Origin of the sequence: Nocardia sp. JCM 34519.1 (assembly GCF_020361265.1) — a bacterium.
GTDB classification, from domain to species: Bacteria; Actinomycetota; Actinomycetes; order Mycobacteriales; family Mycobacteriaceae; genus Nocardia; species Nocardia arthritidis_A.
Window position 1 is genome coordinate 227,173 of record NZ_JAIRBR010000012.1, and the last position, 56,237, is coordinate 283,409.

55 protein-coding genes (2 of these 55 only partly in view) are annotated in these 56,237 nt (G+C 67.5%); 27 read left to right on the forward strand and 28 right to left on the reverse strand.

What is annotated here, in order from left to right:
- From LGY53_RS27340 to LGY53_RS27355, 4 genes are all read right to left on the reverse strand, one after another.
- Positions 1–746, reverse strand: partial view of a Clp protease N-terminal domain-containing protein gene (locus LGY53_RS27340; protein WP_225729574.1) — the 5' portion only. Its footprint begins 25 nt before the window's first position; only the first 746 of its 771 coding nucleotides appear in the window; its start codon is at positions 744–746; the stop codon falls past the left edge of the window.
- A gap of 65 nt (positions 747–811) precedes the next feature.
- Positions 812–2,041, reverse strand: a complete 1,230-nt coding sequence (locus LGY53_RS27345; RefSeq protein WP_225729575.1) for an RNA polymerase sigma factor — start codon at positions 2,039–2,041, stop codon at positions 812–814.
- Positions 2,042–2,416, reverse strand: coding sequence for a YciI family protein (locus LGY53_RS27350; protein WP_374111241.1), 375 nt, complete (start codon positions 2,414–2,416; stop codon positions 2,042–2,044). It abuts the gene before it with no gap.
- 93 nt (positions 2,417–2,509) lie between these two features.
- Positions 2,510–3,193: a cytochrome P450 gene (locus LGY53_RS27355; RefSeq protein WP_225729576.1), complete on the reverse strand. Its 684-nt coding sequence runs from the start codon at positions 3,191–3,193 to the stop codon at positions 2,510–2,512.
- A gap of 64 nt (positions 3,194–3,257) precedes the next feature.
- On the opposite strand from LGY53_RS27355, the gene LGY53_RS27360 reads away from it, so the two are divergent.
- On the forward strand, positions 3,258–3,965 hold the full coding sequence (locus LGY53_RS27360) for a helix-turn-helix transcriptional regulator (protein WP_225729577.1): 708 nt from the start codon (positions 3,258–3,260) through the stop codon (positions 3,963–3,965).
- Positions 3,966–4,168: 203 nt separating this feature from the next.
- Here the strand turns inward: LGY53_RS27360 and LGY53_RS27365 are convergent, their stop codons facing one another.
- Positions 4,169–4,366, reverse strand: coding sequence for a hypothetical protein (locus LGY53_RS27365; RefSeq protein ID WP_225729578.1), 198 nt, complete (start codon positions 4,364–4,366; stop codon positions 4,169–4,171).
- Between the two features lie 78 nt (positions 4,367–4,444).
- Here LGY53_RS27365 and argC point away from each other — a divergent pair, with 78 nt between their 5' ends.
- From argC to LGY53_RS27400, 7 genes are all read left to right on the forward strand, one after another.
- A complete protein-coding gene (gene argC / locus LGY53_RS27370; RefSeq protein ID WP_225729579.1) occupies positions 4,445–5,503 on the forward strand; it encodes an N-acetyl-gamma-glutamyl-phosphate reductase in 1,059 nt (352 codons plus the stop codon).
- Positions 5,500–6,717: a bifunctional glutamate N-acetyltransferase/amino-acid acetyltransferase ArgJ gene (argJ, locus tag LGY53_RS27375; RefSeq protein ID WP_225729580.1), complete on the forward strand. Its 1,218-nt coding sequence runs from the start codon at positions 5,500–5,502 to the stop codon at positions 6,715–6,717. Before argC ends, argJ begins: the two co-directional genes overlap by 4 nt.
- On the forward strand, positions 6,714–7,640 hold the full coding sequence (gene argB, locus LGY53_RS27380) for an acetylglutamate kinase (protein WP_225729581.1): 927 nt from the start codon (positions 6,714–6,716) through the stop codon (positions 7,638–7,640). Before argJ ends, argB begins: the two co-directional genes overlap by 4 nt.
- The gene (locus LGY53_RS27385) at positions 7,637–8,848 is read left to right on the forward strand and encodes an acetylornithine transaminase (RefSeq protein WP_225729582.1); all 1,212 of its coding nucleotides are present in this window, start codon (positions 7,637–7,639) and stop codon (positions 8,846–8,848) included. The genes argB and LGY53_RS27385 overlap by 4 nt, the downstream gene beginning before the upstream one ends.
- Positions 8,849–8,871: 23 nt before the next feature.
- Positions 8,872–9,840, forward strand: coding sequence for an ornithine carbamoyltransferase (argF, locus tag LGY53_RS27390; protein ID WP_225729583.1), 969 nt, complete (start codon positions 8,872–8,874; stop codon positions 9,838–9,840).
- Positions 9,837–10,340 carry an arginine repressor gene (locus tag LGY53_RS27395; protein WP_225729584.1) on the forward strand — a complete coding sequence of 168 codons (504 nt, stop codon included), beginning with the start codon at positions 9,837–9,839 and terminating at the stop codon, positions 10,338–10,340. Before argF ends, LGY53_RS27395 begins: the two co-directional genes overlap by 4 nt.
- 114 nt (positions 10,341–10,454) lie before the next feature.
- Positions 10,455–11,387 carry an FAD-dependent oxidoreductase gene (locus LGY53_RS27400; RefSeq protein ID WP_225729585.1) on the forward strand — a complete coding sequence of 311 codons (933 nt, stop codon included), beginning with the start codon at positions 10,455–10,457 and terminating at the stop codon, positions 11,385–11,387.
- A gap of 65 nt (positions 11,388–11,452) precedes the next feature.
- On the opposite strand, the gene LGY53_RS27405 is transcribed toward LGY53_RS27400, so the two are convergent.
- Both LGY53_RS27405 and LGY53_RS27410 read right to left on the reverse strand, forming a co-directional pair.
- Entirely contained in the window at positions 11,453–11,875 is a 423-nt protein-coding gene (locus LGY53_RS27405; RefSeq protein ID WP_225729586.1) for a MerR family transcriptional regulator, read from the reverse strand.
- A complete protein-coding gene (locus LGY53_RS27410) occupies positions 11,872–12,201 on the reverse strand; it encodes a hypothetical protein (protein ID WP_225729587.1) in 330 nt (109 codons plus the stop codon). The genes LGY53_RS27405 and LGY53_RS27410 overlap by 4 nt, the downstream gene beginning before the upstream one ends.
- A gap of 250 nt (positions 12,202–12,451) precedes the next feature.
- Here LGY53_RS27410 and LGY53_RS27415 point away from each other — a divergent pair, with 250 nt between their 5' ends.
- Entirely contained in the window at positions 12,452–12,823 is a 372-nt protein-coding gene (locus LGY53_RS27415) for a DUF4186 domain-containing protein (protein WP_225729588.1), read from the forward strand.
- A 69-nt stretch (positions 12,824–12,892) separates the two neighbouring features.
- Here LGY53_RS27415 and LGY53_RS27420 read toward each other — a convergent pair whose 3' ends face one another.
- Both LGY53_RS27420 and LGY53_RS27425 read right to left on the reverse strand, forming a co-directional pair.
- On the reverse strand, positions 12,893–13,741 hold the full coding sequence (locus LGY53_RS27420; protein ID WP_225729589.1) for a fumarylacetoacetate hydrolase family protein: 849 nt from the start codon (positions 13,739–13,741) through the stop codon (positions 12,893–12,895).
- A 58-nt stretch (positions 13,742–13,799) separates the two neighbouring features.
- On the reverse strand, positions 13,800–14,672 hold the full coding sequence (locus LGY53_RS27425; protein ID WP_225729590.1) for an amidohydrolase: 873 nt from the start codon (positions 14,670–14,672) through the stop codon (positions 13,800–13,802).
- Between the two features lie 38 nt (positions 14,673–14,710).
- On the opposite strand from LGY53_RS27425, the gene LGY53_RS27430 reads away from it, so the two are divergent.
- Entirely contained in the window at positions 14,711–15,379 is a 669-nt protein-coding gene (locus LGY53_RS27430; RefSeq protein WP_167474064.1) for a FadR/GntR family transcriptional regulator, read from the forward strand.
- Between the two features lie 17 nt (positions 15,380–15,396).
- Here LGY53_RS27430 and LGY53_RS27435 read toward each other — a convergent pair whose 3' ends face one another.
- The 6 genes from LGY53_RS27435 to LGY53_RS27460 are packed head-to-tail and all read right to left on the reverse strand — an operon-like array spanning position 15,397 to position 21,596.
- The gene (locus tag LGY53_RS27435) at positions 15,397–16,314 is read right to left on the reverse strand and encodes an aldo/keto reductase (protein ID WP_225729591.1); all 918 of its coding nucleotides are present in this window, start codon (positions 16,312–16,314) and stop codon (positions 15,397–15,399) included.
- Positions 16,307–16,633: an L-rhamnose mutarotase gene (locus LGY53_RS27440; protein WP_225729592.1), complete on the reverse strand. Its 327-nt coding sequence runs from the start codon at positions 16,631–16,633 to the stop codon at positions 16,307–16,309. Before LGY53_RS27440 ends, LGY53_RS27435 begins: the two co-directional genes overlap by 8 nt.
- Position 16,634: 1 nt before the next feature.
- Positions 16,635–17,660, reverse strand: a complete 1,026-nt coding sequence (locus LGY53_RS27445) for an ABC transporter permease (protein ID WP_225729593.1) — start codon at positions 17,658–17,660, stop codon at positions 16,635–16,637.
- Positions 17,657–19,150 (reverse strand): sugar ABC transporter ATP-binding protein, encoded by a 1,494-nt coding sequence (locus LGY53_RS27450; RefSeq protein ID WP_225729594.1) that lies wholly within the window; start codon positions 19,148–19,150, stop codon positions 17,657–17,659. The genes LGY53_RS27445 and LGY53_RS27450 overlap by 4 nt, the downstream gene beginning before the upstream one ends.
- Positions 19,150–20,241 carry a sugar ABC transporter substrate-binding protein gene (locus LGY53_RS27455; RefSeq protein ID WP_225729595.1) on the reverse strand — a complete coding sequence of 364 codons (1,092 nt, stop codon included), beginning with the start codon at positions 20,239–20,241 and terminating at the stop codon, positions 19,150–19,152. The genes LGY53_RS27450 and LGY53_RS27455 overlap by 1 nt, the downstream gene beginning before the upstream one ends.
- On the reverse strand, positions 20,238–21,596 hold the full coding sequence (locus tag LGY53_RS27460; RefSeq protein WP_225729596.1) for an enolase C-terminal domain-like protein: 1,359 nt from the start codon (positions 21,594–21,596) through the stop codon (positions 20,238–20,240). The genes LGY53_RS27455 and LGY53_RS27460 overlap by 4 nt, the downstream gene beginning before the upstream one ends.
- 187 nt (positions 21,597–21,783) lie before the next feature.
- Between LGY53_RS27460 and LGY53_RS27465 the strand changes: the two genes are divergently transcribed.
- From LGY53_RS27465 to LGY53_RS27490, 6 genes are all read left to right on the forward strand, one after another.
- Entirely contained in the window at positions 21,784–22,572 is a 789-nt protein-coding gene (locus tag LGY53_RS27465) for an SDR family NAD(P)-dependent oxidoreductase (RefSeq protein ID WP_225729597.1), read from the forward strand.
- A complete protein-coding gene (locus LGY53_RS27470; RefSeq protein ID WP_225729598.1) occupies positions 22,569–23,807 on the forward strand; it encodes an alpha-hydroxy acid oxidase in 1,239 nt (412 codons plus the stop codon). Before LGY53_RS27465 ends, LGY53_RS27470 begins: the two co-directional genes overlap by 4 nt.
- A gap of 854 nt (positions 23,808–24,661) precedes the next feature.
- Positions 24,662–26,920, forward strand: a complete 2,259-nt coding sequence (locus LGY53_RS27475; RefSeq protein WP_225729599.1) for a germacradienol/geosmin synthase — start codon at positions 24,662–24,664, stop codon at positions 26,918–26,920.
- A gap of 37 nt (positions 26,921–26,957) precedes the next feature.
- On the forward strand, positions 26,958–27,986 hold the full coding sequence (locus LGY53_RS27480; RefSeq protein WP_225729600.1) for a polyprenyl synthetase family protein: 1,029 nt from the start codon (positions 26,958–26,960) through the stop codon (positions 27,984–27,986).
- 133 nt (positions 27,987–28,119) lie between these two features.
- On the forward strand, positions 28,120–29,934 hold the full coding sequence (locus LGY53_RS27485) for a 1-deoxy-D-xylulose-5-phosphate synthase (protein WP_225729601.1): 1,815 nt from the start codon (positions 28,120–28,122) through the stop codon (positions 29,932–29,934).
- 55 nt (positions 29,935–29,989) lie between these two features.
- Positions 29,990–31,069: a polyprenyl synthetase family protein gene (locus tag LGY53_RS27490; protein WP_225729602.1), complete on the forward strand. Its 1,080-nt coding sequence runs from the start codon at positions 29,990–29,992 to the stop codon at positions 31,067–31,069.
- Between the two features lie 7 nt (positions 31,070–31,076).
- Here the strand turns inward: LGY53_RS27490 and LGY53_RS27495 are convergent, their stop codons facing one another.
- Positions 31,077–31,838: a dienelactone hydrolase family protein gene (locus LGY53_RS27495; RefSeq protein ID WP_225729603.1), complete on the reverse strand. Its 762-nt coding sequence runs from the start codon at positions 31,836–31,838 to the stop codon at positions 31,077–31,079.
- 308 nt (positions 31,839–32,146) lie between these two features.
- Here LGY53_RS27495 and LGY53_RS27500 point away from each other — a divergent pair, with 308 nt between their 5' ends.
- The gene (locus LGY53_RS27500) at positions 32,147–33,391 is read left to right on the forward strand and encodes an MFS transporter (protein ID WP_225729604.1); all 1,245 of its coding nucleotides are present in this window, start codon (positions 32,147–32,149) and stop codon (positions 33,389–33,391) included.
- Here LGY53_RS27500 and LGY53_RS27505 read toward each other — a convergent pair.
- Both LGY53_RS27505 and LGY53_RS27510 read right to left on the reverse strand, forming a co-directional pair.
- A complete protein-coding gene (locus LGY53_RS27505; RefSeq protein ID WP_225729605.1) occupies positions 33,384–33,536 on the reverse strand; it encodes a hypothetical protein in 153 nt (50 codons plus the stop codon). The genes LGY53_RS27500 and LGY53_RS27505 overlap by 8 nt on opposite strands.
- A gap of 129 nt (positions 33,537–33,665) precedes the next feature.
- Entirely contained in the window at positions 33,666–34,373 is a 708-nt protein-coding gene (locus LGY53_RS27510) for a hypothetical protein (RefSeq protein WP_225729606.1), read from the reverse strand.
- A gap of 833 nt (positions 34,374–35,206) precedes the next feature.
- Here LGY53_RS27510 and LGY53_RS27515 point away from each other — a divergent pair.
- The 3 genes from LGY53_RS27515 to argH all read left to right on the forward strand — a co-directional run bounded on the left by LGY53_RS27515 (position 35,207) and on the right by argH (position 38,813).
- Positions 35,207–36,409: an argininosuccinate synthase gene (locus LGY53_RS27515; protein ID WP_225729607.1), complete on the forward strand. Its 1,203-nt coding sequence runs from the start codon at positions 35,207–35,209 to the stop codon at positions 36,407–36,409.
- Between the two features lie 64 nt (positions 36,410–36,473).
- Complete coding sequence (locus LGY53_RS27520; RefSeq protein WP_225729608.1) at positions 36,474–37,373, forward strand: class I SAM-dependent methyltransferase; 900 nt, start codon at positions 36,474–36,476, stop codon at positions 37,371–37,373.
- A 15-nt stretch (positions 37,374–37,388) separates the two neighbouring features.
- Positions 37,389–38,813, forward strand: a complete 1,425-nt coding sequence (gene argH / locus LGY53_RS27525) for an argininosuccinate lyase (RefSeq protein ID WP_225729609.1) — start codon at positions 37,389–37,391, stop codon at positions 38,811–38,813.
- On the opposite strand, the gene LGY53_RS27530 is transcribed toward argH, so the two are convergent.
- Entirely contained in the window at positions 38,802–39,461 is a 660-nt protein-coding gene (locus LGY53_RS27530) for a hypothetical protein (protein ID WP_225729610.1), read from the reverse strand. The genes argH and LGY53_RS27530 overlap by 12 nt on opposite strands.
- 82 nt (positions 39,462–39,543) lie before the next feature.
- Positions 39,544–40,218 carry a hypothetical protein gene (locus LGY53_RS27535; RefSeq protein WP_225729611.1) on the reverse strand — a complete coding sequence of 225 codons (675 nt, stop codon included), beginning with the start codon at positions 40,216–40,218 and terminating at the stop codon, positions 39,544–39,546.
- Between the two features lie 119 nt (positions 40,219–40,337).
- On the opposite strand from LGY53_RS27535, the gene LGY53_RS27540 reads away from it, so the two are divergent.
- Entirely contained in the window at positions 40,338–40,661 is a 324-nt protein-coding gene (locus LGY53_RS27540) for a multidrug efflux SMR transporter (protein ID WP_225729612.1), read from the forward strand.
- Between the two features lie 46 nt (positions 40,662–40,707).
- Here LGY53_RS27540 and LGY53_RS27545 read toward each other — a convergent pair whose 3' ends face one another.
- Positions 40,708–41,433, reverse strand: a complete 726-nt coding sequence (locus LGY53_RS27545) for a Uma2 family endonuclease (RefSeq protein WP_225729613.1) — start codon at positions 41,431–41,433, stop codon at positions 40,708–40,710.
- A gap of 298 nt (positions 41,434–41,731) precedes the next feature.
- On the opposite strand from LGY53_RS27545, the gene LGY53_RS27550 reads away from it, so the two are divergent.
- From LGY53_RS27550 to LGY53_RS27560, 3 genes are read left to right on the forward strand one after another with little or no spacing between them, the layout of a single operon-like run.
- Positions 41,732–42,508 carry an ATP-binding cassette domain-containing protein gene (locus LGY53_RS27550; protein WP_225729614.1) on the forward strand — a complete coding sequence of 259 codons (777 nt, stop codon included), beginning with the start codon at positions 41,732–41,734 and terminating at the stop codon, positions 42,506–42,508.
- Entirely contained in the window at positions 42,505–43,554 is a 1,050-nt protein-coding gene (locus LGY53_RS27555) for an ABC transporter permease (protein WP_225729615.1), read from the forward strand. The genes LGY53_RS27550 and LGY53_RS27555 overlap by 4 nt, the downstream gene beginning before the upstream one ends.
- A 41-nt stretch (positions 43,555–43,595) precedes the next feature.
- Positions 43,596–44,570: an ABC transporter substrate-binding protein gene (locus LGY53_RS27560; protein WP_225729616.1), complete on the forward strand. Its 975-nt coding sequence runs from the start codon at positions 43,596–43,598 to the stop codon at positions 44,568–44,570.
- A gap of 1 nt (position 44,571) precedes the next feature.
- On the opposite strand, the gene ilvA is transcribed toward LGY53_RS27560, so the two are convergent.
- Together ilvA and LGY53_RS27570 are read right to left on the reverse strand one after the other, a co-directional pair.
- On the reverse strand, positions 44,572–45,792 hold the full coding sequence (ilvA, locus tag LGY53_RS27565; RefSeq protein ID WP_225729617.1) for a threonine ammonia-lyase: 1,221 nt from the start codon (positions 45,790–45,792) through the stop codon (positions 44,572–44,574).
- A gap of 195 nt (positions 45,793–45,987) precedes the next feature.
- Entirely contained in the window at positions 45,988–46,986 is a 999-nt protein-coding gene (locus LGY53_RS27570; RefSeq protein ID WP_225729618.1) for an SDR family oxidoreductase, read from the reverse strand.
- On the opposite strand from LGY53_RS27570, the gene LGY53_RS43990 reads away from it, so the two are divergent.
- On the forward strand, positions 46,892–47,371 hold the full coding sequence (locus LGY53_RS43990) for a helix-turn-helix domain-containing protein (protein WP_225729619.1): 480 nt from the start codon (positions 46,892–46,894) through the stop codon (positions 47,369–47,371). The two genes, LGY53_RS27570 and LGY53_RS43990, sit on opposite strands and share 95 nt — an antisense overlap.
- A 64-nt stretch (positions 47,372–47,435) precedes the next feature.
- On the opposite strand, the gene LGY53_RS27580 is transcribed toward LGY53_RS43990, so the two are convergent.
- Positions 47,436–48,620 carry a serine hydrolase gene (locus LGY53_RS27580; RefSeq protein ID WP_225729620.1) on the reverse strand — a complete coding sequence of 395 codons (1,185 nt, stop codon included), beginning with the start codon at positions 48,618–48,620 and terminating at the stop codon, positions 47,436–47,438.
- A gap of 234 nt (positions 48,621–48,854) precedes the next feature.
- On the opposite strand from LGY53_RS27580, the gene LGY53_RS27585 reads away from it, so the two are divergent.
- Positions 48,855–49,370 carry a hypothetical protein gene (locus tag LGY53_RS27585; protein WP_225729621.1) on the forward strand — a complete coding sequence of 172 codons (516 nt, stop codon included), beginning with the start codon at positions 48,855–48,857 and terminating at the stop codon, positions 49,368–49,370.
- Here the strand turns inward: LGY53_RS27585 and idi are convergent.
- Genes idi through LGY53_RS27605 form a run of 4 tightly spaced genes read right to left on the reverse strand, consistent with a single transcriptional unit; the run spans position 49,357 to position 53,815 of the window.
- Positions 49,357–49,923: an isopentenyl-diphosphate Delta-isomerase gene (gene idi, locus LGY53_RS27590; protein WP_225729622.1), complete on the reverse strand. Its 567-nt coding sequence runs from the start codon at positions 49,921–49,923 to the stop codon at positions 49,357–49,359. The two genes, LGY53_RS27585 and idi, sit on opposite strands and share 14 nt — an antisense overlap.
- The gene (locus LGY53_RS27595; protein ID WP_167474094.1) at positions 49,920–50,786 is read right to left on the reverse strand and encodes a geranyl diphosphate 2-C-methyltransferase; all 867 of its coding nucleotides are present in this window, start codon (positions 50,784–50,786) and stop codon (positions 49,920–49,922) included. The genes idi and LGY53_RS27595 overlap by 4 nt, the downstream gene beginning before the upstream one ends.
- A 31-nt stretch (positions 50,787–50,817) precedes the next feature.
- Entirely contained in the window at positions 50,818–52,395 is a 1,578-nt protein-coding gene (locus LGY53_RS27600; protein WP_225729623.1) for a family 2 encapsulin nanocompartment cargo protein terpene cyclase, read from the reverse strand.
- Positions 52,396–52,405: 10 nt separating this feature from the next.
- Positions 52,406–53,815, reverse strand: coding sequence for a family 2B encapsulin nanocompartment shell protein (locus tag LGY53_RS27605; RefSeq protein ID WP_225729624.1), 1,410 nt, complete (start codon positions 53,813–53,815; stop codon positions 52,406–52,408).
- A gap of 545 nt (positions 53,816–54,360) precedes the next feature.
- Here LGY53_RS27605 and LGY53_RS27610 point away from each other — a divergent pair.
- A protein-coding gene (locus tag LGY53_RS27610; protein WP_374111244.1) for an acyl-CoA synthetase crosses the window boundary here: on the forward strand, positions 54,361–56,237 show its 5' portion. It continues 1,027 nt past the right edge of the window; the window shows 1,877 of its 2,904 coding nt (coding positions 1–1,877); the start codon lies at positions 54,361–54,363; its stop codon lies beyond the right edge, outside the window.

Here is a 56,237-nt window from a genome sequence, read left to right on the forward strand (position 1 = left end):
TCCGGAGGCGGCGGGTAGGGATCCGGGTACGGATTCGGATAGGGCTCCGGATACGGCTCCGGATGGGGGTATGGGTCGGGATAGGGGTCCGGATACGGATCGACGAGGCGCTGTACCTCGGCGGTGAGCCGCTCACGGGTGACGCCGAGCGGTTCGAGTACTCGGTCGAACAGTTCCGGATCGCTGGCGAGCAACGCCCAGAGCAGGTGCTCGGTGCGGACGTGTGTGCTATCACCCTGGGACGCTTTGAGTTTCGCCAGCGCGATGGATTTCATGGTCCGCGCCGCCAGCCCCGGTTCGCGGCGTCCGAGATAGTTGCGCAGCAGCGCGCCGGAGATGCCGAGATCGGCGATGGCGATGCGGGCCCGTGACCCCTCCGTGGTCGAGGCGGCGCGCAGCACGCCGAGCAGGATATGTCCGGGCGCGATGCTCTCGGCGCCCATCTGGATGGCTTCCCGCAGTGACGCCTCCAGCGCCGCCTTCGCCTCGTCGTCGAACGGAATATGGCCGATCTCAGCGTTTTTCGCCGATCCGGGGGTCAAATCGATCAGTGCGATCGCCGCCGTCGGCGTCAGATCGACCTGGGTGAGCAGCCTGCCGATCGGGGATGCGGTGTCCTCGCCGGATTCCCGCAGGCAGGCGACCAGCAGATGTTCCGCCCCGATGTGGTCGTGGGCGAGTCGGCGCGCCTCTTCCGCGGCGAGTACGACGACTCGCCGGGCCCGATCGGTGAATTTCTCGAACACAGAGCTACCTCTGATTCCGCCGCATAGGTCCCATGCTAGCGACGAAAACGAAGCCGGGTGTGGGCTCAGCGGATATCGGAGGCGCCGGAATTGCGGCGGCGCAGCAGGAATTCTCGTTCGGCGTCGTTTGCCGTCCGTTCGATGGCGGCATCGTATGCCGCGATCGCTTCGGCCTCGCGGCCGAGCCTGCGCAGCAGATCCGCGCGAATACCGTGGAACAGATGGTGATTCGGCAATTCGATCGAATCGAGTTGCGCCAGCGCGATTTCCGGTCCGGATATCTCCGCTACGACCACGACGCGATTCAATGCGACGATCGGATTCGGTGTCAGCGTGAGCAATTGGTCGTAGAGGGCGAGGATCTGCGCCCAATCGGTGCTCGCGGTATCGGCCGCGTCGGTGTGCACCGCATTGATCGCCGCTTGAATCTGATACGGTCCCGGTCGATTGCGCCGCAGACATTCCAGCACGAGCGCATGGCCCTCGGCGATCAGGGTGCGGTCCCACAGCCCGCGGTCCTGGTCGGGGAGCGGGATCAGTGCACCGTCGGCGGAAGTTCGCGCGGCCCTGCGTGATTCGGTGAGCAACAGCAGCGCGAGCAGACCGCGCACCTCGGGTTCGTCGGGCATCAGCTCGGTCAGCGCTCTGGCGAGCCGGATGGCTTCCGTGCACAGATCCGCCCGCGTCAGCCGCGCACCCGACGACGCGGTGTGCCCCTCGGTGAAGATCAGGTAGATCACCGCGAGCACCGCCGAAAGCCGGTCGGGCAGTTCGGCATCCGTCGGTACCCGGTATGGGATTCCGGCGTGGCGGATCTTGTTCTTGGCCCGCACGATCCGCTGGGCGATCGTCGGCTCGGCGGCCAGGAAGCCGCGGGCGATCTCGGCGGTCGTGAGGCCGCCGAGTAGCCGTAAAGTCAAGGCCACCTGGGCATTTCGTGCCAGCGCCGGATGGCAGCAGGTGAAGATGAGCCGCAGCCGGTCGTCGCGCACCGCGCCGGTGTCGTCGGGTTCGCCGGATATCCGCAGCAGCGCCGCCTGCGCGTATTTGTCCTTGCGCGCCGCCTCCCGGCGCAGCCGGTCGATGGCCCGGTTGCGCGCGGTGGTGAAGATCCAGCCGGGTGGACTCGGCGGCACACCCTCGCTCGGCCAGCGCAGCACCGCCGTGGCGAACGCATCCTGCACCGCGTCCTCGGCGAGGCCGATATCGCCGAGGACGCGGGTGAGGCCGGCGACCGCGCGGCCGTAGTGTTCGGCGAACACGTCGCGGATCACCGCGTGTGCAGCGGGAGTCATCTACTCGTCGACCAGCGGCCGGACCTCTACCGGCAGCGCGCCGAGGATGGTGGCGAGGCGGCGTCCCCAGGTCAGCGCCTCGTCGAGGTCCTCGGCGCGGATGATGCTGAACCCGGCGATGTACTCCTTCGACTCCAGATACGGGCCGTCGGTCACCAGGACCTCGCCGCTGTTCGCGCGCAGCACGGTCGCGGTATCCGGCCCGTGCAGGCCCGCGGCGAATACCCATTTGCCCGCTGCGCGCAGATCCGCGTTGAACGCGTCGACCTCGCGCATGATCTCGTCCAGATTGTCCGGCGGCGTCGCGCCCTCGGGCTGATAGATGCCGAGCAGGTACTGTTTCATGCCGCTCCTCGGGTCGGTGACAGTGCTCATCATTACTCCTTCGGTAGGCGCCGATCCCGTCGATCGGCCTCATCTCCTACACGAACGCGCACCGCGGGAATCGACACCGCCGCGAAATCTTTTTCAGGACCCGTCCCGTGCCAGGATTCCGGTGGCGAGCGCGGTGGCGTGTTCGCGGCCCGGGCAGGCGTGCGGTCCGGCGCCCCAGCCGAGCCCGGGATGGCGCATATCGAGTTCGACGAGTTCGCCGTCGATGACGCGCCGGGTCACCCGCAGCGGCGGATCGTCGCGCATGGTCTGCTCGATCCGTTCCACGGCCGGTTCCGAGCCGCCGCGGGCCCGCACGTTGGCGACCAATCCGTTTGTCGCGGCGCAACTCTGGACCAGCACACAGATCCGGGCCGCGGTGATCTCGTCGGCGACGCCACCGCAGGCGGCGACCAGTTCGGCCACGGCGGCATCGGCCGCCGCGCTGTCCGGCTCGTGCGGATGGTAGTGCGCGGCAACCAATTCCACGGATTCGGCCGAAATGCCTTGCAGCCCCATGGCTTCGGCGAGCGCCGTCACATGCGGCAGCGGCCCGGCCGCGGTCAGCACCCGATCGCGCAGGTCGGCGGGCGCGAGCCGGGCGAGTTCGGCCAGCACCAGGGCGCGGCGGCGCGCATGGTCCGCGCCGTCGCAGAACCGGGGGACGTTGGCCCGTAACCAGGCCATTCCGATGGGATGGCGACCCTGCGGAGCGTGCGGGACGGGCGCCTGCGCGAGCGCGGCGCGCACCTGGTCGGGATCGGTGAGCACAGTATTCATGTGGCGACGGTAATCACCGGATATTTCGTCGACCGCCGAAATGTCGGCGCACCATCATGGTGGGGTGGATACCAGAGGAGCCGACCTTGCCGCACTGGCCGCGCTGCTGGCCGACCGCACCCGCGCCGGGATGTGCCTGGCCATGATCGACGGCCGCGCCTGGACCGCGGGCGAGTTGGCCAGGCATGCGGGTGTCGCGCCGTCCACCGCGACCGAACATCTGAACCGGCTGCTCGCGGGCGGTCTGCTCATCGAGCGCCGCCAGGGCAGACACCGCTATGTGCAGCTGGCGAATTCGCGGGTGGCCGAGCTGTTGGAGGCGCTCGCCGCCTATGTCGGACCCCCGCGCGAGGAGGTGCGGAACCTGAAATCGGCCACCGTCGCCGCGACCATGGCCCGCGGCCGCACCTGTTACGACCATCTGGCGGGCCGGCTCGGCGTCGCCATCGCCGATGCGCTGACCGAGCGCGAATTCCTGGATGCCGCAAACGGTTTCGCCTTGACCGGGAGCGGAATGGCCTTTCTGACCGGCCCGCTCGGCATCGATCCGGAGGTGCTGCGCGGCACCCGGCGACCGCTGGCGCGCCCCTGTCTGGACTGGACCGAACGCCGCACCCACCTCGGCGGCCTGGCGGGCGCTCAGGTCTGCCGCCGCCTGCGCGAGTTGGACTGGATCAAACGGATCGGTTCGGGCCGGGCCATCCGCGTCACCCCGGCAGGGGAGGACGGACTGCACCAACTGCTCGGTATCGATCCGGCGGAACTGCGCTGAGTGCGCGCACAGCGATCAGCTTGCCGCGCAAGCAATTACACGCGGATCCTATGCGCTAAAACCGGTGCGAAACCGTCCTGCGAGCGATGAAGTCGATCGGTGGTTCGGGCGATCAACCCCGGGGAGCGCCCGAACCACCGAATCGACGCCATCGCGCTCGTTCATCGCCCGAGCCCCGGCCGGAGCGAGGCGCGAAAGCATCGCTACCTCGCCCGCAACTGCCGAAGTCGATCGGCTACCCGGGCAATCACTACGGCGAGTGCCCGGGCCGCCGATTCGACGCGGCGCAGCAGCTCGGCCAGTTCATCCTCGGTCGCGGGTGTGAGGTCGAGCCCACGCAGTCCGGCGACCGCTCCCTCCAGGGCGGCAAGCTGCTCCTCGAAGCGTCTGTTCGAACGCATGTTCTAATCGTAGCGTAGATTCGCTCCCCAGTCACACCCAACCGTGAATGAGCTTGCATAGTCGTGCATAATCATCACATGGTTGATATCTCGGACGGACCCGCGCTGCGGGTCGCGGTGGCCGGTGCGAGCGGATACGCGGGCGGTGAGGTGCTGCGCCTGCTGCTCGGTCACCCCGCCTACCGCGCGGGCCGCCTCGTCATCGGGGCGCTGACCGCCGGGTCGAATGCCGGAACCGCGCTCGGTGAGCTGCAGCCGCACCTGCTGCCGCTGGCCGACCGGGTGCTGGCCCCGACCACCGCCGAGGAATTGGCCGGGCACGACGTGGTTTTCCTGGGACTGCCGCACGGCCAGTCCGCCGCCATCGCCGCACAGCTACCGGATTCGACCGTGATCATCGATTGCGGCGCCGACTTCCGGCTCACCGATCCCGCGGCGTGGCGGAAGTACTACGGCAGCGACCATGCGGGCAGCTGGCCGTACGGCCTACCCGAACTACCCGGCGGCCGGGCAAAGCTGAAGGGCGCCAAGCGAATCGCGGTTCCCGGTTGCTATCCCACCGTCGCCAGCCTCGCCATGGCCCCCGCCGTCGCGGCGGGCATCGTCGAACCGGCGGTGACGGTGGTCGCGGTGAGCGGAACCTCGGGCGCGGGCCGCAAACTCGATATCGGCCTGCTCGGCTCGGAGGTGATGGGTTCGGCCCGCGCGTACAACATCGCGGGGGCGCACCGGCACACCCCGGAGATCGCGCAGAACCTGAAGGCCGCGGGCGGCGCCGAGGTCGCCGTATCCTTCACCCCGGTTTTGGCGCCGATGCCGCGGGGCATTCTGGCCACGTGCACCGCCAGGACGACGGTGGACGCCGCGCAGGCCCGCGCCGTCTACGAAAAGGCTTACGCCGATGAACCTTTCGTGCATCTGCTGCCGGAAGGTCAACTGCCGCAGACCGGTTCGGTGCTCGGCGGCAATGCCGTCACGCTGCAGGTCGCGGTGGATGCCGACGCCGGGCAGCTGGTGGTGATCGGCGCGATCGACAACCTGACCAAGGGCACCGCGGGCGCCGCGGTGCAATCCATGAACCTGGCCGTCGGATTCGACGAGACCGCAGGACTTTCCACCGTAGGAGTGGCACCGTGACGACAACTGAGATCCCGGACGGAAAGCTGGTACGGACGCAGGGCGTCACCGCACCGCTCGGCTTCCGCGCGGCGGGTATCGCGGCGGGGATCAAGAAGAGCGGAAAACCGGATCTCGCACTGGTTTTCAACGAGGGTCCGGAATACGCGGCGGCCGGCGTATTCACCAGCAACAAGGTGCAGGCCGCGCCGGTGCTGTGGTCGCGGCAGGTGCTCAGCGGCGGCCGTCTGCGCGCGGTGATCCTGAATTCCGGTGGCGCCAACGCCTGTACCGGTCCGCTCGGCTTCCAGGACACCCACCGCACCGCCGAGGAGCTCGCGAAGGCGCTGAGCAACTGGGGCACCGAGACCGGCGCGGGCGAAATCGCGGTCTGCTCAACGGGTTTGATCGGTGACCGGCTGCCGATGGACAAGCTGATCCCGGCCGTCACCGAGATCGTGCACGAGATGGGCGGCGGCCTGTCCGGCGGACTGGACGCGGCGCACGCGATCATGACCACCGACACCGTGCCCAAGGAATCGGCCTTCCACCACCGCGCCAAGTGGAACGTCGGCGGGATGGCGAAGGGCGCGGGCATGCTCGCCCCGTCGCTGGCCACCATGCTGGTGGTGCTGACCACCGACGCCGCGGCCACTCCCGAACAGCTCGATCGCGCCCTGCGCAACGCGACCAAGCGGACCTTCGACCGCCTCGACGTCGACGGCTCCTGCTCCACCAACGACACGGTGCTGCTGCTGGCCAACGGCGCCAGCGAGGTCACGCCGACCCAGGACGAACTCGACGCCGCCGTGCTCGCGGTCTGCGACGATCTGGCCGCCCAGCTGATGGCCGACGCGGAGGGCGTCACCAAACGGGTGCGGATCACCGTCACGGGCGCGCACACCGAGGACGAGGCCGTCGCCACCGCGCGCTGCGTCGCCCGCGACAGCCTGGTGAAAACCGCGCTGTTCGGCTCGGATCCGAACTGGGGCCGGGTGCTCGCCGCGGTCGGGATGGCACCGGTCACCCTCGATCCGGACCGGATCGCGGTGTCGTTCAACGGAAATCCGGTCTGCGTCGACAGCGTCGGGGTGCCGGGCGCCCGCGAGGTGGACCTGTCCGGCGCCGATATCGATGTGCGGATCGATCTGAATGTCGGTGCGGCGTCGGCGATGATCCGCACCACCGACCTCTCGCACGGCTACGTCGAAGAGAATTCGGCGTACAGCTCATGACAAGTGATGCGGTGCGGGATCTTTCCGCACTCGACAAGGCGCATGTGCTGGCCGATGCGCTGCCGTGGCTGCGCAAATTCCACGACAAGATCGTCGTGGTGAAGTACGGCGGCAACGCCATGGTCGACGACGAGCTCAAGCGCGCCTTCGCCGCGGATATGGCCTTCCTGCGCACCGTCGGCGTGCATCCGGTGGTGGTGCACGGCGGCGGCCCGCAGATCAGCGCCATGCTGAAAAAGCTCGGCCTGCAAGGGGAATTCCGCGGCGGCTTCCGGGTGACGACACCCGAGGTGATGGACGTGGTGCGGATGGTGCTGTTCGGTCAGGTCGGCCGGGAGCTGGTCGGGCTGATCAACGCGCACGGTCCGTACGCGGTCGGCATCTCCGGCGAGGACGCGCGCCTGTTCACCGCGACCCGCCGCACCGTCGACGTCGACGGTGAGCCCACCGATATCGGCCTGGTCGGCGACGTCACCGAGGTGAACGCCGCCGCGGTGCTGGATCTCATTGGGGCAGGCCGCATTCCGGTCGTCTCGACCATCGCTCCCGACGCCGACGGCGTGGTGCACAACATCAACGCCGACACCGCCGCCGCCGCGCTGGCCGCCGGTATCGGCGCCGAAAAGCTGGTGGTGCTCACCGATGTCGAGGGTCTGTACACCGAATGGCCGGACCGCTCCTCGCTGATCACCCGCATCGACACCGGCGCGCTCGCCGAATTGCTGCCGCGCCTCGACGCGGGCATGGTGCCGAAGATGGAGGCCTGCCTGCGCGCGGTATCGGCAGGCGTGCCGACCGCGCATGTGATCGACGGCCGGGTGCCGCATTCGGTCCTGCTCGAACTGTTCACCGGAGAAGGAATCGGAACGATGGTGACGCCCGCGCCCGAGGGCACGGGGTCGCTGGACGGAACGAAAAAATGACCAAAGTCGAAGACCTGCAGCAGCGGTGGTCCGCCGCGATGATGAACAACTACGGCACGCCGAAGCTCGCGCTGGTACGCGGCGCGGGTGCGGTGGTCCACGACGCGGACGGCAAGCGCTACGTCGACTTCCTCGGCGGCATCGCGGTCAACAGCCTCGGCCACGCGCATCCGGCGATCCTGGCCGCGGTCACCGCACAGCTCGGCACGCTCGGGCACGTGTCGAATTTCTACGTCAACGAGCCCGCGGTCGAATTGGCCGAGCGGCTGATCGCCCACTTCGGCGTCGACGAGGAACACGGCACCCGGGCGTTCTTCTGCAATTCCGGCACCGAGGCCAACGAGGCCGCGTTCAAGATCGCGCGGCTCAGCGGACGGCCCAAGATCATCGCCTGCGCCGAGGCATTCCACGGCCGGACCATGGGTTCGCTCGCACTCACCGGGCAACCGGCCAAGCGGGAACCGTTCGCACCCATGCCGCCCGGCGTCGTGCACGTCCCGTTCGGCGACGCCGACGCGCTGGCCGCGGCGGTCGACGAGGACACCGCCGCCGTCTTCCTGGAACCGATCCTCGGCGAGAGCGGTGTCGTCGTCCCGCCGACCGACTATCTGGTCCGGGCGCGTGAGATCACCGCACGGCACGGCGCGCTGCTGGTGCTCGACGAGGTGCAGACCGGTATCGGCCGGACCGGAAAGTTCTACGCGCACCAGGCATTCGGCATCACCCCCGACGTGATCACGCTGGCCAAGGGTTTGGGCGGCGGCCTGCCGATCGGCGCGGTGCTCGCCACCGGGCCCGCCGCGCAACTGCTCACCCCGGGTCTGCACGGCACCACCTTCGGCGGTAATCCGGTCTGCGCGGCCGCCGCCAACGCGGTGCTGCGGACGATCGATGAGGAGGGGCTGCTCGCGCACGTCGAATCGGTGGGCAAGCGGCTGACCGACGGGATCGAACAGCTCGGGCATCCGCTCGTCGATCATGTGCGCGGTGCGGGCCTGCTGCTCGGCATCGTGCTCGCCGACGAGGTGTCGGCACAGGTCGAGGCGCAGGCGCGGGAGGCGGGATATCTGGTGAATGCGCCCAAGCCCAATGTGATTCGGCTCGCGCCGCCGTTGGTGCTCACCGAAACCCAGGTGGACGAATTCGTCGGCGACCTGCCGCGGATCCTGGACAACGCCGCCGCGGATGCGAAGGGGGCCAAGCAGTGAGCGCGGTATCGCGGAGCGATTCGATGAGGGGTGGCGGCCGGGCGACGGGTGGGCGTGGGCTACGGCATTTCCTGCGGGACGACGATCTGACCCCGGCCGAACAGGCCGAGGTGCTCGAGCTTGCCAGCGAGCTCAAGCGGAATCCGTTCGCGCACCGGCCGCTGGAGGGGCCGCGCGGTGTCGGGGTGATCTTCGAAAAGAATTCCACCCGAACGCGTTTCTCGTTCGAGGTGGGCATCGCCCAGCTCGGCGGGCATGCGGTGGTGGTGGATGGGCGCGACACCCAACTGGGTCGCGAGGAAACGCTCGGCGATACCGGGCGGGTGCTCTCCCGCTACGTCGACGCCATCGTGTGGCGCACCTTCGAACAGGTTCGGCTGGACGAGATGGTGGTCACCGCAACGGTTCCCGTCGTCAACGCACTGTCCAACGAATTCCATCCGTGTCAGGTGCTCGCGGATCTGCTGACGCTGAAAGAGAATTGGGGTGTGCTGTCCGGCCGCAATCTCACCTACCTCGGCGACGGCGCCAACAATATGGCGCATTCGCTGCTGCTCGGCGGCGTCACCGCGGGCATCAACGTAACCATCGCCGCGCCGGCTGGATTCGAGCCGCTGCCGTGGATCGTCGACGCGGCCCAGCGGCGGGCCGCGCAAACCGGCGCCACCATCACGATCACCGGCGATCCGGTCGCCGCGGCCAAGGGTGCCGACGCGCTGGTCACCGACGCCTGGACCTCGATGGGGCAGGAGAACGACGGCCTCGACCGGGTCGGCCCGTTCCGCACCTTCCAGGTGAACGGCGATCTGCTGGCTCAGGCGCAGCCGGATGCCGTTGTGCTGCACTGTCTTCCGGCGCATCGCGGCGAGGAGATCACCGACGAGGTGCTGGACGGCACGCACAGCGTCGTCTGGGACGAGGCGGAGAACCGGCTGCACGCGCAGAAGGCGCTGCTGGTGTGGTTGCTCGCGCGATGTGAGCGACGGTCGTGACGGCCGAGGCGGAGAAGGGTCCGGCGATCGCGCGGACCAGGGCCGGGCGGCAGTCCCGCATCGTCGAACTGCTGACCGCGCACGCGGTGCGCAGCCAGACCGAGCTGGCGGCGCTGCTCGCGGCGGAGGGCATCGAGACGACGCAGGCGACGCTGTCGCGGGATCTGGATGAGCTCGGCGCGGTGAAACTGCGCGCCGCAGACGGCGGTGCGGGCGTCTATGTGGTGCCCGAGGACGGCAGCCCGGTGCGCGGCGTCATCGGCGGCACCGACCGGCTCTCGAAACTCCTCGGCGACCTGCTCGTCTCCACCGACGCCAGCGGCAATATCGCGGTGCTGCGCACCCCGCCCGGCGCGGCGCACTACCTGGCCAGCGCATTGGACCGGGCCGCGCTGCCGTACATCGTCGGCACCATCGCGGGCGACGACACCATCGCGGTCATCGCGCGCGAACCGCTCACCGGCGCCGAGCTGGCGGCGAAAATCGAGCAACTCGCCTGACGGTGCGGCCGGCGTGCCCGTGCCGGAGTCGTTGTGTTGCTTCGTTATTCGAGCGGGGATACCGGTTTGGCCGGTGTCGGGGTCAGCGGAGTGGCAGGTGGGTTACCTTCGGGTATGGCGAATGACGTGCTGGTGCTCGGAGCAGGTGTTATCGGATTGACCACCGCGGTGTGCCTGGTGGAGGCGGGTCATCGGGTCCGGATCTGGGCCGAACGTCCGCCCGAGCGGACCACCTCGGCGGTGGCCAGCGGGTTGTGGGGGCCCGGTTATACGCCAAGGGATTTGGCGTGGAGCCGGGTCTCGCTCGCCGAATTCTCGCGGCTGGCCGGGGAATCCGGGTCCGGTGTGCATTTCGAGCGCGGGCTGCTGGCGTCGAGCCTATCGGCCGAACCGCCCGACTGGGTCGACGAGCTGGGCGATGTGCGCATCTGCAGCGCTGAGGAACTGCCCGACGGCATGGTGCTCGGACTGTGGAATACCGTCCCGTTGATCGACTTGCCCTGCTATCTCCGCTATTTGGTGGATCGGCTGGCCGCGGCGGGCGTCTTCGTCGTACAGCGGACGGTCCGGGATCTCACCGAGGCCACCTCGGCCGCGCCGATCGTGGTGAACTGCACGGGAATCGGGGCGCGCGCGCTCGCGGGCGACGACGGTGTGCAGCCGGTGCGCGGCCAGCACGTCATCGTGCGCAATCCGGGCATCGACTACTTCTACTACGAAACCATCGACAGCCCGGAATGGGCGGGCTTCTTCCCACACGGCGAGCGGCTCATCCTCGGCGGCATCCGCCAGCCCGGCGACTGGAGCCTGGAACCGGATCCCGAACTCGCCGACCGCATCCTACGCCGCTGCATCGCGGTGGAACCGAAACTCGCCGAGGCCGAGGTGCTCGGCCACGAGGTGGGTTTGCGGCCCGGACGCGCCGAAGCTCGTTTGGAGATCGAACATTTCGGCGACGCGCGAGTTGTGCACAACTATGGGCACGACGGCTTGGGCGTCAGCCTGTCTTGGGGGAGTGCTCGCGAGGTGACCCGCCTGCTCGGCTGAACGCGGCGAGGTGGTGGGCCGGTGCGGTGCGGAGGCCGACCGCGCAATATCCCGCGCCTGCTGGGTCAGCTGGACTCTTCGGTTGATCCGGTTTCGAAAGGTAGTGGGCAGGAGGGGGTTTCGCTGCAGGTGAGCAGATCGGTGCAGTCGGCGGCCAATGCGGCGCGGAGAGTGTCGCGAACCGTGGACAATTCGGCGATCCGGGACTCGATCCGGGCGAGCTTGGCGGCGGTTACGGACTGGAGGTCGGGACCGGGCCGGTTGCGCCGCGTCCGATGTATCAGCTCGGTTATCTCGTCGAGGGTGCAGCCGATTCGCTGGGCCGCCTTGATGATGCGCAGGATGGTTACCGTGTCTTCGGGGTAACGCCGGTGGCCGCCGAGCGATCGTTCCGGCTCGGTGAGCAGGCCGCGGCGTTCGTAATATCGCAGGGTTTGGATGTTCACGCCGGCGGCCGCTGCGACCTCGCTGGTGCGCAAGCCGGTCATGCCGAGGTTGCTCGGGTGACGATGCCGTCCAGGACGGCGGTGTGTGCCGTCGGCACCTCGATCTCCAGTAGTAGCGAATCTGGTTGTTTCGCAATGAATTCGAAGGTGAAGAAGGAGCAGCAGGCCGATTCGCGCGCGGTCAGCTCGCGGGCGGTGGCCTCGGCGTCGGCCGCCAACTCCAGACGTAGCCGGGTCGCGGAAACCCGGTGTACGCCACGTAATGCGGTCGCGAACAGCGCGTCGAATTCGGCGACGCGCAGCGGTTGCTGGGGGGTCGGCAGGGTGCAGGTATCGGTTGGCACCCAAGACAACGGGTTTCGGGTCATCACGTCTCCACCGATCGTGTTGCTTGATGATTCGATGCTAAGCCGGTACCTGGGTACCGAATTCAAGCCGGGCAGGACCAGAGTCAGGCCGCCCGCGAGCAGTAGCAGGCTGGGCAGGTCGAGGCGGCGGCATCGTGACCATGCCGCTGGATCAGCCGGTGTGGGGCGCGCTCGTGGACAAGTTCGGGATCACCTGGATGATCGACATCACCCAGCAGCAAGCCTGATCGACGACGGAGTTACCGCGGTAATGGACGAGTTGGACGCCAGATTGCACCGGATAGGGCAGCATCCTTTCCGCGCCAAGTTCCGGCTGCGGGGCCGGGACCGCGCAGTTGTCGACCTGCGCGGCATCACGACCGTCCGCAGACATGCCGAGGAGTTGGTCGACCGCAGGCTGGCTCCAGCCGAGCCACGCAACGATGGTCGCCCGACGCCATACCGGGGCCATCCCGTCTTCGTCGCCCAGCACGCCACCGCCACGTGCTGCCGCACCTGCCTGGCTCGCTGGCACCACATCCCCGCCGGACACGAGCTCGACGCTGCCGAACGCGGCTACATCGTGGAGGCGATCTGCCGGTGGATCGCGAAACAGTACGCTCCCGACTCCCCGCCGCCATGACCGGATCCAGGAGCCACCGGGTCCGAACCGAACAATCCGATCACCTTGCGGCGCAACATCAGACGGTGATCACGGTGCCTCACGGAAAACGTTGCGGGTGCGTCCGATCCCTTCGATTTCGAGTTCGACGACGTCGCCGGGACGGAGGTAGGGGTAGCGGCCGGAAAGGGCCACTCCCTCGGGGGTGCCGGTGTTGATGATGTCGCCGGGTTCGAGGACGGCGTACTGGGACAGATGCCAGACGAGGTGGGCGACATCGAAGATGAGGTCGGCGGTGGTCGAGTCCTGGCGCGGTTCGCCGTTGACATAGGAGCGCAGCCGCAGGTCGGTGGGGTCGAGCCGGTCGCGGGGGACGAGGGCGGGGCCGAGCGGGTTGAACGTCTCACAGCATTTGCCCTTGGACCATTGGCCGCCGGAATGTTCGAGTTGGAATTCGCGTTCGGAGACATCGTTCGAAATGGTGTATCCGGCAATGTATTTCATCGCGTCGGCGGGGGACTCGAGGTAGCGGGCGCGGGCGCCGATCACGACAGCGAGTTCGACCTCCCAGTCGGTCCTGGTGGAGCGGCGGGGGATCAGCACGTCGTCGTCGGGGCCGACGATGGTGTTGGGTGTTTTGAAGAAGATCACCGGTGCCTCGGGCAGCGGCGCGCCCGATTCCTTCGCGTGCGCGGCGTAATTCAGGCCGACGCACCAGATTGCCTGTGGGCGGGCGACGGGCGGGCCGACGCGCTGCCCGGTGATATCGATGGGTGTGAGCTGATCGGCAGCCAGAGCCGTTGCGATGGTGGCGATTCCGTCGGCGGCCAGGAACGCGCCGTCGATATCGGCGGTGACCGGCCGCAGGTCGTAGGCGCGGTCGCCGTCGACGACGACCGGCCGTTCGGCGCCGGGCGCGCCGATCCGCTGCAACTTCATGCTGGTGTTCCCTTCGAATTGATCTGTGGCAGTGGGTGGCTCCGCTGCCCGTGTGACTTCATCCCGAGATTCGACCCGAATTCGACTGCGGCAGTTGATAGATCCTGCACGCGTTGGCACCGAGAACGGCGGCCCGCTCGGCGGCCGTCAACCCGGACAGCGTCTCCAGCGTGGTCCGCCACACCGTCCGGTACGAGGCGGCGGTGAGCGTGAACGGCCAATCGCCGCCGAGCAGCAACCGGTCCGGCCCGAACACCGCGATCGCATGATCGACATACGGTTGCCAGCGCGCCGCGCTGATCTCGTCCCCGGAAACCGTTGCCAGACCGGAAATCTTGGCCACCACATTGGGTTCGGCCGCGGCCGCGCGCAGCAGGTCGGCCCACGGCTGCCAGCCGGAAGCGCCGATCGGCGGTTTGCCGAGATGGTCGAGTACGACGGTGAGTCCGGGATGGGCGCGGGCGATCACCGGCACCTGAGCCAACAGATCGGGTCGCTCGGCCACCGCGTCGAAAACCAGTCCGGCCGCGGCGAGTTGCCCGAGGCTGTCCGAAACCGGCGGCCGCAGTAGATATTCCGGATCCGGATCGCGGTGGATCATATGCCGGACGCCGACGAATTCGGGATATCCGCGCAGCGCGGGCAGCAGCCGCGCGACCAGGTCCGGCCGGTGCAGCGGCAGCCAGCCGACCACCGCGGCCGGGCGCGGCGCGGCGCCGGCCGCGGCGAGCAGCGCGTGATTCTCGGCCAGCGAATCCGATGCCTGCACCAGTACCAGCGCATCGATATCGTGTTCGGCGAAGTCGGATTCGGCGTCGTCCAGGGTGTAATTCCGAGATAAGACATCGGATGTATCGGTGAGCCAATCGTATTCCACGTGGAACTTTCCACCGCTGATAGTCCACACGTGCACATGAGCGTCTACAGTCATCGGAGGCATAGCTTCACATCCTCGACAGAAGGAATCAGGTGTCGGTCACCGACGATGCGATTGCGAAGATCAAGGCGATGATCGTTTCCGGCGATCTGAAGCCGGGCTCGCGGCTGCCGCGGGAGGCGGATCTGGCCGCCGAACTGGGTGTTTCGCGCAATTCGCTGCGCGAGGCGGTGCGGGCGCTCGCATTGGTGCGGATCCTGGACGTGCGCCAGGGCGACGGCACGTATGTGTCCAGCCTGGAACCGAATTCGCTGCTGGACGCGATGAGCTTCCTGCTGGAATTCCACCAGGACGATTCGGTGCTGGACATACTCGGCGTGCGCCGGATCCTGGAACCCGCCGCGACCGCGCTGGCCGCGACGCGGATGACCGACGCGCAGATCGAGCATCTGCGCACGCTGGTGGAGCCCGCGGGCCGGTCGGTGACCGATCTGGTCGCGCTCGATCTGAGCTTCCATGCCGCCGTCGCGGCCGCGTCCGGCAACAAAGTCCTTGCCTCGCTGCTGGATTCGCTCTCGCTGCCGACCACTCGGGCACGCATCTGGCGCGGCGTCACCGAGGAGGGCGCGTTCGAGCGCACCGTGGCCGAGCACCGCGCCATCTGCGACGCGATCGCCGCGCGCGATCCGGAGCTCGCGCACGCCAGGGCGCTGGCGCATGTCGCGGGCGTGATGGAGTGGCTGCGGATGGCGGCGGGCTGACCTGGGAAGTATGCCGGTCACAGCGCGGCCGAGGACATCAGCTCGTCCCAAAGCTCTTCGGGGACAGGGAATTCCAACATCGCGATGCTGTCCGCGATCTCGTCGCGGCTGCCCGCGCCGAGCACGGTGGCGTGCACCGCGGCATGCCTGCCAGGGAACTGCAATGCCGCGGCCCGCAGCGGCACTTCGTATTTCGCGCACAGCCGAGCGAGCGCCCGCGCCCGCTCGACGATCTCGGCCGCCGCGGGTCGATAGTCGAAGACCGGCCGCTGTTCCGGATCGACCAGCACCCCGCTGTTGAGCACCCCGGCCACCAGTACCCGGATCCCACGGGCCGCGCATTCCGGCAGCAGCTCCTCCTCGGCGCGCCGGTCCAGCAGCGTGTAGCGCCCGGCGATCATCAGCTGATCGATCGGCGCCTCGCGCACGAAACGCAGCGCCACCGCGACATGATTGACCCCGACGCCGATACCCGTGGTAAGTCCTTCCGCACGCATCTGTACCAACGCGGGGATCGCCTCCGCCAACGCCTGCGCCTGGTGGTCGTCGGGATCATGGACGAGCAGGCTGTCTACCCGATCCAGCCCGAGCCGCCGCAGCGACTGCTCCACCGAACGGCGCACGCCGTCGGCCGAATAGTCCAGTCGCCGAGAGCGTTTCGGTGCGCCATAGAAATCGTCGACACCATCGGGCGCACCGGGATCGTCGTAGAGCAGCCTGCCGACCTTGGTCGATACCGTGAACTCCGACCGCGGTCTGCTCCGCAGGAACAGTCCCAGCCGTTCCTCGCTGAGCCCGGCGCCGTAGTGCGGTGCGGTGTCGAATGCGCGAATGCCGCTGTCCCACGCGGCCGTCAACGCGTCCTGCGCGCTGTCGGCGTCGACAGGCCGGAACAGTCCGGCGTAACCCGCGCCGCCGAGCACGATCTCATTCACCCGACGTCTCCAGATCCCACACCACCGGAAGCGCTGCGGCGGCCCCGTCGGCCGAATAGTCGTGCGTCGCTTCGAGATATTCGTCCATTCGCTGCTGCCAGGCGATATTCACCGGCAGCGCGGCGAGCTCGGCCAGTAGCACATCATATGCGGCGCAATGGATCACATGGAACAGGTCGGTTCCGCTGCGCCAGATGGTCCAGGAGCTGGCCCCGGCCTTCCTGATCGCCGCGACGAGCTCGCCGGGCACGGCGCGGTGCGCCGCCTCGTATTCCGCGACTTTTCCGGGTTTCAGCTTGGTATGCAACGCGATTCGCATATCACTCCTGCCTGCGCCCGCTGGCGATGCGGGTGATCACCAGCGCGACCAGGATCAGCGCGCCATTGATGAACTTCAGCGAATCCGCGCTCACCCCACCGTAGGACAGCAGCTTCTGGATCAGCGTGAGGATCAGCACGCCGAAGAAGGCGCCGAGCACCGAACCGCGCCCGCCGTTGAGCGCGACCCCGCCGATCACACAGGCCGCGAAGACCTGGAAGATCATGCCGTCGCCCTGGCTGACCTGCACGCTGGCGAACTGCCCCGAATAGATCAACCCGCCGATCGCGGCCAGCCCGCCCGCGAGCACCAGCACGCCCAATACCACACGGTCGGTGCGGATACCGGCGGCGCGCGCGGCCGCCTCGTTGCCGCCGACCGCGTACAGCGCCCGCCCGGCCGTCGTATAGGTGAGCACGAAATAGCCGATCGCGAACAGCGCCAGGCACACCACGATATCCACCGGAATGCCGAAAACCCTTGTGTTGCCGAGCCAATCGATGGACGCCGGAATCTTGGTGAGGGTGAAACCCTCGGTCAGGAAGGTGAGCAGCCCGCGCAGCGCGATGAGCATGGCCAAGGTGACGATGAACCCGTTGAGCCCGAATCGCACGATCAGAATCCCGTTCACCGCGCCGACCGCGAGCCCCACCAGCAGCGCCATCGGAATCGCCATCCACGGCGAGGTCCAGGTGTACGCACCGACTTTCGCGGTGCCCATGGTGGCCCAAATGGCGATGCCGGGCGCCAGCCCGAAGGTGGATTCCAGCGACAGATCCATCCGGCCGACCACCAGCACCAGCACCTCGGCCAGCACCAGCAGCGAGATACCGCTCATGGTGGTCAGCACATTGGTGAGGTTGGTGGGGGAGACGAAGTTGTGGTTGATGAAATACCCGACCACCAATACCAGCAGAATCGGTGGCACCAAAAGGAAATCGCGCAGCGCGCCCCAGCGCACCGCGGCCAGCCGGGCCCGGCGGGTCGCGGCGGGCGCGCCGAGTGCGGGCTCGGCGGTCCGTGTCATGACATTCCTTCCATGGCGGCGACCAGTTCGCGGTCGCCCCAACCTTTTTCGAATTCGGCGCACAGTCGGCCCTGCCGCATGACCAGCACCCGGTCGCAGTCGCGCAGGTCGTCGAGTTCATCGGAGACCACCAGCACCGCGGTGCCGCGTTCGGCCACCCCGCGCAGTACCGCGCGCAGGGTGTCCTTCGAGCGGACATCGACTCCGGCGGTCGGGGTGATCAGCACCAGCACCGCCGGATCGGTGGCCAGCGCGCGGGCGAACACCACCTTCTGCTGATTGCCGCCGGACAGCTCCGCGACGCTCTGCTCAGCCCCGTCGACCTTGATATCCAGATCCTGAACGGCCTTGTCCGTCAGCGTATTCCGGGTGCGCCGGGAGATCAGGCCGAACCGCCCGAGCCGTCGTGGCACGGTGAGCGTCGCATTGTCGGCGACGCTCATCTCCGGCACCAGTCCCTCCTCGTGCCGGTCGCGCGGCACGAAGCCGATCCCGGCGCGCAGCGCGGCGGGCACCCCGCCGCGCCGCAGCGGCACACCCTTGACCCGGATGGAACCGCTTGCGGCCCTGCGCAATCCGACGATCGTTTCGGCCACTTCGGTGCGTCCGCTGCTGCCGCCGCCGGCCAGCCCGACGATCTCGCCCGGACCGACCTCCAGTCCGATGCCGTCGTATTCCCCTGCCCGCGTAAGGTTTTCCACCGCGAGCGCGGGTCCGGCCGAATTCTCGGGTGCGGTCCGCGGTACCGACGTCTCCAGCGCGACCGCGTCCCCGGTCATCGCGGCGATCAGCTCCCGCTTGCCGAGTTCGGCGGCGGGTGCGGTGACGACGTGCCGCGCGTCGCGGAAAACCGTGATGTCCCGGCAGATTTCATAGGTTTCGTCGAGGTGGTGCGAGATGAACAGGAAGGTCACGCCCTGCGCCTGCAGGTCGCCGATGCGCGCGAAAAGCCGCTTGATCGCGGGACCGTCGAGTTGCGCGGTCGGCTCGTCCAGGATGATGAACCGCGCGCCGTGCGACAGCGAGCGGGCGATCTCCACCAGTTGCCGGTGCTCCACCGAGAGCTCCCTGGCCACCGTGTCCACCTCGACCGGCACCGACCAGGTGTCGAGCAGTTCCCGCGCGCGGTCACGAAGCTTGCGCCAGTTGACGATTCGGCCGCCGAAACCCTGCGTGCCGATGAAGAGGTTCTCGGCCACCGAGAGATCCGGGATGATCGTCGACTTCTGGTAGACGCACGCCACCCTGGCCCGCCAGCCGTCCCGGTCGGCGAGAGCTGGTGCGGGTTCGCCGTTGAACCGCACCTGCCCCGCATCCGGCGCGGCCAGTCCGGTGAGGATCGACACCAGCGTCGATTTGCCCGCACCGTTGCGCCCGACCAGCGCGTGTGTGCGCCCGGCCGTCACCTCGAGATGTACGTCGTCGAGTGCGACGGTGCGGCCGAATCGTTTCGAGACGCCGCGCGCCTCGGCGATCAGCGGATCGGTCATCAGCCGCCGTGTCCCCACAGTCCGGGCGCGGTCGGCGCCACCGTATCGAGCTCGCCGACCTTGCCGCCCGCTCGGGTCACCACCGGCGCGGGGAGCTGGTCCTCCAACATGCCGCTGACGCCGGTGTCGACGATCACCGAACCGTGATCGGTCGGTCCGGGCGCGAATTTGCGGCCCTCGGTGGCGGCCTTCGCGTAGAACGCGGCGTACTGCGCGTACAGATCCGCGGGCTGGGAGACCGTCGCATCGATATCGCCGTCGGCGATGCCGTCCAGCTCGGCCTTGATGCCGTCATTGGAGACGATCGTAATATGGCCCGGCGCACCGGCTTTCACCAATTTTCCGGAGCGCTTGAGCAGGGCCAGCGTCGGCTGCAGGAATACGCCGCCCGCCTGCATGTAGATGCCGTTGATATCGGGATCGGTGAGCAGCTTGTCCTGCAGGCCGGAGGCGGCGCGGTCACCCTTCCAGTCGGTGGGGATCTCGATCACCTTGATACCGGGATAGCGGGATTTCATGCAGTCGGCGAACGCCTCCGACCGATCGCGTCCGTTGATCGAGCTGAGGTCGCCCTGGAATTCGACGACTTTACCTGTGCCCTCGAGGGTTTCGCCGAGGAAGACGCAGGATTTGGTGCCGTACGCGCGATTGTCCGCGCGCACGACCATATACGCGCCGCCGCTGTCGGGCCGGGTGTCGACGCTGATCACCGGCACGTTCTTGACCGCGGCGGCGGCGATCGCCGGTTTGACGGCCGCGGTGTCCTGCGGCGCCATGATGATCGCCTTGACGTTCTTCGACAGCAGCGTGTCCACATTCGACTTGAGGCGGTTCGCGTCGTTGTCGGACGAGGTGTTCTCCAACTTCACCCCCGCCTGGGCGGCCTTCGGGCCGAGATATCCGGCGTAGGCGCTCCAGAAGTCGGAATCCGAGCGCGGCTGATCCGCGCCGACCAGCACGCCGTTCTCCGCGCCGGTGCCGACCTTGACGGCCGGTGCGCCACCGTTGTTCGTCGGCTCCCTGGTACAGGCCGCCGCGCCGACGACCAGCGCCGCGCAGCTGGCGGCGACCAGAATCCTGGCGGTTTTCATGAGATCTCGTACTCCTTTGTCGAGGCGGCGGCCGGGTTGCGGGCGAAAGTTTCGTTGTGCCAAGCGATTCCGGCGGGATAGGCATAGGCGGCCAGGGTGGTGGGCAGCATTTCGGCGCTGAAACCCGGTGTGCGCGGGGCGAGATAGCGGCCGCCGCGCACCTGGACCGGGTCGCGAAAATGCTCGTGCAGGTGGTCGACGTATTCGATGGCGCGGCCGTCCATGGTGCCGCTGATCGCCACATAGTCGATCATTGCCAGATGCTGCACCAGCTCGCAGAGCCCGACGCCGCCGGCGTGCGGCACCACCGGGACGCCGAATTTGGCCGCCAGCAACAGGATCGCCAGATTCTCGTTGACGCCGCCGACCCGCGCGGCGTCGATTTGCAGTATGTCGACGGCGCCCGCCTGGAGCAGCTGTTTGAACAGGATCCGGTTCTGGCCGTGTTCGCCGGTGGAGATGCGCACCGGCGCGACCCGGCGGCGGATCTCGGCGTGGCCGAGGATGTCATCCGGGCTGGTCGGCTCCTCGACCCAGGCCAGGCCCGCCGGGGCGAGCCTGTTTATCCACGCGACCGCGGCGTCGACATCCCAGCGCTGATTCGCGTCGACGGCCAGGCCGATGTCGGGACCTATTGCCGCCCTGGCGATTTCGACCCGGCGGGCATCCTCGTCGACATCGCGGCCCACCTTGATCTTGATGGTGCCGAAGCCGTCCGCCACCGCCTGCCTGGCCAACCGCGCCAGCTTGGCATCGGAGTAACCCAGCCAGCCGGGTGAGGTGGTGTAGGCGGGATAGCCGGTGGCGAGCAGGGTTTCGGCGCGGGCGGCGCGGCCCGGCGCCGCGGTGTGCAGGATATGCAGCGCCTCGTCCCTGGTGAGCGCGTCGGTCAGGTAGCGGAAGTCGACCAGGTCGACGATCTGCTCCGGTGTCATCTCGGATACCAACTGCCACACCGGTTTTCCGGCGCGTTTGGCGGCGAGGTCCCAGGCCGCGTTGATCACCGCGCCTGCCGCCATGTGCACGACGCCCTTTTCCGGGCCCAGCCAGCGCAATTGGGAATCGGCGGTGAGGATGCGGGCGAATCCGCCCAGATCCCCGGTGATCTCGGCGACCGACCGACCGATGACCAGGCGCTCCAGCGACTGGATGGCCGCGCGCTGCACATCGTTGCCGCGGCCGATGGTGAACGCGAAACCGTGACCGGCCAGGCCGTCCGGATCGTCCGTGCGCAGGATGACGTAGGCCGCGGAATAGTCCGGGTCCGGATTCATCGCATCCGAACCGTCCAGTTCGAGCGAGGTGGGAAACCGGATATCCAGCGTGTCCAGCGCGGTGATGAGTGCCGTCGGCATGTAACCCCCGGGAGATGGAGAGTGACTTGGATCACGACTATACATCGGAGGTCTGCGCAGGCAAGGGGTTTGGCGAAATCGATGAAAGTTGGTCCTCCCGTGCGCAATATCTCCCTCTGTTGGCCGAACGATGTTAGTGTCGGCTCGGTTAAACATCGGATCTGTGTGCTTCGAAGGGTGAAATGCTATGGCGGCGCAGGCATTCGGCGGGCTGACCGCGATCGTCACCGGTGGCGCATCCGGAATCGGGAAGGCCGTCAGCGAGACGCTGGCCGCCGGGGGCGCGTGGGTGGCGGTGCTCGACCGCGATCTCAGCGCGCCGACCACCGGCCTCGCGGTACGTTGCGATGTCACCGACGACGCCGACGTGCGCGCGGCGGTGCTGACCGCCGCCGAGACATACGGCGGAATCGATATCGTGGTGAACTGCGCGGGCATCGGCGCACAGGGCACCATCGCCGACCACACCGACGACGAGTGGCGAAATGTCTTCGAGGTCAATGTCTTCGGCACCGTCCGGATCTGCCGCGCCGCGCTGCCGCACCTGCGCGCCTCGGCGTCGGCCGCGATCGTCAACATATGTTCCATCGCGGCGACCACCGGCCTGCCCGACCGCGCCGTCTACAGTGCCAGCAAGGGTGCGGTGCTCGCGCTGACCCGCGCCATGGCCGCCGACCATCTGACCGAAGGCATCCGCGTGAACTGTGTGAATCCCGGAACCGTCGATACACCGTGGGTGCAGCGGTTGCTGGCCGCCAGCGCCGATCCCGGCGCGGAGCTCACCGCGCTGCGGGCCAGGCAGCCGCACGGCAGGCTGGTGACGGCCGAGGAGGTCGCCGCCGCGGTCGCCTATCTGGCGAGCCCGGCCGCGGGTTCCACCACCGGGACCATGCTGGAGGTGGACGCGGGCATGCATTCGCTCCGGTTGCGCGCTCCGGCCGCCGCGCGCTCCGGCCAGGGAGAGGCGGCCCGGTGACCGAGCGCAGACTGCCCCGGCCGCGCGAACTCGCGCCGCTGGTCCGGTTCGAGCGCCCGTTCGCCGGTCTGGAGCGCAAATTGCAACGCGCGCAAACGATTTGGGATCTACGCGAACTGGCCCGCAAGCGCACCCCGAAGGTGGCCTTCGACTACACCGACGGCGCGGCCGACGCCGAAATCAGCCTGCGCCGGGCGCGGGAGGCATTCGCCGATCTCGAGTTCCGGCCCGCCATTCTCCGCAATGTCGCCGAAACCGACACCAGCACAATGGTTCTCGGCAAGGAGTCGGCGCTGCCGTTCGGCATCGCGCCCACCGGCTTCACCAGGATGATGCACACCGCGGGCGAACTGGCCGGCGCGCGGGCGGCCGAGCGCGCCGGTATTCCGTTCACCCTGTCCACCATGGGGACCACCGCCATCGAGGATCTGGCGGCCGGGACGGGGGAGCGGGCCCGCAATTGGTTCCAGCTGTACATGTGGACCGACCGCGACCGTTCGCTCGCGCTGGTGGAGCGCGCGATCCGCGCCGGCTTCGACACCCTCGTGATCACCGTCGACGTCCCGGTGGCCGGGGCGCGGCTGCGCGACGCGCGCAACGGAATGACGGTGCCGCCGTCGATCACCATGGCGGGTGCGCTGGACGCGCTGCGGCGGCCCCGGTGGTGGTGGGACTTCCTGACCACCGAACCGCTCGCCTTCGCCTCGCTGGACCGCTGGTCGGGCACCGTCGCCGAACTGCTCGACGCCATGTTCGACCCGACCGTGAGCTTCGACGACCTCGCGTGGTTGCGGGATCGCTGGCCCGGCAAGGTTTTGGTGAAGGGCGTGCAGACGGTGGCCGACGCCAAAAGGTTGGCCGGCGCCGGAGTCGACGGCATCGTGTTGTCGAATCACGGTGGGCGGCAATTGGATCGGGCTCCGGTACCGCTGCATCTGCTGCCTTCGGTCGTCCGCGAGGTCGGCGCCGATCTGGAGGTGCACCTCGATACCGGCATCATGCACGGTGCGGATATCGTCGCCGCGCGCGCACTCGGCGCGCGCTTCACCCTGATCGGCCGCGCCTATCTCTACGGGTTGATGGCGGGCGGTGAGGCCGGTGTGGATCGCGCGGTGGAAATCCTGCGCGGCCAGGTGATCCGGACGATGAAGCTGCTCGGTGTCGGATCGCTCGACGAACTGGAGCCGGGACATGTCCGGCTCCTGGACCGGCGCGGACTCGCCGATACCGAATAGTCGCGTAACCCGAAAGTTGCTGGGAAGTAACGCTTTACGGTAAACGGCGGCCGACCTACAATTGTCGCAGGCTCAGATTTCTGGAATATCAGCGGGGATCGGCGCGGCTCGCCGTTGTGATTATGAAACAGGGTGATTTCCACCTGTCCGCCGATGACGCGAAACGCTCGACCGGTCGGCGCGGCGGGTATGGACCACGAGGAGTGCGACCTCGATATGACGGTGCCAGGCCTATTCGGCGGCGAATCCGTTGCTCCCGCCGCATCCCCCGAAGACCCGCTGACCGACTATCCGGCGCGGCCGCCGCGCGTCAACGCGCCGAGGCCGCGGTGCGCACCCGGGCGGCCGCGGTGGCGAAACCGCGGCGGCCCCGGACCTCCGTGCGATCGGATTCGCCGAAAATCACCGGTGCGCAGCCGAATCCGCCGCGACTGATTCGGTCATCCGTGTGCCGCAAGAGTATTCGGCGATGCCGGTGGCTCATCTCAACTCGATGAAATGACTCCGATCCACATCTCGATAATCCAGTTCATCGGAAAATTTGATACCAGCTCGGCATTTCGGCAAATGCGCGGCCGATTTGCCAGACGTCTTCGTCTGTCGAATTGAGAACGTAACGCCTTGTGTCGCAACCATTTACAGATACGAGATCGGTGACCTACACTAATTTCGGGTGAAACTAGCGACATTGTGGTCGTTCTTTTTCCGAAAATCTCACCAGTCAGTGGATCCGCCGCTTCCGCGGGTGGCGGCGGCCGGGCACGCCTATCGGGAGGATGCCGAAAGCCAAGTGGGGCAACGCGTTTCATCGACGACATCCGACACCGGATGAAAACCGAGAGAAGGGCGACCGCATGAACACGGCGCAGCCATTCGAACTTCCCGATTTCTACACACCGTATCCCGCCCGGCTGAACCCGAACGTCGAGGCCGCACGCGCGCACACCAGGGCGTGGGCCGCGGCGATGGGATTCTTCGAACCACAGGCGGGACAACAGATCTGGGTTCCCGACGACGTGGACCGGCACGACTACGGCCTCATGTGCGCCTACACCCACCCCGACTGCGACGCCGCCGAATTGGCGCTGATCACCGACTGGTACACCTGGGTGTTCTACTTCGACGACCACTTCCTGGAACTCTACAAGCGGACGCGGGATAGCAAGGGCGCCAAGGCATATCTGGAACGCATCTGGGATCTGATGCCGATCGGCGGCGGTGCGACCCGGCCGCCGGAGAATCCGGTCGAGCGCGGCCTGGCCGACCTGTGGACGCGCACGATACCGGCTATGTCCATCGCATGGCAGCGCCGTTTCGCCGAACACAACCGCGCGCTGATGGAGCAGTCGCGGTGGGAACTGCGGAATATCGCGGAGGACCGCATCGCCAATCCGATCGAATACATCGAGATGCGGCGCAAGGTCGGCGGCGCGCCGTGGTCGGCGACGCTGGTGGAACATGCCGTCGCTGCCGAGGTGCCGCCCGAATTCGCCGGCACCCGGCAACTGCGGGTGCTGCGGGACACCTTCGCCGATTCGGTGCACCTGCGCAACGACCTGTTCTCCTACGAGCGCGAGGTGCTGGCCGAGGGGGAGAACTCGAATGGAATCCTGGTGGTAGAGCGGTTCTTCGGCTTCGGCACCCAGCGTGCCGCCGCGGTGATCAACGACCTGCTCAGCTCCCGGCTGCAGCAGTTCGAGCACACCGCGATCACCGAGATACCGGTGCTGCTCGCCGAGCACGCGGCGCGGCCGGACCAGCAGGCCGCGGTCGCCGCGTACGTGAAAGGGTTGCAGGACTGGCAGGCGGGCGGTCACGAGTGGCATATGCGGTCGAGCCGATACATGAACAAGAACGTGCCGCCGAAGTCGCTGGGGCCGAAAGGTTTCGGCATGTCGGCGATTCGGCCGTTCGGGCGGGCGGGCGGTTTAGCGGCGCCGCACACCGGCCCGCACCCGACCTATAACGGCCTGGGATTGGGCCGATTCAAGAACTTCTCGCGCCCGCGGAAGGAAAAAGTCGGCCCGACACCGCTGCCCGAGCTCCACCTGCCGTTCCGGCTCGCGCTGAATCCGCTGCTGGGGCAGGCGCGGCGGAATCTGCTCGAATGGGGCGGGCGGATGGGTTTCTACGATCCGGTGCCAGGTGTTCCCGGTCCGGGCCTGTGGCGGGAAGCGGATATGCGTGAATTCGATTTCGCCCTGTGCGCGGCCGGCTCGGATCCGGATGCCACCATGGACGAACTGGATCTCGCGGCGGCATGGCTGGCCTGGCGCGCCTACCACGACGACTACCTTTCCCAAATATTCGGCGTGCGACGGGATTTCGTCGGCGCCAAATTACAGACCCGGCGGCTGCGCGAATTCACGACCGCGCCGCCCACCCCGGTGAACGCGCTGGAACGAGGTTTCGCGGACCTCTGGCGGCGCACGACGGCTCCCATGGATTCGGCCGCGCGGCGCGAATTCCGCACCGCGCTCGCGGATTTCCTCGCCGGCTCCGACTGGAAGATGGCCGATTCGGCGCTGAACCGCATACCCGACCCGATCGACTATGTGGAGATGCGCCGCAAAACATTCGGCTCGTCCATGACCATGCGGCACCGGGAAGACGTGTCGCCCGAGGTCGAACGGACTCAGGTGATCGCCGATCTGGCAAATACCGCAATGGATGTCGGCGCATTCGTCAACGACATCTTCGCGTACCAGAAGCGAATCGAATTCGACGGTGATCCACACAACGGGGTGCGAGTGATGCAGAACTTCTTCGACTGCGACCGGGATCGCGCGGTGCGAATCGTCGCCGACCTGCTCGATGCGCGCGTGCGCCAATTCCAACGCGTGGTGGAGCGGGACCTGCCCGCACTGTACGAGGAGTATCACCTGGATGCGACCGCACGCCGGATTCTCGATCGGCGGGCACACGAATTCCAGGACTGGATGATCGGAATCCTGAACTGGCACATCGAAACCGGGCGTTACAAGGAGCCGTGGCTGCTCGACCGCCACCGCGCCGCCGGTCCGCGCTGGTCGCTCGCCGGACCCACCGGCATCGGCACCTGCGCCGCACGGGTGGGCGAGATCAGGGCACGGATGCAACGCACTGCCGGATAATTCCCTTCACTCGGACTCCGCGGAAAGAAGGTCGACCGTGACCACCGCAACCTCGTCTGCACCGCAGCACCGGCCCGCCGAACTCCTCGCGCGGGCCAGGACGATCCTCGAACCGGTGCTGCGCGAATCCGTCGGCGCACTCCCGGAACCGTTGCGGCGCATGGCCGGATACCACTTCGGCTGGTGGGATGCGCGCGGCGCGGCGATCAACGCGGACTCCGGCAAGGCACTGCGGCCCGCGCTGGCCATCGCGGCGGCCACCGCATGCGGTGCGCTGCCGACGGCCGCGACGCCCGCGGCCGCCGCGGTGGAGTTGGTGCACAACTTCACCCTGGTGCACGACGACGTGATGGACGCGGACGAGAACCGCCGCGGCAGGCCTGCGGTGTGGAAGGTCTGGGGGACAACCAATGCCGTGCTGGTCGGCGACGCACTGCACGCGTCGGCCGGGCGGGTGCTCGCGCAGCAGTTGCCCGGCGCGCTCGCGGCCGCCGCGATAGATCGGCTGGAGCGGACGGTGGTCGAGCTGTGCCGCGGCCAATACCTGGATTGCTGTAGCAAAACCGATTGGGATACCACGGTTTCCGACTGCGAGCGGATGGCGCTCGGCAAGACCGGCGCACTCATGGGATGCGCCTGCGCCCTGGGCGCGCTGTGTGCGGGCGCCACCGATTCCGTCGTCGCCGCGCTGGACCGGTTCGGCCGCAACCTCGGTCTCGCCTTTCAATTCATCGACGATCTGATCGGTATCTGGGGCGATCCCGAGGTCAGCGGCAAGCCGACCAATGACCTTGCCCACCATAAACTTTCGCTGCCGGTGGTCGCGGCCCTGCGCTCCGGAACACCCGCCGCGCGGGAACTGGCGAACCTGTATCGGTCCGAAAAACCGCTGTCCGCACCGGATATCGCCCGCGCCGCCGCGCTGATCGAGCTGGCGGGCGGCCGACAGCTGACCCGGCGGGTGGCCGACGAGCGGGTCGCGGCCGCGGTCGCCGCGCTCCCGGACCGGTCGGCCGCAGCGGATTTGATCGCACTCGCGTACCTGGTCGCACACCGGCGTGCCTAGCGCATCGACGCGCAAGCCCACCTGCTCCTGAATCGCACGTATCCGTCGCAGCAAAGGAGAAAACTTTTCGCCCCGCATCCCTGGGCTGGCTCGACGACGGATCGTGCCCGGCCGTACCCGATTGGCGCACACCATGATCGCACCGACCCCCGTTTCCACCCTGACCGCACCTGCCGAGTGCGATCCGCTCGGCCGCGTCGACTGCCCCGAGGACCTACGCCGCCTGCCCGCTGACCTGCTGCCCGCGCTGGCCGATCGGATCCGCGAGTTGATCATCGACACCGTGCTCGGCGCCGGCGGCCATCTCGGCCCGAACCTCGGCGTCGTCGAGCTCACCATCGCACTGCATCGCGTCTTCGAATCACCCAGGGAAACCATACTTTTCGATATCGGGCACCAGGCGTACGCGCACAAGATCCTGACCGGGCGGCGAGACGGGTTCGTGCGCGGGCTGCGGCGGCCCGGCGGCCTGTCCGGCTATCCGAGCCGGAACGAATCCGCGCACGACGTGATCGAGAACAGCCATGCCTCGGCCGCGCTCGGCTATGCCGATGGCATCGCGAAAGCCCGTGCGCTGCAGGGCTGTCGGGACCGGGCGGTGGTCGCCGTCGTCGGTGACGGCGCGCTCACCGGTGGTATGGCGTACGAGGCGTTGAACAATATCGGCGCCGCACCGCATCGGCCGGTGATCGTGGTGCTCAACGACAACGGGCTTTCGTACTCGCCTACCACCGGCGCCATCGCCGATCACCTGGCCCGGTTGCGCGACGGCCGCGCCGTGGGCCCGAATCTGTTCGAGCAGTTGGGTTTCGCCTATCTGGGCCCGGTGGACGGCCACGATATCGGCGCGCTGGAATCCGCGCTGCGCCGGGCGAAAAGGCTGGGCGGCCCGGCGCTCGTGCACGCCGTGACGGTCAAGGGCAAAGGCTATCCGCCCGCCCGCGCCGACGCCGAGCGGATGCACAGCACCGGCGCTCGAGGCGGTTCGGCGGCGAAATCCGTTGCGTGGACCGATATTTTCGCCGATGAGCTGGTTCGGATCGGCGCCGAACGCGCCGATGTCGTCGCCATCACCGCCGCGATGCCGGAGCCCACCGGCCTGGCCCGCTTCGCCGAGCGGTTCCCGCAGCGCTGTTACGACGTCGGCATCGCCGAACAGCACGCGGTGGCCAGTGCGGCCGGATTGGCGACGGCCGGACTGCATCCGGTGGTCGCGATCTACTCCACCTTCCTCAATCGCGCCTTCGATCAACTGCTGCTGGATGTCGCACTGCACCGGTTGCCGGTCACCCTGGTACTCGATCGGGCCGGCGTCACCGGGCCGGACGGCCCGAGCCATCACGGCATGTGGGATCTGAGCCTGTTCGCCACCGTGCCCGGCATCCGAGTCGCCGCGCCGCGCGACGCCGCGCGGCTGCGCGAACTGGTCGGCGAGGCGATCGCCGACTGGCGCGGCCCGACCGCCGTCCGCTTCCCGAAAGCCTCGGTGGGACACGATATTCCGGCGCTGGAACGCGACGGTGGGCTGGATGTGCTGCACCGCGCCGACGGGCGGGACGTGCTGCTGGTGGCGATCGGCCCGCTGGCCGGTCCCTGCCTGGACGTCGCGGCGCGGCTGCGCGAGCTCGGCATCGACGCCAGCGTGGTCGATCCCCGCTGGGTCCTGCCGATTTCGGAGCGACTGGTCGCCGCGGCCGGATGCCATCGGCTGGTCGTCGTCGCGGAGGACAACACCCGTGCGGGCGGCATCGGCGCCGCGCTCACCCGTGCGCTGGCCGAGGCGGGCCAGCGCGTCCCGGTGCACGCGCTCGGGCTGCCGCATCGATTCCTGGAGCAGGGCAACCGATCCGAGCTGCTCGCCGCCGCCGGGTTGACCCCGGGCAGCATCCTGAGCGCGGTGTTGAGCGCGGGCGCGGGCCGGCTCGGCGCGTATCGGGAGGTGCGATAACCCGCTCCAGGAAAGCCACGACCCTGACCGAAAACACCGAACCGGAGGCCGTGTCATGACCGCAACCGTTGGTACGAACCCGCTGGACCGCACCGTGATTCGCGCAAGGGTGGACAATGCCCTCTACGAATTCCTGGAACGCAAGACGCGCGCGGGCACGGCCAGCGGGCTACCCGGCGATGTCACCGACGCGGTGCGCTCGTTCCTGTTCGCGGGCGGTAAACGAATCCGCCCGCTGCTGTGCGCATTCGGCTGGCACGCCGCGGGCGGCGGCGAACTGCCGAACGAAATCATCAGGGCGGCGGCCGCATTGGAGATGTTCCACGCCGCCGTGCTGATCCACGACGACATCATCGACAACAGCGATACCCGCCGCGACCAGCCGACGGTGCACCGGGCGGCGGCCCACCGCAACCGCACCGCGCGCGATACCGCCGCCGCGGACCTGTTCGGCACCAGCGCCGCCATCCTCATCGGCGATTTCGCCCTGGTCTGGTCCGACGAATTGCTGCACACGGCAGGGCTTTCCGCGGTGCAACTGGCCGCGGCGGCCACGGTGCTCGACGCGATGCGTTCGGAGGTCAACTACGGCCAATACCTGGATCTGCTCACCACCGGACACCCCACGGCCGACCTGGACCAGGCGCTGGAGATCATCCGGTACAAGACCGCCGCGTACACCGTGGAGCGGCCGCTGCAGCTCGGCGCGGTCTTGGCCGGGGCGGGATCCGATGTGTGCGAAGCTCTTTCGGCCTATGCTCGGCCGCTGGGGGAGGCGTTCCAGCTACAGGACGATCTGCTGGGCGTCTTCGGCGATCCGGCGCGCACCGGGAAGTCGGTCGTCGACGACCTGCGCGAGGGCAAGCACACCGCGCTGCTCGCGCTGGCGCTGCGCAACGCGGACGCCACCCAGGCCGCACAACTGCGCGGCCTGGTCGGCAATCGGCGGCTGGACGAGCGCGGCGCCGCCATCTGCCGCGATATCCTCGCCGTCACCGCGCGCGCCGAGGTCGAGCAGCTGATCCGGGAGCGCTGGCTGCGGGTGCAGCGCGCGTTGGACAAGGCGCCGTTCCCGGCCGCGGCGAGCGCGGCGCTACGGGCCACCGCCGACGCCATTGTCGCCAGGGCCTCGTGAAAACCCACTACCGCAGATTGCGGTCGAACAGGGCCAGCAGTTCGCGGTAGTGCCGTTCGGCGGATTCGGCGTCGTATGCGGAGGTATCGGCCTGGGTGTACCCGTGTTGGGCGCCCTCGTAGACCTCGGTGCGGTAGCGGACGCCCGCGGCGTCGAGCGCCTTGTCGAACTGGGCGATGTGCTCGGGGGTCATGTGGTGATCCTCGCCCGCATGCGCGAAATACAGCTCCGCCGTGATGTTTCCGACGGACAGGTGCGGGCTGTCCGGGGTGTCGGTGACCAGCGGTCCGCCATGGAATCCGGCCACTGCGCCGACCTGATCGGGGAACATGGCGGCGGTCAGCACCGAGATCCGCGCACCCATGCAGTAGCCGGTGACACCGAACTTCCCCGAGGCGACCTGCGGCGACTCCGCCAGCCACGCGAGGTAGGCGCCGATGTCGGACCGCAGGATCTCCGGTGACATCAGCTCGCGGATCATCGGGACGACCTGCGCGAAGAGCTCGGGGCGTGCCGATGGGTCGATGAAGTCCGGCAGGTCGACCACCGGCGCACGCCCGTGCCGGTAAAAGGCGTTCGGTAGCAGGACGGTGTAGCCGTGGGCGGCGATGCGATCGGCCAGGGCACGCAGGGCGGGCCGCACCCCGAATCCGTCCTGAATCACGAGCACTCCCGGATGGGCGGCGCCATCGTCGGGGTGTACAACATATGCGTCGGCGACGCCATCGCGTGTCTGAATGTCGACGGACATACCATGCAGTGCGGTCATAGTTGAATCCTTCTGTCGTGTCGACCTTTTCGGAACGCTTGATTCGGAATCGGCCAACTCGATCACACTACCGGTCGCCGGAACTGCCGCGACCGCCGGCGCGGGCCGAGCCCACCTCCCGCGCGAACAGACCGTCGGCCGCATTCATCGGCGCACGCCGCCCAGCGGCGTACAGGCGAGCCCGACGCAGACCCGTTACTCGGCTCACCGGGGCCGAAATCCTCTTTCGGCAACGGAATCCCGCTTTCGGCAACAGAATTCGGCGATGTCGTCCGCGCTGTCGATGCTGCCGTTCGGAGGTGGTCCGAATGGACGTGACAGTAAGTACCACAACCAGCTCGACAGACACATCCCGGGGCGGCGGCCTGCCCGCCGGTGTATATCTGCTCGGGTTCAGCCTGTTCGCCATGGGCAGCGCGGAGTTCCTGTTGGCGGGCGTGCTGCCCGCGGTCGCCGTCGATCTCGATGTCACGCTCGCCGCGGCCGGGATGTTGATCACCGCGTTCGCGCTGGGCGTTGTCGTCGGTGGGCCGATCTTCGCCGTGCTGAGCCTGCGTTGGCCACGCCGAACCACCCTGGTACTGACGCAGGTAGTCTTCGCGGCCGGCATCGCCGTCGGATTGCTCGGCGGCTATCCGGTTCTCCTGGTCACCAGGGTCGTCTGCGGTCTCGCATACGCCGGATTCTTCGCTGTCGCTTCGGTGACCGCGATCAGCCTGGTCACTCCCGACCGCAATGCGCGCGCGTCCGGAGTCGTGGTGAGCGGGCTCAGCGTCGCGATGGTCGCGGGCGGTCCGGCCGGAACACTGCTCAGCCACTTCACCCAGTGGCGCGACGGATTCTGGGCCATCGTAGTTCTCACACTTATCGGTGCCATCGGATGTGTTGTCGGATTGCCCGCCGGTGCGCCGACGGAAGATCCCGGAACGAGCCTGTCGCGGGAACTCGCCACGATGCGGAAACCGGCGCTGTGGGTTGTATTCGCGATCACCATCCTGACCACGGCGTCGTACATGATCTCGTTCAACTACCTGGCGGCAATGCTCGACGACATCACCGCGATCCCCGAGGTCTGGATTCCGGCAGTACTCGCGCTGTTCGGGCTGGGCGCATTCGTCGGACTATCCATCGGTGGGCGGATTTCTGATCGGTGGCCGCACCTCGCGCTGAACATCGGCACGGTCGGCATCATCGCGCTGTCGGTGGTACTGGTGGTGGCGATCGAACAGATCTGGGTTGTCGCGCCCGCCGTATCTCTCATAGGGGTAGCCGCGTTCGTGCTCAACCCGGCCCTCTACGGCCGGGTATTCGCCATCGCGGCCGACGCCCCGACCGTCGCGGGCGCCGCCAACGTATCGTCCTTCCAATTGGGCATCAGTCTCACGCCGGTGCTCGCGGCCGCGGCCTTCACCGGCGGCGCCGCCCTGACGTCGGTCTACTGGATCGGCGTCGTGCTGGCCGTGCTCGCCGTTCCGCTCATGCTGCTCGACCGCGCCCGTTCGGCGCGGACAACCCGGCCCGTCGCGCCGTCGGATGAGCCCGCCGTCAGCTGAACGGATACTGCCCGGCCCCGCCGTGACCCGGACTGTTCTGGGTGCCGACGTTGATCATGTCCTGGATCAGTCCGACGATCGCGTGCCCGATGTTCAGCACGTCGTTGCCGAGGGTGGCGAATTCGCCCGCGATGAGGTTCAGCATGGCATCCGTCCTTGGTCCCGCCCCGATCCCTGTCCCTCCAGGGTCGCACATCCGCCCCCCGCCCACCACCGGAATGTTCTTGATGGACAGTGACTTTCGTGCTTTTCAGTAGGCGCGGACCGGAAGGGCTCAGCCGACCGTGCCGACCCAGGAGGAGAGATCGACCACCGCTACGCAGTAGTCGTCGGTGTCGTCTACTACGGGCTTGGCGGCGAGATCGCCGGTCCGAGCAAGTGGCGCGAGTTCCTGCGGCAGCAACCCGTAACCATATGTCCCAGGCCCATGGGGTCCATTGATCGGTGCGTCGAATCCGTAGACGGCATCGGTCGCGGTTACCTTGACGTAGATCCGGCAGATACGATCGCTGCGAAACATGAACCCCCCGAACGTGTAATCCTCCTCGAACCACGGGAAACCACCACCGTGGACAAAAAGGCTGAAGACACTGAACAACGCTTGGTCGTAATGCGCGGGCTGCGCCGCAGGCCGAAAACCCGTGGCGGAGGCGGGTACCACGATATTCGAATGGCTATCCCGCGTCTGCGGGTGAATGCGGAGCAGTTCGTCCATTTGCGGCGCGACACCGGCCCGCACGTGATCCATAATCGGCTTGACCGTTGACGCTTCCGCATCGCGCGCAAGGTCGAATTCTATCGCAAGTCCCGATGTCATTCGCGCGTCCGCTGACAGCACGACGCGCACCCGCTCGTCATCCGCCCGAACGACGCCGCGCAACTGGACACCTGTCGGAGGTAGCGGCCCGATGGGGGCGACTATCAGGGGAATCATCGTCCTCAGTAGGAAACTGAACGCGTTATCGCTTGTGTCGGCAACCATCTCGCCTCTACCTCCGAATTCAGCTGGTCAGGACGGCTGCAGATCGCGGAGCCAGCCCGGGCATACAGTGATGCCCTCACAGTACGCGGTGATTACACCGATGTTCTTGCCGTCTGGTGATTTGAATTCTCCATCGTCGGTCCGTGTCGCGGCCTGTGCGATAACGTAGAGGACTACTTGCTCTCGAGACCCTGCACGTTTGAAAAGGACGCGGTATTCGACCCGTGCGCCCGATGTCCTGGGCTTGGCATTGCGTATGGTGTGAATAATTGGATATTGCTTGGTCAAATTATGTTCTGGGCGTAGTGGTTGTAGCCTAGTTTATCATTGCCGACTCGTATTGGAATGTTGGTACCACTGGTGTCGGTTGCTTCCGCAATTATGTCCGACCAATTGGCTTGCGCATCGGCGAACCCCGCTGACATGGCGATTCCGAGGAATGTCGTCAACGTAGTAAAAAGGAATGATAGCTGCCTCTGTTTCGGCATCGGTGAAATAGATCTAGCCATAGAATTCCCCCCCATTTCGATCGTGAAGACTCGGATCCGTCAGCGTTGCGGATGCTGCGGCCGAGCCCTGTCGTCTCTTCGAGCATCGCATCGTTGGATGTCAGCGGGAAGCCGTGCCTGCCGGGTTGGCAGTCCGTCGGCGAATCTGGCAGTCCACACTGCCGTCAGGCGGGCGACCCACCCCCAGTTGTGAATGGGCTTGCATCGTCATGCATAATCATTTGTAGGCCGTGCGGGCCGCCGCGGCGCTCGAATGACGGGGACGCCGGACCGCGCCCCGCCCGCACCCACCACAGACCTACTGGCACGAAGGAGCACAAAGACATGTCCGACCGCGTCGTACTCGCCTACTCGGGTGGGCTGGACACCTCCGTCGCGATCAGCTGGATCGGCAAGGAGACCGGCGCCGAGGTGGTGGCCGTCGCCATCGATCTCGGCCAGGGCGGCGAGGATATGAACGTCGTGCGCCAGCGCGCCATCGACTGCGGCGCCGTCGAGGCCGTCGTCGTCGACGCCCGCGACGAATTCGCCGACGAGTACTGCCTGCCCACCATCCAGGCCAACGCCCTGTACATGGGCCAGTACCCGCTGGTCTCGGCGATCAGCCGCCCGCTCATCGTCAAGCACCTGGTGGAGGCCGCCAAATTCCACGGCGCCAGCACCGTCGCGCACGGCTGCACCGGCAAGGGCAACGATCAGGTCCGCTTCGAGGTCGGCATCGGCGCGCTCGCCCCCGACCTGAACGTCATCGCCCCGGTCCGCGACTACGCCTGGACCAGGGAGAAGGCCATCGCCTTCGCCGAGGAGAACGCGCTGCCGATCAACGTCACCAAGAAGTCGCCGTTCTCCATCGACCAGAACGTCTGGGGCCGCGCGGTGGAAACCGGCTTCCTGGAAGACCTCTGGAACGCCCCGACCAAGGACGTCTACGACTACACCACCGACCCGACCGTCAACTTCGAGGCGCCCGACGAGCTGATCGTCACCTTCGACAAGGGTGTCCCGGTCGCCATCGACGGCCGCCAGGTCACCGTGCTCGAGGCCATCGTCGAGCTGAACCGGCGCGCGGGCCGTCAGGGCGTCGGCCGGCTGGATATGGTCGAGGACCGGCTCGTCGGCATCAAGAGCCGCGAGATCTACGAGGCGCCCGGCGCCATCGCGCTGATCACCGCGCACCAGCACCTGGAGAACGTCACCCTCGAACGCGAACTGGGCCGGTACAAGCGGCAGGTCGAGCAGCGCTGGGGCGAGCTGGCCTACGACGGCCTGTGGTTCTCCCCGCTCAAGCGGGCGCTCGACGCATTCGTCGCGGAGACCCAGCAGCACGTCTCCGGCGATATCCGGATGGTGCTGCACGGCGGCAATGTCGTGGTCAACGGCCGGCGCTCGGAGCAGTCCCTCTACGACTTCAACCTGGCCACCTACGATGAGGGCGATTCCTTCGACCAGTCGCTGGCCAAGGGGTTCGTGCAGATCCACGGCCTGTCGTCGAAGGTGGCGGCCCGCCGCGACTTGAACCAGAAGTAGTACGCGAGCGGTGCTCTGGACGTAGCGTCGGGTCGGATCGGCGGATAGAAGGAGCGGCAGCGCTATGCGGACGGATGACGACAGCTGGGACATCACGACGAGCGTCGGCGCGACCGCGCTCGGTGTGGCGGCCATGCGGGCGGCCGAATCCAGCCGCCCCGACGCGCTGTTCCACGACCCGTACGCCGCGGAACTGGTCGCCGCGACCGGTGCGCCCGCGTGGCAGCGGATCGGCGCGGCGGTGCGGTCCCGGGTAGACGAGGCCACCGCCGAGTCCTATCGCCCGATCGGCTCGTTCATGGTCGCGCGGACGCTGTACTTCGACGAGTACTTCGCCGCGGCGAGCGCGGCGGGCATCCGGCAGGCCGTCATCCTGGCGGCCGGGCTGGACGCCCGCGCATACCGGCTCGACTGGCCTACGGGCACAACGGTATTCGAGCTGGATCAGCCGAAGGTGCTGGAGTTCAAGGCGGCCGCGCTCGCCGCGCATCAGCCGCGGGCCGACCGCCGTGAGGTCGCCGTCGACCTGCGCCAGGACTGGCCGAAGGCATTGCGGGACAAGGGTTTCGACCCTGGCCGACCGACAGCCTGGCTGGCCGAGGGGCTGCTGCGCTACCTGCCCGCCGACGCACAGGACCGGCTGTTCGAGAACATCGTCGCGCTGAGCGCGCCCGGCAGCCGGGTCGCGGTCAATATCGCGCACGACCGTCCGCGCCCGACCGAGGAACAGCGGCAGCGGCGGGCCCGGCTGAAGGAACAACTCGGCATCGAGGTCGATTTCGACATGCTGTGGTACCCGAGCGACGGCCGCTCCGATCCGCGGGAGTGGTTCGCCGGGCACGGCTGGACCATCTCAACCGGCGACCCGGTGACGCTGCTCACCGAGCGCGGCCGCGAGGTGCCCGATACGGCGCGGGCCGAAATGGGGCGCCACAATCTGATCACCGCCGAACTTCCGGCCTGACGACGAGGAGTACACGTGGGGACCAACGAGGGCGCGCTCTGGGGCGGCCGGTTCGCCGCCGGACCGGCCGCCGCGATGGCCGCGCTGAGCAAGTCGACGCATTTCGACTGGGTGTTGGCGCCCTACGATATTCGCGCGTCCAAGGCGCACGCGCGGGTGCTGCACAAGGCGGGTCTGCTCTCCGACGCCGACCTGTCCGGCATGCTGGCCGGGCTGGAACGGCTTGCGGCGGACGTGGATTCGGGCGCGTTCACCCCCGCCGAATCCGATGAGGACGTGCACGGCGCGCTGGAGCGCGGGCTGATCGAGCGGGTCGGCGCCGAACTCGGCGGCAGGCTGCGCGCGGGCCGCTCGCGAAACGACCAGGTGGCAACGCTTTTCCGGATGTGGCTGCGCGATGCGGTGCGCCGGGTCGCGGCCGGGGTCCTCGATGTGGTCGACGCGCTGGTCGCCCAGGCCGCCGCGCATCCGGACGCGGTGATGCCGGGCAAGACGCATCTGCAGGCCGCCCAGCCGGTGCTGCTGGCCCATCACCTGCTCGCGCACGCGCATCCGCTGCTGCGCGATATCGACCGGCTGCGCGATTTCGACAAGCGGGCGGCGGTGTCGCCGTACGGATCCGGCGCGCTGGCCGGCTCCTCGCTCGGCCTCGACCCGGAGGCGATCGCCGCCGAACTGGATTTCACCGCGGCGGCGGCCAATTCGATCGATGCCACCTCATCGCGCGACTTCGCGGCCGAGGCGGCGTTCGTGCTCGCCATGATCGGCGTCGATCTGAGCCGCATGGCCGAAGAGGTGATCATCTGGAGCACACCGGAATTCGGTTACCTCACGCTGGCCGACGCGTGGTCGACCGGATCGTCGATCATGCCGCAGAAGAAGAATCCGGACGTCTCCGAACTCACCAGGGGTAAGGCCGGGCGGCTCATCGGCAACCTCACCGGTCTGCTCGCCACCCTGAAAGCTCAACCGCTGGCGTACAACCGGGATCTGCAGGAGGACAAGGAACCGCTCTTCGATTCGGTAGCCCAGCTGGAACTGCTGCTGCCCGCCATCGCCGGACTGGTCGGCACGCTCACCTTCCACACCGAGCGCATGGCCGAACTCGCGCCCGCCGGTTTCACACTCGCCACCGACATTGCCGAATGGCTTGTCCGGCAAGGTGTTCCGTTCCGGGTGGCGCATGAGGCGGCCGGTGCGTGCGTGCGCGCCGCCGAGGCGCGCGGCGTCGGACTCGACGAGCTGACCGACGCGGAGTTCGCGGCCATCGATCCGGCGCTCACCCCGAAGGTGCGCGAGGTGCTCACCGTGCAGGGCTCGATCGCCTCGCGCGATGCCCGCGGCGGCACCGCGGGTGTGCGGGTCGCCGAGCAGCTCGACGAAATCCGCTCCACCGCCGTGGAATTGCGCGGCTGGGCGGAACCGGATTCAGCGCTCTAGCAGTTTGGCGACCGTGAGCAGCGGGGCGGCCAGGGTCGGAATCGCGGCCGGGTCGCCCAAGCTGCCGGGGAAATAGGTGAGCAGCGTGTCGCCGGTGATCGACCAGTGCGGCACGATACCGGCGAGATGCGCCTGGACGAGCGGTTGGCCGACGAGCTGACGGGCATGTTCCGGATCCGCACTGGTGATCTGGAAGCTGTTGTCGAACAGCGGATTACCGGTCTCCACCGGCGGATGCCCGGTATGCGCCAACTCGGTGTGCTGGTCGCGGACCGTGACGGTGATCGGCGGATGCGGCCGGTCCAGGGTGATCGCCACCACCACGCACTGATGGGTCAGCCGCGTCGAATCGTCCTCGGGGTCGGCGGGATTCGCCGATGTCGTATACGAATAGTCCGCGACGGTCACCGGAAATCCGTCCAGCACACCGGTCAGCGTCGATCGCAGCCCGCGCACACTTTTCCTGGGTAGTCGCGCCACCCATTCGGCATCGGATCGCGGTGCGTACCGCCATCCGGTCTCCGCCGCCCACCGCTCCAGCGCCTGCCGCCTGGTCGAACCGGCCCGGGCCAGGGCGGCGGCCAGGATCGCGACGACCACCAGCACGATCGCCGTCGCCACCGAAAAGATCGTCAGAGCTGTCGCCATCACCACCACACGTCCTCTAGATCATTCTGCCGCAACCGCATCGGTGTCCGCCGGTGCCGGGAGTGCCCCGGCGCCGGACAGATCATGGGCGACCGAGCAGTTCGGCCACCCGGAGCAGGCCGATGCCACGGCCGTATGCGACGTCCGGATCCCGCAGTCGGCCGGGGTAGTAGGCGAGTAGTTGATTGCCCACCACCGACCATTCGGGAACGGCGCGGGCGACGTGGGCGTCGATCAGCGGTTTGCTCACCAGCCAACCGGAGTATTGCGGATCCGCGGCAAGGATGCGGAAGTCCTTGTCGAACACCGGATTTCCGGTCGCTGTCGGCTTCTCGCCGAATACGGCCCGGCCGAGCAGGGACAGTGCGCCGCGGGTGCGTACCTCGATGTGCGGGTGCGATTGATCGAGGTGGACGACGGTCGCCACGTAGTAGGTGGTGTGGGTGCGCGTCCTGCTGCGGCCGCGGCTGTCGGTGCCGGTCTGCTCCGTCAGATACCAGTATTCGGCGATCGTCATCCAGCGACCGTTGACCTGACCGGACATGATCGCGCCGATGCCGCGCCTGCGCGTGCCGGGCATCCGGGTGATCCACTCGGCGCCGCCGGATTCCGCGAAACTCCACCCGCGCGCGGTTGCCCACTGCCGCAGTGCTTCCAAGCGTTTGTACTCGGCGTGGCTCCGCAGCGGGATCGCCACGAGCCCCAGTATGAGCACCGCGACGACCGCGAGGCACATCGCACCGACGATCAACTCCATCGAACACCCCCTCGTTCGGCGCCCCCGCGCGCCGTTCCGCCATCATTGTGCGTGACCTTGCCCACCACGGTGACACCGCGGTGCCCATCGAATGCCCGCACGCTGACTACGCTGCGGCAATGACCTTGCTACTGCTGGCGCTGGCCATTGCCTCCGAGGTGACCGCGACCGTATCGCTGAAACTCTCCGACGGCTTCAGCAAGCTCGCGCCGTCGGTGATCGTCGTCATCGGCTACTGTGCCGCCTTCTTCTTCCTCTCACAGGCATTGAAGCGCGGCATGCCGATCGGCGTCGCCTACGGCATCTGGTCCGCGGTCGGCGTCGCCGCGATCGCCGTCATCGGCGTGCTGTTCCTGGAGGAGCGCCTCAGCCTGGTGCAGGTGGGCGGCATCGGTTTGGTGATCGTGGGTGTGCTGGCACTGGAGTTGGGCGGGGCGCACTGACCCGCCGGCCGCACCGGATTCGGCTGGGGCGCGGCCGACGGTGGTGTCAGAAGAGTTGAGACGTCTCGAGGTCGAGCTCGAGCGGAGCTGGAAGGTAAAGTACCGCACCGATTTTGGCTGTTTGACTGTGCTGGTACTCGCCCTGGGCCGGATCCCAGAAGATGGTGACCTCGGATCGGTGCCGGTCGACGAGCAGATACAGCGGAATCTCGGCCTGCGCGTACGCGTCGCGTTTCTCGACCCGATCGACCTCCGCGTCCCTTTCCCGGCCCGACGTGATTTCCAGGACGAGCACGACGCCTGTTGTGCTGGACCATGTCGTCGGCTGGCCCCGGAAGTGCCTGCGCGGAGCGAGGACGCCGTCCGGGCGGGCGCGACCTGTTCGATATCCCGGGACGGCCAACGCCCGCTCCTGGTATAGCCGCAGGTCGGGGTGGTGCTCCCGGATCTGATCGCCGATTTCGACGGCGCAATCGTCGTGTTCGCCGTCCGGCGCCGGAACCACGTACACCCTCCCATTGATGAGCTCGACAGTAACTTCCTCCGACGCCGCGCGTTCCAGCCGCTCGAAGGCGGCGAGGCTCACCTCGAAGTCCAGCTCGCTCATCTTCCCAGCGTAACCGGCTGTAGTTGGATGGGCCGACGGTCGAACCCGTGTCGGCTCGGCATAGATCCGTCCATCGATGAGCTCGAGGCGAAGTTCGCCTGCGGCAGCCTCGTACAGTGCCTCGAATTCGGCGAGGCGCACCTCCGTATTCGCCGGATAACTCATAACCCCCTCCTCAGCGTCGATTCGGCTATGCCTTTTGTCTATGACGTGACACGATCCACTTTGGTTCCCGTGACCCGCCGAAAATCACGATCGGATCTCGGCAGGTTCCGAAATGGTCATCCGGCCAGGTTGATTCGCCGTCTACCAGGCGAAATGGCCGGGGTGCCAACCCCTTCCGCTGCACCATACGCAACAAACCGGGGATTTCCGCGAATACGTCCCGGGAATCGGACATCCGATCGTACGATCGGCCGATGGACTGGACGTTTGCTCAGCCGCGGCTCGCCGGATGTGCCGGATGACCTCGGATAATGGTGTCGTGCTCGAGGCCGAGGGGTTGATCAAGCGATACGGTGGGGTAGAGGCGCTGCGCGGGGCCAATTTCCAGGCCCGCGCGGGCGAGGTGGTCGCGCTGATCGGGGATAACGGCGCGGGCAAATCGACTCTGGTGAAATGCCTTTCGGGCGCCGAACAGCCCGACGGGGGACGGATCCTGCTCGACGGCGCGCCGGTGGTCTTCGGCACGCCGACCGCCGCGCGCAAACTCGGCATCGAGACGGTCTACCAGGATCTGGCCGTCGCGCCCGATCTCGATCCGGCCGCGAATCTGTACCTCGGCCGCGAACTTCCGCGCCGCGGCCTGCTCGGCAAGCTCGGCATGCTGGACAAGTCGGCGATGAAAACCCAAGCCGTAGAACATTTCCGCCGCCTGGGCGTCACCCTGCAGAACATCGACGTCCCGATCGGTGCGCTGTCCGGCGGGCAGCGGCAGAGCGTCGCCGTCGCCCGCGCGGTGATGTGGGCGAGCCGGGTGGTGTTCATGGACGAGCCGACCGCCGCGCTCGGCGTCGTCCAGCGGGAGCGGGTGCTCGACGTCATCCGCCGGGTCCGCGATCAGGGCATCGCGGTGGTGCTGATCAGCCACAATATGCCCGAGGTGCTTTCGGTCGCCGATCGCATCGAGGTGCTGCGGCTCGGCCGCCGGGTGGCCCGTTTCGTCGCGGCCGACGCGACCTTGGAACAGTTGGTCGGCGCGATGACCGGCGCGCTGTCGCAGGAGGAGGATGCGGCATGACCGAGAAAACCATCGATCCCGTCGAAACCAACGGCGGCGCGGATCTGCCGAGGCGCACCATCTGGCAGCGGCTCACCGGCGCGAGCACGGTCTGGATCGGCCTGGTGCTGGTGCTGCTCGTGATCGTATTCAGCATCCTGCGCCCGAACGCGTTCCCCACCAGGTTCACCCTGCAGACGCTGCTCATCGAAACCGCTGTGCTGCTTGTGCTTTCGGTCGGCATGACGTTCGTCATCATCACCTCCGGCATCGATCTGTCGGTGGGCATGGTGTTGATCTTCTCCGGCGTGGTCGGCGCGAAAACCATGGAGTGGCTGAGCCCCAACGAGGACGCGACCCACGCGGGCTGGGGCCTGATCGCCCTCGGCTTCCTGATATCCGTTGTGGGCGGCGGCTGTTGGGGTCTGGTGAACGGTCTGCTGGTGGCCAAGGCCAAGATTCCGCCGCTGATCGTCACGCTGGGCTCCTTCGGCGCCGCGCTCGGTGCCGCCCAGCTGATCACCGGCGGCGTCGACACCCGCACCGTCCCCGAAAAGCTGCGTGACTCACTGGGTTTCGGGACGGCGCTGGGCGGTGTGCCGAATCTGGTGCTGGTCGCCGCCGTGGTCACCGTGGTGGCCGCGTGGGGCCTGCACACTACCCGGTTCGGCAGGCACACCTACGCCATCGGATCCAATCCGGAGGCCGCCCGCCGCGCGGGCATCCCGGTCACCCGCCATCTGGTCTTGGTGTACCTGATGACCGGATTGCTTTCCGGCCTCGCCGGTTTCATGAACCTGGCCTATTTCGGCACCACCACCATCAGCGGCCACGGCACCGACAACCTGGATGCCATCGCGGGCGTGGTGATCGGTGGCACAAGCCTTTTCGGCGGTGTCGGTTCGGTGATCGGCACCGTGATCGGCGTATTCATCCCTTCGGTGCTGAAGAAGGGTTTCGTCATCGCGAACGTGCCGGTGTTCTGGCAGCCGATCGCGGTCGGCGTGGTTTTGGTGGCGGCGGTCTGGTTCGATCAGGCCCGCCGCCGCGCCAGGGACCGGGCATAGGAATTCGGCAGTTACAACAAGAAAGGGCGGAGGTAGCCGAGATGAGGGTGGCGAAACGTACCGCTGTGGTGTTCGGCGTCATGGTCGCGGCGGGTGCGCTGCTGGCCGGATGCGGTGGAAAGGTCGGCGGTTCGGGTGGCAACGACGCGAAGAAAATAGTGCTGATTCCGGGTGTGGCCAACGAACCGTTCTACATCTCCATGCAGTGCGGTGCGCAGGAGGAGGCGGCGAAACTCGGCTACAAGCTCGATACGCAGGCCCCGACCCAGTTCGACGCGGGCGCGCAGACGCCGGTGCTGAGCAGTGTGGTGGCCAACAAGCCCGGCGCCATTCTTATTGCGCCGACGCACGCCACCGCGATGGCCAATCCGATGAAGCAGGCCAAGGATGCCGGGATCAAGATCATCGAGGTGGATACCGCCCTCGACGACACCTCGATCGCGCTGTCCTCGATCTCCTCGGACAACAAGAAGGGCGGTCAACTGGCCGCGCAGACCCTCGCGAAGCTGGTCGGCAACAAAGGCCCGGTGCTGGTGATCAACACCAAAGCGGGCACATCGACCACCGACGCGCGGGCGCAGGGCTTCGAGGACGCACTCAAGAGCTTCCCCGAAATGTCCTCGCTGGGCGTGCAATACAACAACAACGACGCCGCGCAGGCCACCTCGATCGTCACCGCGACGCTGGCCGCGCACCCGGATCTGGCCGGGATCTTCGCGACCAACCTGAGCTCGGCCGAGGGCGCCGCCGCAAGCCTGCGTAACGCCAACAAACTCGGCCAGGTGAAGCTGGTCGGCTTCGACGCGAGCCCGAAACAGGTCGAAGATCTGAAAGCCGGTACGGTGCAGGCGCTTATCGCCCAGGACCCGGCCGGTATCGGTGCGAAGGGTGTCGATCAGGCGGCGGCCGCGTTGGAGGGCAAGCCCGTCACGCGGACCATCCAGACCGACATGATCGCCATCACCCAGGCCGATATGGACGCCAACTCCAAGTACTTCTACAAGAGCAAGTGCTGAGTCAGTCCTCCACGCGCACTGCGTAACCCGCGTTCTCCAGCGCATCGAGCACATCGGCTCGGTGGTTCGGGCCGCGGGTTTCCAGCGTCAGCGAGACCTCCACCTCGTCGACGGCCAGCGAGGTCCCGGTGCGCGAATGCGCGACGTCGACCACGCTGGCCCCGGTCTTGCCGACCACCGAGAGCAGCCCGCTCAACGCACCCGGCCGATCCGAAAGAGTAAGGCGCAGCGCGAGATAGCGGCCCGCGGCGCTCAACCCGTGCCCGATCACCCTGGTGAGCAGCAGCGGATCGATATTGCCGCCGGAAAGGATCACCGCGACCGGCCCCTCGAGGTCCAAATCCCTTGCGGCGGTGCTCATCAGCGCCGCGACCCCGGCCGCGCCCGCCGGCTCCACGATCAGCTTGGCCCGTTCCAGGCACAGCAGCAGCGCCCGGGACAGCTCCTCCTCGTCGACCGTCACCACGGTGTCCACGAATTCGGCGACGTGCGCGAACGGCACGGCGCCGGGCAGTCCGACGGCGATACCGTCGGCCATCGTCGACATATGTTGGGCCCGAACGGGTTTACCCGCCGCCAGCGAACCCGGCCAGGCCGCCGCGCCCGCCGCCTGCACCCCGATCACCCGCACCTGCGGCGCCAGGTGGTGCAGCGCGATCGCGACACCGGCCAGCAGTCCGCCGCCGCCGGTCGGCACCAGCACCGTCCCGACCTGCGGCTGCTGCTCCAGAATTTCCAGTGCCACCGTCGCCTGTCCGGCGACGACATCGGCGTGATCGAACGGGTGGATCAGCGTCGCACCCGTATGCTCGGCGAATTCCAGTGCGGCCGTCAGCGAATCGTCGATGATCTCGCCCACCTGCTGCACCGTCGCGCCGTAGGCCCTGGTGGCCACCAGCTTCGGCAGTGACGCGCCGACGGGCATGAAGACCGTGGATTCGATGCCGAGTGAGGCCGCCGCCCATGCGACGCCCTGCGCGTGATTGCCCGCGCTGGCCGCGACGACGCCCTTGGCCCGGTCGGCGGCGGGCAGGTTGGCGATCCGGTTGTAGGCCCCGCGCGGTTTGAACGATCCGGTTCGCTGCAGGTTCTCGCACTTGAGCAGCACATCGGCGCCCGCTTTCTCGGACAGCACCCGCGACGCGACCAGCGGTGTCCGCCGGATCACCGGGGCCAGCAGTCCGGCGGCGGCTTCGATCCGATCCAGCCCGATCAAGTCCATGCCGCGATCCTGCCAGCCGTCCGCCGACCTGTCGCACGCAACTGTCCCCAGTGCGCAGAACGGTCAGCTCCACTCGACCGGGGCTCGTCGCGCGTGCACAATTTGCCGGGTTACAGTGACCGGACCGGTCGGTTCGTGGACTTCATTCGACGCTACGACCCACATCGCGGCAATTGCGAGTGTTCGGTCGGTGGCTCATCGGAAGTCGGCGGCGTGGTCGGTTGCCCATTGCGCGAATGTCCGTGCGGGAGTGCCGAGGATGTTGGTGACGGGGGTAGTGGCCGCCGGCGGCGCCTCGGCCGCGGCCTTCCATCCGTCGAGAATGGCTTCCGCGACAAAGGGTGGCAGGGTCTCGAGCAGTTCCGCGTGTGCTTGGTCCGGGGAGGATTCCTCGATGACGATGTCACGACCAAGGGCCTCGCCGATGTGTTGCACCTGGCGACGCAAGGTGAGCGTTTCGGGTCCGGTGACGACGTAAGCGTGGCCGCGGTGAATCGGGTCGAGCAGGGCGGCCGCCGCGATCGCGGCCACATCCTTTTCGTGGACGGGTGCGGTCTGTGCATCTGGATACGGCAGCCGGACAGCATCCTTTTCGCGGATGGGGCGCTGCCACGACCACAGTGTGTTGGTGGCGAACATCCCGGGGCGGATGAACGTCCATGCCAGATTCGATGCCTCGAGCGCGGATTCGACCCGCGCGTGCATCCACGCGGTGGGATCGCTGGCGGGATCGAGGTCGCGGACGGCGACCGACGAGAGCAACACGACATGTTGCACGCCAGCGGATTCGGCGGCTGCCACGAATCCGTCGATCCCAATTGGGTTGGCGTAGAGGAATACCTTGTGCGCGCCGTCGAGCGCGGCCTGCAAGGTTTCGGGGTGGTCCAGGTCGGCGGTGACCACGTCGGCTGCTCGCGGGAGCATTGCCTCGCGAGGGTTGCGGCTGGTCAAACGAATCTGTGCGCCAACGGAATTCAACTCTGCCGCGACATGGCGACCGACATTTCCACTGGCTCCGAAAACGACTGTCAACATGGCCCGAAGGGTAGGTCCGCGAACTCGCGCCCGGTAGGTACCTACTTGTAGGTAAGCTGCCGATATGGAGGTACGGTCGCAGGTCTCTCGTGCACCTGTGTCAGAACCGGGTGATGTAACTAACATCGAATGCTCGGCACGAGAGGTGGTCGACGTCACCAGCCGATGGGGCGGCCGCATCCTGAATGCCTTGCAGGACGGGCCATTACGGTTCTCGGAACTACAGGCGGCGATCGACCGCATAAGCGACAAGATGCTGTCGCAAACACTGCGGATCCAGATCCGTGACGGGCTCGTACTCCGCACCGTAGAACCCGCCACCACGCCGCCACAGGTGAGCTACGAGCTCACCGAACTCGGGTACAGCCTCACGGAGTCGTTACGCCCCTTCCTGGCGTGGGTTCGTCTCCATGCCGCGGACGTGACCGCCGCACGACAGGCTTACGACCTACACAACAGGTGGCGGACAGCTGCCTGCACGGGCCCGTATCCGGGATGCATGACTTCGCCCGCGCCAAGGTTTGTGTCCGGCGGAGTGGTGTAGCAGCCGCGCTGCCGCCTACTGGTTACGGTCGAGGGCATCGCGGCGACGCGACCCCGACGCACGATTACTCGGAAGCGGCCGACTCCCGGGCGAAGTGGTGCGCCAGCGCGCCCAGCCGGGCCAGCCGTGCGTCGCCGAGCGGGGTCAACCTTCCGCCCAGGCGGTTCGTCACGAATCCCAGCGACATGCCGGTGGCCGGATCCGCGAACGCCCCGGATCCGCCGAGACCGAAATGGCCGAAGGCGGAAACGGGTTCGGTCTTGGATGGGCGCATCGGCACGCCGTGGAAGCCGAGTGCCCACGGAACACGCAGCGCCAGAACATAATCCGGGGTGAAAACCTGACGTTTGCGCATCGCCGTTATGGTTTCGGGCCGCAGCAGCCGCACGCCGTCGAGCTGGCCGCCGTTCGCCAGCGCCGCGTACATCCGGGCGAGCGCATGCGCGGAGAATACGCCGTTCACCCCCGGCATCACCGAATCATGCAGGCGGGCATCGGAAACCAGGTCGGCGAAGCCGCGTGGCGTGGTTTCGGCCGCCGCCGCGAACCGGGTTCTGGTCAGCAGGTCGCTGCCGCGGTCCCAGCTCATACCGGCCACCGTCAGGCGCGGGAAGTTGGGTGCGATGCGGTGGCGCTGATCCTCCGGTACGCGGAACCAGAGTTCCTCGGCCGCAAGCGGTTCCGCGATCTCGGTGCGCAGCGCCTCGGTGAATTTCTGCCCGGTGACGCGGCGCACCAGCTCGGCGGCCAAGTGCCCGTAGGAGATTCCGTGGTAGCCGCTGGTGCGGCGGTGCCGCGGATCGGGCGTTGCGGCGGCGAGTGCGGCGGTCACCGCGGCGTCGTCGAAGAAGCGGTCGGCGGGCCCGGGCAGCAGACCGCGCAGCCGGTGCAGTCCGGCGCGATGAGTCAGCAACTCGCGGACCGTGATTCGCTGTTTGCCCGCGGCCGCGAACTCCGGCCAGTAGGTGGCCACCGGCTCGTCGTAGTCGAGCAGGCCGCGTTCGGCGAGCCGGTGGATCAGGGTCGAGACAACGCCTTTCCCGGTCGAATAAGCCATCGCGACGGTGTCGTGCCGCCACCGCTCGCCCGGTCGCGCGAATCCGGCCCACACATCGACCACCGGCACTCCGTGCTGATAGACCGCGAGCGCGCCGCCGCCATCGGACGGTTTCCGGAAGAGCCGGTCGAATTCGGCGACCAGACCGGCGAAGCGCCGGTCGACGAACTGGCGCGGCGAAGAATCTGTCATCGGTAACCCTCTGTCTCGAATTCCGACAGCATGACACGGTCCGAATCCGCGGGCGTGCGCGAGGAGGCTTGAACATATCGAGACGTAGATATGCGCATCTAGCTATTAGATGTCCACCTCGAGACACGCCCGAAACCTCGGTACAAAGACCGGCAAGGACCGGTATGGAATATTCGACCCGGCTCATGCTCCACCGTTTCTGCAGGTCAACTGCCCGCGAGAAGAGGTGCACGCGTGTCGGTTCTCGGAAGGTCCGCGGTGGCGGCCGTTGTATTCGCGTCGGCGTTCGCCGCCCCGGCGGGTGCGACGCCGGAGCTTCCGCTGGGCGGCTGCTCGGGTGGTGAATTCCGTTGGACGGCAACGGAAGGCGCGATCACCATGCAGCCCAAGTTGCTGACGTTCGCGTCGGCGGGCGTGATCAGGGACTGTGTCGGTGGGCCGCCGGACATCACGGGCGGCACGTTCACCGGCAGCCATGTGGCGATGTCGGATTGCATGCATCCGGCCGACGGTCCGCTGACGGTATGGGTCACCTGGTCGAACGGGCTGAAGAGCACACTGTGGGGCCAGTGGCCGGTGGGTATGGTGCAGCCGACGGTGGGCCCGCTCGATGTGGTCGATGGCCTCGGCAAGGGTATGCGGGCGAATATGTCCGTGGTCTACGACATGACGCCGGATATGGTGATGGACTGCCTCGGTCCCGGCCTGCGGACCGGGACCGGGCATTTCAGCGGGACTACGTTCGGCTGAGGCGGTGCTTTCCGGCGCCCGCTTCGATGACGTCGAGAACGCCTGGCAGCCACGGGGTGTAGCCGCCGGGATCGGCGGCGAGCGCGTCGCGCAGCGCGTCCGGCATGATCCAGGCCCAGTCGGCGACCTCGGCCGGATCGGGCTGCGGTACCGCGCCGACGAGCGTGCCGACCAGCACGTGATCCCATTCGTATTCGACGCGGCCGGTGGCCGGATCGCCTGCCTGGTAGCGGAAGGCGCCGACCTCCGTCAGCTCGGTCGCCAAGCCGAGCTCCTCGGCGAGCCGGACCGCCGCCGCTGCCGCCACCGGTTCGCCGGGCGCTGGGTGGCCGCAGCAGGTGTTGGTCCAGAGCTCGGGGAAGCGGGTCTTCACCGCGGCCCGCTGTTGCAGCAGCATCCGGCCCGAGTCGTCGAACAGCAGCACCGAGAACGCGCGGTGCAGCAGGCCGGGCGCGGTGTGCGCGACCGATACCGGGCACGTACCGACCGCGCGACCGGCCTCGTCGACCAATTCGACGGGCAGGTTCTCGCGGTCGGTCGGTGCTTGGGTCACCGCCCCACCTTATCGGCTGAGATCAGCAGGTACTGGAAGCTGCCGTCCTTGTACGCGGTGAGGAACGGCTTCTCCACCCCGGTCGCGAGCTCGGATTTCGTGCGCAGTTCCCAGTAGGGGATGGTGGCCGCCGTCAGATCGACGACATCGATCGGCACCAGGCCGTTATCGGCGAGCGCGCGGAAATATTCGCTGCGCGGATGGATCATGCAGCCGTAGTGCGCGTCGATCCAGCTGACCGAGGCCGAGCGCCCACCGGTGACATCGTTGGAGCAGCCGGTGATGCACACGTACCGGCCGCCGGGTTCGAGCAGCCGGGAGAATTCGCCGAACAACTCGAAAAGGTCGACGTACATGGTGGTTTCGTTGGTCCAGATACCGCGCATGCAGCCGGTGTCGAAGCCGGTGTCGAGCATATTGCGGAAGTGGAACCGCACCTTGTCCGCCACATTCCGTTGTTGTGCTTGATCATTCGCGAATCCGACCTGGTATTCGGAGATCGTGACCCCGTCCACCTGACAGCCGAAACGCTGGTTCGCCATGAAACTCGTTCCGCCCCTGCCGGATCCGCCGTCCATCAGCCGGTCGCCGGGGCGGACGTCGCCGAGGTGGTCGAGCAGCAGATCGGCCTGTGCGGTTTCCAGACGGTGCAGTTCCTTGACGATCCGCTGCTGGCGGGTCTCCTCCGGACCTTCCAACACCGAGAGGTCCGGTTCGCCGATGCCGTAGTGGTGGTGGTAGATCCCGTCGACCTCGCCCAGTTTGGTGTTGACCCGGTCGTCGTTCGGGTTGTTGTTCCAATACTCCGCAACGGATTTCTGATAGCTGGTCCGCAGTACGGATCCGGTGTCGGCAATGGTCATGCCAGGTCGTCCTCTCTCGTGCGGTGAAGAGCTACTGGTAGCGCTTGCTGCCTGCGTGCCAGGCGCGATTGCCGCCCATCCACGCCCACAGCCCGGTGAGGAAGCGGCGCAGTTCGGGTGAGCCGGCCGCGGCGAGCACGGTGGCCTCGCGTTCGAATCGGTGCATCAGTTCGTCGTGTACTTCGGCGGTGCGCTGCACCGCCTCGTGCCTGGTGCAGCCCTCCCGGGCCGACAGCACCGTCGGCAGGTTGAATTCCCTTCCGCCGGAAAGGTCTTCGCGTGCCATCGAATACAGGTCGTTGACCATCTGGGCGGCGAGCGCCGCGGTGGTCGTCACCCGGCGCATCCCGGGATCGGTGTATTCGGCGGCGGGCAACTCGTATCCGCCCACCGCGTCGATCGGGGCCATACACGGCAGGAAGCTGTGCGGCTGCCGGTTGGTGAGGTACTCCCACACCGGTGGCATCCGCCCGGCGGCCCGCCAGCCCGCCTCCGCGCCCAGCGCGATGAACCAGCCCGCGATCTCCGTGCGCAGCCGGGCCAACTGCGCCGGGGTGGCGTAGTGGGCCATGTGCTCGAAGGAGGTGCGGAAGGCGCGCAGGATCGGGTCGGCCTGCAGCGCCTTCTCCAGCTCGGGCGCGTAGCGGGCCGGAAGGTGTACCGGATCCATTGCGGCGGCGGCCATTTCGAGCTTAGGCCCGAGCTCGGCCCAGGCCACCGACGGCGAGCCGTCGGGTGCGGTGTCCGGTGCGTCCTCCTCGCAGTAGTAGTCGTCCACCGACCATTCCGTGACGGCGCATTTGGCGGCGGCGAGCAGGCGGTCCGGGTCGTCGGTGTCGGGGTGGGCCAGCATGATCAGCCTGCCGAAGTCGGCGTCCCGGAGCTCATCCAATCTGCCTTCGTAGAGCCCGATTTCGGCGGCCCAGGCGATGAGCCCGTCGTTGACGAGCTCGGCGAGCTCGGGGTTGTCGCGCACCGGCGGCGGGCAGTACAGCGCGGGGATCGCGGATGCCGATTCGGCGGGCGGTCGCCGGATGCCCGCCGAATCGGTTCCCAATCCCGTTGGGCCGGTTGGGAATCGCGGTCTCGGTGACGGGTCCGCCGCCGGTGTGCCCGACCGGGTCGGGTCCGACGGCGGTCGCCACTCCTGCGGACCCCTCGGTGCACCGCCGGAGCTCGGCGCGGGGCGTACCCGATGCGGGTACGCCGTCGCGGCCCCCAATCCCGTCGGGCCGAGCGGGATCCGCGATGCGGACGGCTCGGCGCCTACGGCAACATGCGGCTCGGCGGCCGCCGAGACGTTGCTGATATCAGCGGATCCCGCTGGCGCGGTGACGGATTCGCCGCCGACCTGTGCCGGTGCGGCGTCCATGGACGGCAACCGCAGCGCCGCGGCCCCCAGCCCGCTCGGCCCGAGCAGCCTTGGCGGCACCGGCGGCTGGGGCGGCACCGGCGGCTCGGGGCTCGCGGGGACATCCCCGGTCGTCTCCGGTTGCGTGGCGAAGGGGTCCGCCGGTGCGGTCGTCGAGAAATCAGCCAGCAGCGCGGCGACGGCCGCGGCCACATCCGAGGTGGCCGGCCGCGCCGCCGCGCGGGAGAAGACCGACATTGCGCATCACCTATTCGGCCTGCCGGGCGACCAGGACATTGTCGAGAATCCCGAGCGCATCCGGCACCAGAACCGCGGCGGAGTAGTAGCAGCTCACCAGGTAGGAGATGATCGACTGGTCGTCGATGCCCTTGAACCGCACGTTCAGGCTCGGCTCGAATTCGTCCGGAATTCCGGTCTGGTGCAGGCCGATAACGCCCTGATCCTTTTCGCCGGTGCGCATGGCCAGGATCGATGTGGTCTGGGCGTCGCTCACCGGAATTTTGCTGCACGGGAAGATCGGCACACCGCGCCACGCGGGCACCCGATTGCCGTCCACCTCGACCGGATCCGGGTACAGGCCGCGTTTGCTGCACTCCCGGCCGAATGCCGCGATCGCCTTCGGGTGTGCCAGGAAGAGTCTGGTGCTGCGCCGCATGCTCAGCAGCTCGTCCATATCGTCCGGTGTCGGCGCGCCGGATTCGGAGTAGATCCGCTGTTTGAGATCGCAGTTGTGCAGCAGACCGAAGTCCTCGTTGTTGACGAGGTCGTGTTCGCGGCGCTCGTACAGCGCCTCGATGGTCAGACGTAACTGCTGCTCCACCTGGTTCATCGGGTCGTTGAACAGGTCGGCGACGCGGGTGTGCACGCGCAGCACGCTCTGCGCCAGGCTGAGTTCGTATTCCCGCGGGGTGGCGTCGTAGTCGACGAACGTGCCCTGCAGCAGTGGCTCGCCGGCGTGTCCGGAGTGGATCTGGATGTTGGCCTCGCCCTTGGTGTTCTGCGGCGGTGCGGGCCTGCTCGCGACGCCGGAAAGTTGCTCGCGCAATGCGGGCGCGTTGTCGAGCATTTCCTGGAACGCCTGCCTGGAAAGTACGAGCATGGTCGTCTTTTTCACGGCCTTGACGGTGACCGGCCAGATGGCATCGGAGTCGGTGAGCATTTCGGAGCCGAAGTAATCGCCGTCGCCGAGCAGGCCGAGCACGGTTCGCTCGCCGAATTCACCGGTGCCGAGTTTGGTCAGTTTTCCGTGCACGATCAGCATTACCCGATCCATCGGATTACCGAATTCGGCCACCACCGCGCCCGGTTCGATATCGAGTTGTTCGAATCGTTGCGCGAGCGCGCTCAACACCTCCTCGTCCTCGAAATCCCGCAGCGGCGGAAGTTCGGTGAGTTCGAGGGGAATTACTCTGGCCTTCGAACCGTCGACGACGAATTCGACCTCGCCATTGCCGACGGTGTGGGTCAGGCGGCGGTTCACCCGGTAGATACCGCCCTTGACCTCGGTCCACGGCAGCATGCGGGTCAGCCAGCGGGACGTGATGCCCTGCATCTGCGGTTCGGATTTGGTGGTGTGCGCGAGCTGATGGGCGGCGCCCGTACTCAAGCTCTTCTGTTGTCCGTTGGTTTCGGTCTGGACCGGCATTTCGATCGTCATGCGTCGTCCTCACCTAGGTGTCGATCATCGAGAGTTGTTCACAACAAACCGGCAGGCCTGGATCAGGTCTGCGAGAAACTATGCAATGGAGCGAATTGGCTTGCGCGACAGTGCGTTCGGAGCCGTTACTGATGGTAGTTCGCGAAACCTGTTGCCCGCAGCGGTTTTCCGAACAAAGCTGAGTACTGGTCGGCACGTTTCGGTGCGGATGTGGTGTGAAATGGGCGAATAACATCCGGCGCGGCGTATGCCGAAGGGTTTCGCCGCGCACCGCCACGCGGTTGCTCGCCGGTGTCCGGATCCGCATGCGGCGGCGCGACATATCGACGCACCGGGCGGCTTCCGGTAGCTCCGCGATCGCCGCCCGGTGCCGAAACCGCATCCTCGATGCATGGAACCGATCACACGAGCCACATAATGGTCATGCGGTGTGGGAAGCTCGTCTCAACACAGTGGGGTGTGTGATGCGGGTCACATAGGGAATCTGGCCAGGAGTGATCGTGAAGTTCAGTGCGAAAAATGTGGTCGGGTCGGTGCAGCGGTTGATGGCGACCGCGCAGAACGGGCTCGAGGTGATCCGATTCGGCGGGCTGAGCCATGACGTCGAGGCCTCGCCGTACGAGATCGTCGAGCGCCGTCGGATGTACCGGCTGCGCCACTATTTCCCGGACGACGCTGCCCCCGGCCGTCCGGTCGCGGTGCTCGTCCCGCCGCTGATGGTCAACGCCGATATCTGGGACGTGAATGTCGCCGACGGCGCCGTCGGCATTCTGCATCGCGGCGGAATCGACTGCTGGGTGGTCGATTTCGGCTCGCCGTCCACCGAGGAGGGCGGTTGGGAGCGTGACCTCGCCGACCATGTGCTCGCGGTGAACAGCGCCATCGACACGGTCACCGAGGCCACCGGCGCCAACGTGCACCTGATGGGATATTCGCAGGGCGGCATGTTCGCCTACCAGACCGCCGCCTATCGAGACGGCAAGGGCGTCGAATCGATCGTCACCTTCGGCAGTCCGGTGGACGTCGTCGCGGGTATGCCGTTCGGGTTGCCGTACGGCGTCGTCTCCGATGTCGCGGATTTCCTGGCCGACCATGTGGTCACCCGGTTGCCGATCACCGAATCCATGGTGCGCATCGGCTTCCAGATGCTCGATCCGATGAAGACCGCCAAGGCTCGCATCGATTTCCTTCGGCAGCTGCACGATCGGGAGGCGCTGCTGCCCAAGGAGCGCCAGCGCCGCTTCCTCAACAGCGACGGCTGGGTGGGCTACGCGGGCCCCGCGGCCGCCGACCTGCTCAAACAATTCGTGGCGCACAACCGGCTGATGTCGGGCGGCTTCGTAATTCGCGATCAGCCGATTTCGCTGGCCGAGCTGAAATGCCCGATCCTCGCCTTCGTCGGCGAGGTGGACGATATCGGCCAACCCGCCGCGGTCCGCGGCATCGTGCGGGCGGCGCCCAATGCGGAGGTGTACGAGGCGACCCTGGTCGCGGGTCATTTCGGCCTCGTCGCGGGCAGTATGGCGACCAATCACACCTGGCCGCTGGTGCGTGACTGGATCGACTGGCTGGACAACGACAAACCGCTGCCGGACGAGATCGTGCCGATGTCGGATCAGGCCGCGGTCAGCAAGCCGCGGTCGGCGGCGACCAGGGTGGTGCACACCACCGCATCGCTCGCCGAGGCGGGCGCGGGCATGGGTAAGGCGCTGGAGGCGATCGTCAGCAATACGGTGCGCGGCTCGGTGGACCTGGCCGGCGAGGCGGCCCGCGCGCTGCCCCGGCTGACCCGCCTGGGCATGATCCAGCCGCACACCCGCATCTCGCTCGGCAGGCTGCTCGCCGAACAGGCCCGCCGCGCACCGCTGCGCGACCTGTTCCTGTTCGACGACCGGGTGCACACCAATGCCGCGGTGAACGTCCGCATCGATAATGTTGTGCGCGGTCTCATTTCGGTCGGCATCCGGCCCGCGCAGCGCGTCGGCGTCGTGATGGAGACCCGGCCGAGCGCGCTGGCCACCGTCGCGGCGCTGTCCCGGCTGGGTGCGGTCGCGGTGTTGCTGTCACCGGGCAGCGAGCTGGCTCGCGCTATCGAACTCACCGGTGTCGCAACGCTTGTCGCCGATCCGGAGAATCTGCGCCAGGCCGTTGCGACCGGCGCGCGGGTGCTCGTACTCGGCGGCGGCGAATCCCGCGAGCTCGGTATCCCGTTGGGCGAGAACGTGATCGACCTCGAGCAGATCGATCCGGCGCAGGTGCGGCTGCCCGCCTGGTACCGGCCGGATCCGGGGTTGGCCCGGGAACTGGCCTTCGTGCTGGTGAGCGGCACCGGGGATCGGTTGGAGGCCAAGTACATCACCAACCATCGCTGGGCCCTGTCCGCCTTCGGCACCGCGACCACCGCCGATCTCGACCGCCGCGA

Bases quoted from the DNA above. Each gene is read 5' to 3' on its own strand.
- LGY53_RS27385 (WP_225729582.1), top strand. From the start codon at position 7,637: ATGACCAAAGTCGAAGACCTGCAGCAGCGGTGGTCCGCCGCGATGATG.
- LGY53_RS27600 (WP_225729623.1), bottom strand. From the start codon at position 52,395: ATGTCGGTCTTCTCCCGCGCGGCGGCGCGGCCGGCCACCTCGGATGTG.
- ilvA (WP_225729617.1), bottom strand. From the start codon at position 45,792: ATGGACTTGATCGGGCTGGATCGGATCGAAGCCGCCGCCGGACTGCTG.
- LGY53_RS43990 (WP_225729619.1), top strand. From the start codon at position 46,892: ATGGAGGTACGGTCGCAGGTCTCTCGTGCACCTGTGTCAGAACCGGGT.
- LGY53_RS27550 (WP_225729614.1), top strand. From the start codon at position 41,732: ATGACCTCGGATAATGGTGTCGTGCTCGAGGCCGAGGGGTTGATCAAG.
- LGY53_RS27515 (WP_225729607.1), top strand. From the start codon at position 35,207: ATGTCCGACCGCGTCGTACTCGCCTACTCGGGTGGGCTGGACACCTCC.
- LGY53_RS27530 (WP_225729610.1), bottom strand. From the start codon at position 39,461: ATGGCGACAGCTCTGACGATCTTTTCGGTGGCGACGGCGATCGTGCTG.
- LGY53_RS27445 (WP_225729593.1), bottom strand. From the start codon at position 17,660: ATGACACGGACCGCCGAGCCCGCACTCGGCGCGCCCGCCGCGACCCGC.
- LGY53_RS27555 (WP_225729615.1), top strand. From the start codon at position 42,505: ATGACCGAGAAAACCATCGATCCCGTCGAAACCAACGGCGGCGCGGAT.
- argC (WP_225729579.1), top strand. From the start codon at position 4,445: ATGGTTGATATCTCGGACGGACCCGCGCTGCGGGTCGCGGTGGCCGGT.
- LGY53_RS27605 (WP_225729624.1), bottom strand. From the start codon at position 53,815: ATGACGATCGAAATGCCGGTCCAGACCGAAACCAACGGACAACAGAAG.
- LGY53_RS27405 (WP_225729586.1), bottom strand. From the start codon at position 11,875: ATGACCGGCTTGCGCACCAGCGAGGTCGCAGCGGCCGCCGGCGTGAAC.
- LGY53_RS27485 (WP_225729601.1), top strand. From the start codon at position 28,120: ATGATCGCACCGACCCCCGTTTCCACCCTGACCGCACCTGCCGAGTGC.
- LGY53_RS27535 (WP_225729611.1), bottom strand. From the start codon at position 40,218: ATGGAGTTGATCGTCGGTGCGATGTGCCTCGCGGTCGTCGCGGTGCTC.
- LGY53_RS27500 (WP_225729604.1), top strand. From the start codon at position 32,147: ATGGACGTGACAGTAAGTACCACAACCAGCTCGACAGACACATCCCGG.
- LGY53_RS27440 (WP_225729592.1), bottom strand. From the start codon at position 16,633: ATGCGAATCGCGTTGCATACCAAGCTGAAACCCGGAAAAGTCGCGGAA.
- LGY53_RS27345 (WP_225729575.1), bottom strand. From the start codon at position 2,041: ATGACTCCCGCTGCACACGCGGTGATCCGCGACGTGTTCGCCGAACAC.
- LGY53_RS27365 (WP_225729578.1), bottom strand. From the start codon at position 4,366: ATGCGTTCGAACAGACGCTTCGAGGAGCAGCTTGCCGCCCTGGAGGGA.
- LGY53_RS27455 (WP_225729595.1), bottom strand. From the start codon at position 20,241: ATGAAAACCGCCAGGATTCTGGTCGCCGCCAGCTGCGCGGCGCTGGTC.
- LGY53_RS27355 (WP_225729576.1), bottom strand. From the start codon at position 3,193: ATGAATACTGTGCTCACCGATCCCGACCAGGTGCGCGCCGCGCTCGCG.
- LGY53_RS27350 (WP_374111241.1), bottom strand. From the start codon at position 2,416: ATGAGCACTGTCACCGACCCGAGGAGCGGCATGAAACAGTACCTGCTC.
- LGY53_RS27490 (WP_225729602.1), top strand. From the start codon at position 29,990: ATGACCGCAACCGTTGGTACGAACCCGCTGGACCGCACCGTGATTCGC.
- argF (WP_225729583.1), top strand. From the start codon at position 8,872: ATGAGGGGTGGCGGCCGGGCGACGGGTGGGCGTGGGCTACGGCATTTC.
- LGY53_RS27580 (WP_225729620.1), bottom strand. From the start codon at position 48,620: ATGACAGATTCTTCGCCGCGCCAGTTCGTCGACCGGCGCTTCGCCGGT.
- LGY53_RS27410 (WP_225729587.1), bottom strand. From the start codon at position 12,201: ATGACCCGAAACCCGTTGTCTTGGGTGCCAACCGATACCTGCACCCTG.
- LGY53_RS27425 (WP_225729590.1), bottom strand. From the start codon at position 14,672: ATGACTGTAGACGCTCATGTGCACGTGTGGACTATCAGCGGTGGAAAG.
- LGY53_RS27450 (WP_225729594.1), bottom strand. From the start codon at position 19,150: ATGACCGATCCGCTGATCGCCGAGGCGCGCGGCGTCTCGAAACGATTC.
- LGY53_RS27510 (WP_225729606.1), bottom strand. From the start codon at position 34,373: ATGGTTGCCGACACAAGCGATAACGCGTTCAGTTTCCTACTGAGGACG.
- LGY53_RS27520 (WP_225729608.1), top strand. From the start codon at position 36,474: ATGCGGACGGATGACGACAGCTGGGACATCACGACGAGCGTCGGCGCG.
- LGY53_RS27540 (WP_225729612.1), top strand. From the start codon at position 40,338: ATGACCTTGCTACTGCTGGCGCTGGCCATTGCCTCCGAGGTGACCGCG.
- LGY53_RS27400 (WP_225729585.1), top strand. From the start codon at position 10,455: ATGGCGAATGACGTGCTGGTGCTCGGAGCAGGTGTTATCGGATTGACC.
- LGY53_RS27460 (WP_225729596.1), bottom strand. From the start codon at position 21,596: ATGCCGACGGCACTCATCACCGCGCTGGACACGCTGGATATCCGGTTT.
- LGY53_RS27545 (WP_225729613.1), bottom strand. From the start codon at position 41,433: ATGAGTTATCCGGCGAATACGGAGGTGCGCCTCGCCGAATTCGAGGCA.
- LGY53_RS27560 (WP_225729616.1), top strand. From the start codon at position 43,596: ATGAGGGTGGCGAAACGTACCGCTGTGGTGTTCGGCGTCATGGTCGCG.
- LGY53_RS27495 (WP_225729603.1), bottom strand. From the start codon at position 31,838: ATGACCGCACTGCATGGTATGTCCGTCGACATTCAGACACGCGATGGC.
- LGY53_RS27465 (WP_225729597.1), top strand. From the start codon at position 21,784: ATGGCGGCGCAGGCATTCGGCGGGCTGACCGCGATCGTCACCGGTGGC.
- argB (WP_225729581.1), top strand. From the start codon at position 6,714: ATGACAAGTGATGCGGTGCGGGATCTTTCCGCACTCGACAAGGCGCAT.
- LGY53_RS27505 (WP_225729605.1), bottom strand. From the start codon at position 33,536: ATGCTGAACCTCATCGCGGGCGAATTCGCCACCCTCGGCAACGACGTG.
- LGY53_RS27475 (WP_225729599.1), top strand. From the start codon at position 24,662: ATGAACACGGCGCAGCCATTCGAACTTCCCGATTTCTACACACCGTAT.
- LGY53_RS27415 (WP_225729588.1), top strand. From the start codon at position 12,452: ATGGACGAGTTGGACGCCAGATTGCACCGGATAGGGCAGCATCCTTTC.
- LGY53_RS27420 (WP_225729589.1), bottom strand. From the start codon at position 13,741: ATGAAGTTGCAGCGGATCGGCGCGCCCGGCGCCGAACGGCCGGTCGTC.
- LGY53_RS27595 (WP_167474094.1), bottom strand. From the start codon at position 50,786: ATGACCATTGCCGACACCGGATCCGTACTGCGGACCAGCTATCAGAAA.